We start from the raw sequence: 57255 nt of genomic DNA on the forward strand, positions 1-57255 counted from the left end.
GTGATGCTGATAATCTGTTGACTAGCAGTCTGACTCCACAAGCACCCACACGAATTGCTTGATTCAGTTGTTAAAGAGCGGTTGGTCAAGAGCTTTTCGCCTCAACCGAGGCGCGCATTCTACAGCAGCCTCATTTGCTGTCAAGTGATTATTTTCAGAAGTTTTCAAGGAATCCTTAACAACTTCAACCACTTGCGCCTTCGATCTCTCGTCAGCGGGAGGCGAATTCTACAGCGTTACCCGCTGCTGTCAACACCTCTTTTTCAACTTCCTTTCGGCTTCGATGACCTGAAGCAACCCGCTGCCGAAACCCGCATAACTCATTGTTTATCAAGGAGTTTTCCGCTTCGACTGCGCCGGAAGTGGGGCGAATTATAGGCCTCCAGAATCTGCCGTCAACACCTATTTTCACAAAACTGTCATATAGGTCAAAAAAGCCCCGAAAACAAAAAGGCCGACCCAATGGGTCGGCCTTCTACGCCCTTCTACTTATAAGCTAGGAAAGGCGAACTGCGAAGCTTCATGGCTTGCACGCTGCGGCCAGCGCTGAGTGATGGCTTTGCGGCGGGTATAGAAACGCACACCATCCGGGCCATAGGCGTGCAGGTCGCCGAACAGCGAACGCTTCCAGCCGCCGAAGCTGTGATAGGCGACCGGCACCGGCAACGGTACGTTGACGCCAACCATGCCGACTTCGATCTCGTCGCAGAACAACCGCGCCGCTTCCCCGTCGCGGGTGAAGATGCAGGTGCCGTTGCCATACTCGTGATCGTTGATCAGTTGCATGGCTTCTTCCAGGCTGTTGACCCGAACAACGCAAAGCACCGGCCCGAAGATTTCTTCTTTATAGATACGCATCTCTGGCGTGACGTTGTCGAACAGGCAACCACCCAGGAAGAAACCTTCCTCGTGGCCAGCCACGGTCAGACCACGGCCGTCCACGACCAGCGTCGCGCCGGCGGCTACACCGTCTTCTACATAACCGCTGACTTTGTCGCGGGCCTGGCCGGTAACCAGAGGCCCCATGTCCAGACCGCAAGAAGTACCGGCGCCGATTTTCAGCGCCTGGATTTGCGGTACCAGCTTGGCCACCAGCGCGTCTGCCACCTGATCGCCAACGCACACGGCCACCGAGATCGCCATGCAACGCTCACCACAGGAACCGTAAGCGGCGCCCATCAGTGCGCTGACGGCGTTGTCCAGGTCTGCATCCGGCATCAGCACGGCGTGGTTCTTCGCACCGCCCAGGGCCTGAACGCGTTTGCCGCGCTTGGTGCCTTCGGAGTAGATGTACTCGGCAATCGGGGTCGAACCGACAAAGCTCAGCGCTTTGACTTCCGGCGCCTCGATCAGCGCATCCACCGCGGTCTTGTCACCGTGCACCACGCTCAGTACGCCTTTAGGCAGGCCAGCCTCAAGCAGCAACTGGGCGATCAGCAGCGTCGAACTCGGGTCGCGCTCGGACGGCTTGAGGATGAAGCAGTTGCCGCAGACGATCGCCAGCGGGTACATCCACAGTGGCACCATGGCCGGGAAGTTGAACGGAGTGATACCGGCAACCACGCCCAGCGGCTGGAAGTCAGACCAGGCATCAATGTTCGGGCCGACGTTACGGCTGTATTCACCCTTGAGGATTTCCGGGGCCGCACAAGCGAACTCGACATTCTCGATGCCGCGCTTGAGTTCACCGGCCGCATCTTCGAGCGTCTTGCCGTGCTCTTCGCTGATCAGTTGGGCAATACGCGCTTCGTTCTGCTCCAGCAGTTGCTTGAAGCGGAACATCACCTGGGCACGCTTGGCCGCTGGCGTGTTGCGCCAGGCCGGGAACGCAGCCTTGGCCGCATCGATGGCGCTCTGGATGGTTTCGCGGGTCGCCAGCGGCAACTTGTGAATGGCCTGGCCGGTGGACGGGTTGAACACATCAACCGCGCGACCGTTCTCGGTCACCAGTTCGCCATTGATCAAATGCGGAATAACGCTCATGGAAGCTCCTGAAAAGTTGTCCACAGGCGCCCGTTTCGGGACGCCTGTTGTTTGAATGCATATATAGAGGGAGAAATCAGTCGATCTTGCTCAGCACTTCGCCGACCGCGTCGAACAGACGATCCAGGTCCTGTGGCTTGCTGTTGAAGGTTGGGCCGAACTGCAGGGTGTCGCCGCCGAAGCGCACATAGAACCCGGCTTTCCACAGCGCCATGCCGGCTTCGAACGGGCGCACGATGGCGTCGCCGTCACGTGCAGCGATCTGAATCGCGCCGGCCAGGCCGAAGTTGCGGATGTCGATGATGTTCTTGGTGCCTTTCAGGCCGTGCAGCGCATTTTCGAAATGCGGCGCGACTTCGGCCACGCTCTGCACCAGGTTTTCCTTTTGCAGCAGGTCGAGCGCTGCCAGGCCCGCGGCGCAAGCCACCGGGTGCGCGGAATAGGTGTAGCCATGGGGGAATTCAACCGCGTATTCAGGCGTCGGCTGATTCATGAAGGTCTGGTAGATCTCGGAGCTGGCAATCACCGCGCCCATCGGGATCGCGCCGTTGGTGACTTGCTTGGCGATGCACATCAGGTCCGGGGTCACGCCGAAGGTGGTGGCGCCGAACATGGTGCCGGTACGGCCGAAACCGGTGATCACTTCGTCGAACACCAGCAGGATGTTGTGCTGATCGCAGATTTCACGCAGACGCTTGAGGTAACCCTGTGGCGGAACCAGCACGCCAGCGGAGCCAGCCAATGGCTCAACGAATACCGCAGCGATGTTCGACGCATCGTGCAGTTCGATCAGTTTCAGCAGTTCGTCAGCCAGGGCGATACCACCCTGCTCCGGCATGCCACGGGAGTAAGCGTTGCTTGCCAGCAAAGTGTGCGGCAGGTGGTCGACGTCCATCATCGCCTGGCCGAACAGCTTGCGGTTGCCATTGACGCCACCGAGGCTGGTGCCAGCGATGTTCACGCCATGGTAACCACGGGCACGGCCGATCATCTTGGTCTTGGTCGACTGGCCTTTCAGGCGCCAGTAAGCGCGGACCATCTTCACCGCGGTGTCAGCGCACTCGGAGCCCGAGTCGGTGAAGAACACGTGGTTCAGGTTGCCCGGTGTCAGGTCGGTGATTTTCTCAGCCAGCTGGAAGGACAGCGGATGGCCGTACTGGAAGCCTGGCGAGTAATCGAGCGTGCCCAGTTGCTTGGCCACGGCCTCCTGGATTTCCTTGCGGGTGTGCCCGGCGCCACAGGTCCACAGACCCGACAGCGAGTCGTACACCTTGCGCCCCTTGTCGTCGATCAGCCAGCTGCCTTCAGCGCCAACGATCAGACGCGGGTCGCGCTGGAAGTTACGGTTGGCGGTGTAAGGCATCCAGTGAGCATCGAGCTTGAGCTGGCTGGCCAGGGAAGACGGGGCGTTTTCAGGCAAGTTCATGGGCGAAACCTCGCAAGGCAATAAGCGGCGTAAGGATTGAAAACCGTTGTTGCAGCTAAATTGCCACGGGGATAAAGTCGGTGAAATGCAACTTTTCTAATGTTCAGTCAGCCCACTACTAAACTTTTGAGTAACAAGCATGAGCACTCGCCGTCCCGATCCGCTGGCCCAGGTCAGCGACTTTGACATTCGCCTGCTGAGGATCTTTCGCAGCGTGGTGGAATGCGGCGGCTTCTCCGCGGCGGAAACCGTTCTGGGCATCGGTCGCTCGGCGATCAGCCAGCAGATGAGCGATCTGGAGCAACGCCTCGGTTTGCGTCTGTGCCAACGTGGACGCGCCGGGTTTTCCCTGACCGAAGAAGGCCGCGAGGTCTATCAATCGGCGTTGCAACTGTTAAGTGCACTGGAAAGCTTCCGCACCGAGGTCAATGGCCTGCACCAGCACTTGCGCGGTGAATTGATCATTGGTTTGACGGACAACCTGGTCACCCTGCCCCACATGCGCATCACCCATGCCCTCGCGCAATTGAAAGAACGCGGCCCGGATGTTCAGATCCAGATCCGCATGATCGCGCCCAATGAAGTCGAGCAAGGCGTACTCGACGGTCGCCTGCACGTTGGCGTGGTGCCGCAGGCGAGCGCATTGTCGGGGCTGGAGTATCAACCGCTATATAGCGAACGATCACTGCTGTACTGCGCGGTCGGCCATCCACTGTTTTATGTCGACGATAAACAACTGGACGACGGACGCCTGAACAGCCAGGACGCCATCGCGCCCACCTTCCGTTTGCCAGCGGAGATCCAGGCTCACTACCAGGCGCTCAATTGCACCGCCAGCGCCTCGGACCGCGAAGGCATGGCGTTCCTGATCCTGACCGGACGCTATATCGGTTACCTGCCGGACCACTACGCGAGTCTTTGGGTGCAGCAAGGCCGGTTGCGAGCGCTCAAAGCAAAAACGCGCTTCTATGACCTCAGCCTGGCGTCGGTCACACGCAAGGGACGTCGACCGCATCTGGTGCTGGAGAGTTTTCTGGAGAGCCTGGCCGCGACGCGTTAATGATCATTGCGCCACATAAGGACTTGTCTGAAGCCGGTGGGTACGATATCAACGCACTGGCCGTCCCACCCACCCGTTCGGAAGTGCTTATGACCTTTGAAGTCCCAGCCCACGGTGCAAAACCCGTCAGCCGCATTCGTCAGAAAAACGAAGAGACCATCATCAAAGCCGCCGAAGACGAGTTCGCCCGTCACGGGTACAAAGGCACGAGCATGAACACCATCGCCCAGAACGCCGGGCTGCCCAAGGCCAACCTGCATTACTACTTTACCAACAAGCTCGGTTTGTACGTGGCGGTGCTGAGCAACATCATCGAGCTGTGGGACAGCACCTTCAACACCCTCACCGCCGAGGACGATCCGGCCGAAGCCTTGACCCGCTACATCCGCGCGAAAATGGAGTTCTCCCGACGCCAGCCGCAAGCCTCGCGGATCTTTGCCATGGAAGTCATCAGCGGCGGTGAATGCCTGACCGAGTATTTCAACCAGGATTATCGCGCCTGGTTCCAGGGCCGTGCCGGCGTGTTCCAGGCCTGGATCGACGCCGGTAAAATGGACCCGGTCGATCCGGTGCACCTGATCTTCCTGTTGTGGGGCAGCACCCAGCATTACGCCGACTTCGCCACGCAGATCTGCCGTGTCACCGGGCGCACCCGGTTGACCAGGCAAGACATGGAAGACGCCGGGGACAACCTGATCCGCATCATTCTCAAGGGCTGCGGCCTGCAACCTGCCATTTAAGTACTTATGCCCTTTACCCTCAGCGGTTTTTGCGAATACCGCGAAGAGATTCGCAAGAGCCGCTTCATGACCTTTGCCGCGCCCATCTCCAGCCCGGCCGAAGCCCAGGCATTCATTGAACAGCACAGTGACTTGAATGCTTCGCACAACTGCTGGGCGTGGAAGCTCGGCGATCAATATCGCAGCACCGATGATGGCGAGCCCGGCGGTACGGCCGGCCGACCGATTCTGGCGGCGATCGAGGCACAGGATTGCGATCAGGTCGCGGTGCTGGTGATTCGCTGGTATGGCGGCATCCAACTGGGTACCGGGGGGCTCGCCCGGGCCTATGGCGGTGGTGCGAACAAATGCCTGCAAGCGGCGCCAAAAATCGAGCTGATCAGCCGGGTGCCGCTGCGTTGCGCTTGCGGATTTGCCGAGTTGGCCCTGGTCAAGCTGCGAGTGGCGGAGGCAGGTGGATTGGTTGTGGAAGAAACCTTCACCGCCAGCGGTGTCGAGTTGCAGCTGGCCGTGGGGGAAGCGCAAATCGACACCTTGCAGTCACAGCTGGCCGATTTGAGTCGCGGGCGCATTGTGTTGCAGCGCTAAAAGGCTCCGGCACAGGCTGCGATCTTTTGGGGCACGCCGCTTTTTCACTTATTCCATACTTGCCCACATCTGCTGTGCACCCAGCTGTGGATAACCTGAGCACATACCGCTGTAACCCTTCTGTCACGTGGCTTTGCGGACTTTGCTCAATTTTCGTCCAAACTGCCATCAAACACAGTAAATTCAAATAAAAACAAATAGTTACATCGGTTTATCGCCTTTAGAAGAAAGCCACTCAGTGCTTATGCCCATGCTTTGAGCTTGCGCACAAATACTGTGGAGCAATCTGTGGATAACCCGTTCATGGCCGTCGCCGAGCCGTGTACAACACGGCCCGTAGTAATTTGCTCATTTTTTGATCAAAGCCGTACGAGCAAAATCAGGGCTTGATTCTCGGCACTGCCCCCATGTGGTGCCCGGCTCCATGCGACACATTTGAAAGCGGCATGCTCAATGCCTCGGCTCACGCTGGATGGGTGTGAACCCGGTCAAATGTGGGAGCGAGCTTGCTCGCGAAGGCGTCCGAACAGGCAGCGCCTGAACTATGCCCCACGCCAATTCAAAAACCAGGAAAATCACCAATAACGAACTCGCACCATGGGCAAGGGCATAAGCCTGCCAAGCCGAGAACAGGAATCTGGCCACGGCGTCATACCGCCCGAAAATCCGCTGCGGATCACGAATCCGCAACACCGCCCATACGCAGACAATCGACCCCAGCAGATTCGCCATCAGCATGTGCACCGGTTCGAACGGCGGCAGCTCACCGGGCAAATTCAATGCCTGACTCATGCCGGTCAAAATCCCATGCAATGCCGCAAAACTCCACGGCGTGACAAACGCGACCGTCACGATCAGGTCGTACCAGGCACTGCCTTGCACCAGGCGGCGATATTGCGTTGTAGTCCACATCGACATTGCTCCATCAATTCAGGGAGCAACAAGGCTAAAGCCTGGAGTATGCTCCAAGGTCAAGCCCCTTCGAGACGTCATGATGCGCATCGGTGAATTAGCCCAGGCCAGCGCCGTCAGCCGCGACACGCTGCGTTTCTACGAGCAGCGCGGGTTGATCGCGGCGCAACGCAGCGCCAACGGGTATCGCGACTATCCGCCAGAACTGGTGCAGTACATCAAGACCGCTCAACGGCTGGGCTTTACCCTCGGTGAGATCGGCAACAGCGTCGCTGCAATCTGGCAGTCGCCCGATCCCGACAGTGCCGTCACCCAACGGCTGCAAGACAAACTCAAACTGATCGAAGCCCGCATGACCGAACTCGGCGCACTGCGCGATGAGTTGCAACAACGGCTCGGGCAACAGTGTCCATTGAATCCACGACTCTGAATTTTCAAGGAAGCCTCTCATGTCCAAGGCAAAAACCGCACTCATCATCGGAGCCTCCCGGGGGCTTGGCCTCGGGCTGGTTAAAACCCTGTTGGCCGATGGCTGGCAAGTCACCGCCACCGTGCGCAATCCGCAAAAGGCCGAAGCCTTGCAGGCCCTGGGCAAGGTGCGGATCGAAACGCTCGACATGGACGATCAGCAAGCGGTGTCTGCCCTGAGCCAACAACTCAAGGGCGATGTGTTTGACCTGTTGTTCGTCAATGCCGGGGTCAAAGGGCCGGATGTCCAGACACCGAACGGTGGCGCGACGATGGCCGACGTCGGCCAGCTGTTTTTCACCAATGCCGTGGCACCGATCAACCTGGCCCAGCGTTTTGTCGAGCACATCCGCCTGGATACCGGCGTGTTGGCATTCATGAGTTCAGTGCTGGGCAGCGTGACCATGCCCGATGCGCCGGAACTGGCACTGTACAAGGCCAGCAAGGCGGCGCTGAACTCGATGACCAATAGCTTCGTCACTCAACTGGGCGAAACCAGGCTCACCGTGCTGTCGCTGCACCCGGGCTGGGTGAAAACCGACATGGGCGGCGAAGGTGCGGACATCGACGTCGAAACCAGCACCCGTGGCCTGGTTGATCAGGTGAATGCGTATATCGGTAAGGGCGGGCACCATTTCATCAATTACAGGGGCGAGACCATTCCCTGGTAATACCACCGGATTGGCATCTGCCTGTCGGGCCGGGCTTGCCCGTCAGGCAGATTTGATCGAAACTGCGCACCTCGCCTCCCCGGCGACCCTGGATCAGCAGACAGGGCAACACTGAGCTGGCAACCCTGAACCCAACTTTCAGAGGAGCCGGCCAACATGCCTGCGACCCGTACCTGGTTAAAAAATCCCCTCGCCATTTTCACGGCCAACGGTCTCGATGCCCGTGGCGGTCTGGTGCTGCAAGACGGCTTGATCGTCGAAGTGCTGGGCGTTGACCAGCAGCCGTCCACCTCCTGCAATGAAGTGTTCGATGCCAGCGAGCATGTGATCCTGCCGGGTCTGATCAACACCCATCATCACTTCTATCAAACCCTGACCCGCGCCTGGGCGCCGGTGGTCAATCAGCCGCTGTTCCCGTGGCTGAAAACCCTGTACCCGGTCTGGGCACGCCTGACCCCGGAAAAACTCGCCCTCGCCACCAAAGTTGCGCTGGCTGAATTGCTGCTGTCCGGCTGCACCACCGCGGCCGACCATCACTACCTATTCCCGGAAGGCCTTGAAAATGCCATCGACGTACAGGTCGAGAGCGTTCGCGAACTGGGCATGCGCGCCATGCTCACCCGCGGTTCCATGAGCCTTGGCGAAAAGGACGGTGGCCTGCCGCCGCAACAGACCGTGCAGGAAGGCGAAGTGATCCTCGCCGATAGCCAGCGGCTGATCGCCGAGTACCACGAACGCGGTGATGGTGCGCAAATCCAGATCGCCCTGGCACCGTGCTCGCCGTTTTCGGTGACGCCGCAAATCATGTCGGCCAGCGCCGAGCTGGCGAACAAACTCGATGTGCGCCTGCACACCCACCTGGCGGAAACCCTCGACGAAGAAGACTTCTGTCTGCAACGCTTCGGCCTGCGCACCGTGGACTATCTGGACAGTGTTGGCTGGCTCGGCCCGCGCACCTGGCTGGCCCACGGCATCCATTTCAACCCGGATGAAATCGCCCGCCTCGGCGCCGCCGGCACCGGTATTTGCCATTGCCCGAGCTCGAACATGCGCCTGGCCTCGGGCATCTGCCCGAGCATCGAGCTGACCGATGCCGGTGCCTTGCTTGGCTTGGGGGTGGATGGCTCGGCGTCCAACGATGCTTCGAACATGATGCTCGAAGCGCGTCAGGCCCTGTACATCCAGCGCCTGCGCTACGGCGCCGAGAAGATCACCCCGGAACGCGTACTCGGCTGGGCGACCAAAGGTTCGGCCAGTCTGTTGGGACGTACCGATATCGGTGAACTGGCCGTGGGCAAGCAGGCCGACCTGGCCCTGTTCAAGCTCGATGAACTGCGTTTCTCCGGTAGCCACGATCCGGTCTCGGCACTGCTGCTGTGCGGCGCCGATCGCGCGGATCGGGTAATGGTCGGCGGCAAGTGGCGAGTGATTGACGGGCAGGTCGAGGGCCTCGACTTGAAAGGGTTGATCGCTGATCACAGCCAGGCGGCGCGACAGCTTATCGCAGGCGTCTGACACCACACCGATTAAAACGGCGGGGTGGCGCTAACGTTTCGTTTTGCTTTAGCGCACCAGTGAGTGGCAGCTGTGCAGCGCCATGCACTTTTATCGCACTTCAAGGACCTGTCGCGAGCAGGCTCGCTGCCACAGAGACCGCGGTACTTTTGTGGAAGCGAGCCTGCTCGCGATGGCATCACCGCGACTCCAGATTTTTGTTGTCCTGTTGGTCAGCAGTTTGCATTGCCCTGTGCAAGCCAAAGAGCCCAGCCAACCTCACGACAAAATGGAGTCCGAATTCATGCACAACTGTCCGTTGAAGAAGCTGCTTTGCACCGTTGCGGCGGCCATCGGCCTGAGCGCAATCCTCACTGCCGGTGCCAGCAACCCACTGAAAGTCGGCTTCGTCGCCTCGTTCCCGATCCCGGAAGTGATCCGCGACATCAACGCGTTGATCGATCAGGGCGTGGACGTGGTGTTCCAGCACACCGACAGCCCCGCGCCAATCCAGGCCGCCGAACGTCGCGGCGTGTATGCCGTGGGCTACGCCTCGGACATGGCGTACTTCGGACCGAAAGCGGTGCTGACCTCCATCGTCAACAAGTGGGCCCCGCTCTACATTCAGGCTGCCCAAGGTGTAATCGACCATGACTGGAAATTCCGGGATTACTGGGATGCCTCGAAGGAGGGTACGGCGGAACTGGCGTCGATGAATGACTACGTGGAAGACATGAAGGCCGAAATACCGAAGTAACTCTTCAGCCCCCCCTGTGGGAACTCGCGCCTACAAAGGTTTTTGCGAGCGTCTTAAGTAAACAACTCCGACGCCAGGCTCGCCGCCGACAACTCCTCGGCGTACGCCAGCAATAACGGCGCCAGCTCATGCAGCCGCGCCCCCGGCATCCGCGCGCTCGGCCCGGCGACGCTGAGCACGCCGATCACCCGCCCATCGGCAGGATGGCGCACCACCGCCGCAATGGCTGAAGTCCCCACCGCCGAACTTTCCTCGACGCAGGCGTAGCCCTGCTCCCGCGCCAGGCGCAGGCGTTCGAGCAATTCGATGTTGGAGCGCGGCGCGTTCGGCCCCACATGGTCCGGCACCTGCGCGTCCTGCCGCTCCACCAGCGACAAGGCTTCGGCATCGCTCATGCACGCCAGCCACGCATGTCCCGAGGCGGTGTAAAACAATGGCGCATCGCGGCCCATGTCCGGGTCGTAACGCAGACCGGAGCGAGCGCCCTGGGATTTGGCGATCCAGGTCTGACGCTCGCCGTCGATCACGCCGAGGCGCACCAGTTCGCCGGTTTCCTGAGCCAGTCGGTCAAGCACCGGCTGCACGATATCGGCACCGCTGCTCGACAGGTAACGGAAGCCCATCGCCACCAGTTTGGTGGAGAGGTGATAGCGCAAATTCTCCGGGTTCTGCCGCACGTAACCGAGGCGGATCAGCTCAGCCAACAGGCGATGGGTCGCACTCTTGGGGATATCCAGTTGCTCCGCCAGAGTCTGCATCGGCAGACCACGGGGATCGCTGGTGAGGCTTTCGAGCACACTGAAAACACGTTCGATCTGACTGCCGGCCATGGTCACTTCCACACAAAATTTGCTCGATTCTAGAAGACATCCGGTCGAATGCAAAATCTGGAACTGATCGTTCGATAACCGCCCGTTTTATGCCATCAAGACTTTTCCGGCCTCTTCTGACTCTTATATTTTATGGAACAAGATTCCAAAAAATAAAACACCGGAGTTCAAACAATGCCTGCCCAAGCGCACTTCCTTCCCGACATCGACTGCGATGTGCTGATCGTTGGTTCCGGTGCGGCGGGACTGTCGGCGGCCGTGACCGCCGCGTGGCACGGACTGAAAGTCATCGTGGCAGAAAAGGACCCCGTGTTCGGCGGCGCCACGGCCTGGTCCGGCGGCTGGGCCTGGGTGCCTTGCAACCCGTTGGCCCGACGCGCGGGCATCGTCGAAGACGTTGAACGGCCTCGCACTTATCTGAAACACGAACTGGGCGAACGCTTTGATCCGGCGATGATCGACGCTTTCCTGGAGGCCGGCCCGCGAATGGTGTCGTTCTTCGAGCAGCACACCACACTGCAATTCGCCGACGGTAACGCCATTGCCGACATTCATGGCGACACGCCCGGGGCAGGCACCGGTGGACGCTCAGTGATCGCCGCCCCCTACGACGCACGAAAAGTCGGCAAGTTGCTCAAGCGTCTTCGCAAAACCATGCGGGAAACATCGTTCATGGGCATGCCGATCATGGCGGGGGCGGATCTCACGGCATTCCTCAACCTGACCCGCTCACTGTCGGCGGCCTGGCACGTTACGCGGCGCTTCAGCCGTCACCTGTTCGACCTCGCCGTACATGGCCGGGCGATGCAACTGGTCAACGGTGTGGCACTGGTGGCGCGCCTGGCAAAATCCGCGGACGACCTCGGCGTGCTGCTCTGGGAATCCGCGCCCGTGACCCGATTGCTGCGCGAGAACGATCAGGTACGAGGTGCGGTAGTCAGTACCGCCAAAGGCTCGGTGCGCATCCATGCACGCAAGGGCGTAGTGCTCGCGGCGGGTGGTTTCGCCAATGACATCGAGCGCCGCAAGGCGCTGTTCCCCCGTACACCGACCGGACATGAGCATCTGGCCTTGCCGCCCCTCGGTGTTTGCGGCGACGGCCTGCGCCTGGGCGAAAGTGCCGGTGCCCGGGTGAATACCAACATGGCGTCTGCCGTCGCCTGGGCGCCGGTTTCTCAAGTGCCGCACAGCGACGGCAGCACGGGACACTTCCCGCATATCATCGAGCGTGGCAAACCAGGCATCATCGGTGTGCTGAGCAACGGCCAGCGCTTCGTCAATGAAGCCAACGGCTACTACGACTACGTAACGGCCATGGTCGCCGCCGCCCCACCGCATGAAGAAGTGGCGTCGTGGCTGATCTGCACCCATGGCTTTCAGCGCCGTTATGGCCTGGGCATCTCTCGGCCATTTCCGGTGCCGCTGTCGCCCTTCATCCGCAGCGGCTATCTGAAAACCGGTAACACGCTCGAGGAATTGGCTGCAGCCTGCGGGATCGACCCGAACGGCTTGCGCACCACCGTGTCGGACTACAACCGCCATGCGCGCAACGGCGAGGACCCACAGTTCGGTCGTGGTTCCACGCCCTACAACCGCAAACAGGGTGACGCATTACAACAACCCAACCCATGCGTCGCGCCAATCGAACAAGGTCCGTTCTATGCCGTGAAGGTCCAGCCGGGCTGCTTCGGCACCTTCGCCGGGCTCAAGGTCAACCCACATGCCCAGGTCCTGGACGACGCGGCGCAGCCCATCGCCGGGCTGTATGCGGCGGGCGGCGACATGGCAAGCATCATGGGCGGTCATTACCCCGCTGGCGGCATCAATCTTGGCCCGGCGCTGACCTTCGGTTACATCGCCGCGCGCCATATCGCAGGCGCCACTGCTTATGAAAAGGAGATCGACCATGCAGCACATCGTTAACGCACAGGGTTTGAACATGCCGAAACTTGGTCTCGGCACCTGGCCAATGCTCGGCGAGGAATGCACCCGTGCGGTGGCTCAGGCTCTGGCCCTGGGATATCGGCACATCGACACGGCAGCGGCCTACAACAACGAAGACGCTGTCGGACAGGCACTGGCGAACAGCCCGATACCCCGCGAGCAAATCCATGTCACGACCAAAGTCTGGTGGGACCAACTGCAACCCGACACCATGCGCCACTCCATGGACCGTAGCCTCAAAGCCCTGCGCAGCGAATACGTCGACCTGTTCATGCTCCATTGGCCAACCACCGACTGGGATTTGCCGCGCACCATCGACACCCTGGTGTCATTCAAGGAACAAGGCCTGGCGCGCAACATTGGCGTGGCGAACTTTCCGCTGCCTCTGCTACGCAAAGTCGTCGAAGAACTGGGAGCGCCCCTGTCGGCGATCCAGGTCGAGTACCACGTGCTGCTCGGACAAAACGCCCTGCTCAACTACGCCCGTCAACACGATCTTGCGCTGACGGCCTACACGCCACTGGCACGCAACAAGGTGTCGCAGACTCCGGCCATTCGGCAGATCGCCGCGAAACACGGCGTACTGCCGACCCAGGTCGCGCTTAAATGGCTGCTCGATCAACCCAATGTGGCCGCGATCCCCAAGGCCAGCAGCGAGGCCAATCAACTGGCCAATCTTTCGGCGCTGGATGTGCAACTGGATGACAAAGACCGTGCCTTGATCGCCAGCCTGTCCAAATGCGAGCGGCAGGTCAGCCCGGACTTTGCGCCGGTGTGGGATGCATTCGACGAATAATCCGCAAGACCGGCGATCATCTTCACGATAAAAACCCGTCATCAGACGGAATTCGCTGGGCTATCCGTGTTCAATACAAACCTGAAACGTTCTCGGCAGCCCTTCGCGGGTTGCCGGAAATCAATCCGTGTGCGGGGAAAAGACGGACGACCGGACTGGCGCCGCTCCTACTTGGCAGCAACACTCATCGCACGGAGCTTTACCCGGAACAGAAGAGGATTCCCACATGCTATGGAAAAAAGGCCGACGCAGCGACAACGTGGTCGATGCCCGTGGCGATGACATGGGCGGCGGTGGCGGCGGGATACGCTTCGGCGGTGGCAAGGGCCTGAGCCTGACGGCGATCCTCCTGATCGTCGGCATCGGCTGGATCACCGGCCAGGATCCGCTGCAAATCCTCGGGCAACTGACCGGGCAAATGGACCAGCAATCGGCACCCGCCACCCACCAGAGCCGCAAGGCACCGCCGGCCAATGACGAGGGTGCGGAATTCGTGCGTTCGATCCTCGGCGATACCGAGGACACCTGGGGCGCGATATTCCAGCAGGCTGGCCGCCAATACAAAGACCCGACCCTGGTGCTGTTCAGCAACCGTGTGAATTCGGCCTGCGGTCTGGCCACCTCGGCGACCGGCCCGTTCTATTGCCCGGCGGACCAGAAAGTCTACCTGGACATGGCGTTCTTCCAGGAAATGTCCCAACGCTTTTCCGCCGCGGGCGACTTCGCCCAGGCCTATGTGATCGCTCATGAAGTCGGACACCATGTGCAGACCCTGCTTGGGGTGTCCGCAAAAATTCAGGCAGCACGCCAACAAGGCCGGCAAATGGAAGGCGACGGCGGTTTGCTGGTTCGTCAGGAGCTGCAAGCCGATTGCCTGGCCGGCGTCTGGGCCAACAATGCGCAGAAGCGCCTGAACTGGCTGGAACCGGGCGACATCGAAGAAGCACTGAACGCTGCGAACGCCATCGGTGACGATCGTTTGCAGCAACAGGGTCAGGGCCGCGTGGTCCCGGACTCGTTCACCCACGGTACGTCGGCGCAACGGGTGCGCTGGTTCAAAACCGGTTTCGCCCAAGGCCAGGTAAGCCAGTGCGATACCTTTGCGACGAAAAATCTGTAAATGAAGAAGTGGTTGTTGGTTGTTCTGTTTACTTGCGCAACGTCCCAGGCCGCCGAGCATGGGGTCAAGGAGCTCAGCTCAGGGCGCCTGCTGTTGAAATCAGGTGAAATCGCGGTGGGCATCAGCCCCGCCCCGGCAAAAATCGAACGGGTGCTGATCATCCTCCACGGTCGTTTACGCAACGCGCAAACCTATCTGCAGAGCGGTGAGCACGCGGCCGAACTGGCCGGGCAAAGCGCAACGACCCTGGTGATCGCCCCGCAATTCCTCAATGAAACCGACGTTGCGGTCCATCCGGTGGCCGACACCGTTTTGCGCTGGCAAGGCAATGAATGGATGACCGGCGGCGAATCCACGGCACCGTTTCGGCTGAGTTCCTACGCGGCGCTCGACGAAATCATCACCCGCCTGGGTGACCGCCAGCAGTTTCCGGATGTGAAGCAAATCGTCATCGCCGGGCACTCCGGCGGCGCGCAGGTGGTTCAGCGTTACGCATTGCTCGGTCACGCGCAGTCCGGCCTCGATGCAGCTGGTGTGCAGGTGCGCTACGTGATCGCCAATCCGTCGTCCTACGCTTACTTCGATGAGCGTCGGCCCGTGGCGTTCAGCCACGCCGGTTGCCCGGATTTCAATCGCTGGAAGTACGGGCTGGCGGATTTACCGGCCTACGCCGAAGGACAAACCGCCGCGCAGTTGCAGGAAAATTACCTCAAGCGTGAAGTCGTTTACCTGCTGGGGCAGCAGGACATCGACCCGAACCATCCGGCACTGGACAAGAGCTGTGAGGCCCGGGCACAGGGACCTTATCGATTGGCGCGCGGGCGTTTTTACTTTGACTACTTGAAGCGGCTGGCACCCAAAGGGTTGAACCAGCAACTGATCGAAGTGCCCGGGGTCGGGCATAACGGGGATGGGATGTTTACATCACCGGAGGGGCAGAAGGCGCTGTTTAGTCAGTAGGTTTTGCAGTACCGGATCTGATGCCATCGCGAGCAGGCTCGCTCCCACATTGGATTTAAGTGAACACATCATTTGTGAACACCCGAAAATCATTGTGGGAGCGAGCCTGCTCGCGAAGACGTCAAGTCAGACCACCATGCCTTCAAGCCGAAAGCATCTGCCGCAACTCGACACAATCCGCCGCGTGCCAATCGGTCAATTCCGGCCACGGATTATCCGGCAGATTCACCAGCACCGTCCGCGCTCCGGCGGCTCGCCCGCAATCGAGATCGAAGCGGTAGTCACCGACCATCACCAGCTCGCTCGCCGGCACCTTCCACGCTTCGGCCAGTTTTAGCAGTCCACCCGGATGCGGTTTGGGCGGTGCATCATCGCGGCCCAACACATCCTCCAGCGCAAAGCAGTCGGCCAGGCCAATGGCCTCCAGTGTGACATGCGCCAGCTCCCGGGCATTGCGCGTGAGAATGCCCAGGCGATAACCGCGCCCGGCCAGTTCGCGCACCAACTCCACCGCGCCCGGCGCCGGTTTCGAACCCAGGGCCAGGTCCCGCTCGTGCTCCAGCAGCCACGCATGCTTGGCCGCGGCTTCATCGGCCGGCAGGGCGGCGAGGTGGGTCAGGATGTCGGCTTCGGCAGGAATAGCCAATGCGACTCGAATCGCCGCAAAATCGTGCACGGCCACGGTCAGGGTGCCGTCCATGTCGAACACCCAGTGACGCACATCGGCCAGGCTCACGCCCAATCCTTGCGGTGACGGATCAAGCCTTCCTGGGTGACCGAGGCCACCAGTTGCCCGGCGCGGTTGAACACGCTGCCACGGGAGAACCCGCGCGAATTGCCGGCCCATGGACTGTCCATCGCATAGAGCAACCAGTCATCGGCACGCAGATCCTGGTGGAACCACAAGGCGTGATCGAGGCTGGCGACCTGCATGTCCTTGTGCCAGACCGATTTGCCGTGGGGCTGCATCGAGGTGACCAGCAGACCGAAGTCCGACGCATAGGCCAGCAAGTATTTATGCAGCGCCGGCGAGTCGGCCAAGGCGCCGTCGGCGCGGAACCAGACGTATTTGACCGGGTCGGACGGCAGCGGGTTGTAGGGATCTTTTTCGGTTACCGGGCGGAATTCGATCGGCTTGGGGCACAACAGCTTTTCGCGCATTTTTTCGGGGATCAGGTGCGCACGCTGCTGGGTGATTTCCAGCTCCGATGGCAAGTTTTCCGGACCGACCACTTGCGGCATTTCGCTCTGGTGCCGGAAGCCTTCTTCGTCGTACTGGAACGACGCACTGCACGTGAAAATCGGGTGGCCCTTCTGGATCGCCGTCACCCGGCGCGTGCTGAAACTGCCACCGTCGCGCACCCGGTCAACCTGATACACCACCGGCAACCCGGCATCGCCCGGGCGCAGGAAATAACCGTGCATCGAATGCACATGGCGCGTCTCTTCAACCGTCTGACTGGCCGCCGACAGCGACTGGCCGAGCACCTGACCGCCGAACAGCTGACGAAAACCCAGGTCCTGGCTGCGGCCACGGAACAGGTTTTCTTCGATCGGTTCCAGGGTCAGCAGGTCGACCAGATCTTCCAACACTTGGCTCATTCAGACTCTCCTCACGCAAAACATTGCCGCGCAGTCTTGGCTGCGCCGGTCAATTCAGATTCTGGCCAATGCCAACATGGGGCCATTGTAAACGTCCGTGTCAGGTTATCCATGCAAGGTTTGCAGCCATTGTTCGCGGCTGATGCGATACAGCACATGCCGACGCAACGGATGTTCGGCTTCAAGTCGCGGGTGATCGAAGTCATCCGCCGGATCATGTTGCATGCCAATGGCTTGCATGACTTTCTCTGACGGCAGATTGGTTTGCGTCGTGAAAGCCACGACCTCCTTCAGCGGCAAGCGGTCAAACCCGCAGCGCAGAGCGGTCCATGCCGCTTCACTGGCATAACCGAGGCCCCAGTGCTCGCGGGCCAGGCGCCAACCGATCTCCGTAGCGGGGGTGAAAGGCGCGTCGAATCCGACCACGTTGAGCCCGGTAAACCCGATGAACTGGCCAGTGTCTTTTCGCTGCAAGGCCCAAAGACCATAACCATGCTCGGAGAAATGACCACGGATTCGCCCGATCAATGACGCACTTTCCAACCGGCTCAAGGTTTCCGGGAAATAGCGCATCACCTGAGGATCGGCACACATCGCGGCAAAGTCCGCCAAATCTTCATCGCGCCACTGGCGCAACAGCAGCCGAGCGCTTTCAAGTTCCAGTATTGGCTCCATCATGCCCCGCCCCTCCATTTCAATGTCGCAAGTCTACAACGCTGGTAGGATCCTTCTCTCATTCCCGTACGCTTTCCAGACAAATCAGTCATGCCCCTGCCCCTGATCTACCACGAAGACTACAGCCCCGAGTTTCCGGCGGATCACCGCTTCCCCATGGACAAGTTCCGCCTGTTGCGCGATCACCTGGTGGACAGCGGCCTGACCCGCGACGCCGACCTGCTGCGCCCGGACCTGTGTCCCGCGGACATTCTCGCCCTCGCCCATGACCCTTCGTATATCGAACGCTACATGAATGGCGAACTGTCCCGCGAAGACCAGCGTCGCCTCGGCCTGCCCTGGAGCGAAGCCCTGGCCAGGCGTACGGTGAGGGCGGTCGGGGGCTCGTTGCTCGCGGCCGAACAGGCGCTGGAACATGGCCTGGCCTGTCACCTGGCCGGCGGCACCCACCATGCGCACTACGACTACCCGGCCGGGTTCTGCATCTTCAATGACCTGGCGGTGATCAGCCATTACCTGCTGGAAAGTGGCCGGGTGAATCGGGTGTTGATCTTCGATTGCGACGTGCATCAGGGCGACGGGACTGCACGAATACTGCACAACACTCCAGAGGCGGTGACCGTTTCCCTGCATTGCGAGAAGAACTTTCCCGCACGCAAGGCAGAAAGTGATTGGGACATTCCGCTGCCCAACGGCATGGGCGATGCCGATTACCTGAAGGTGGTGGACGATGCTCTCAACTACTTGCTGCCGCTCTACCAACCGGATCTGGTGCTGTATGACGCCGGAGTCGATGTGCATAAGGACGACGCCCTGGGTTATCTGAAGCTGACAGACGAAGGCGTCGCCGCCCGCGATGAAAGCGTGATGCGCCATTGCCTGGGCCGCGATATTCCGCTGGTCGGGGTGATCGGCGGCGGCTACAGCAAGGACCGCCAGGCCCTGGCCCGCCGTCACGGCATCCTCCATCACAGCGCGCAACGCGTCTGGCAGTCATCAGGCTGTCACTGAGCTGTGGATGCTTTACCCACAATGCCTGTGGAACTGCCTGTGGATAACCTGAGTGAAAGGGACTACAGGCCATGCGGGACTTGGGCTACAGAGCGGTGGTTGTTTTTTAACCAACCCTCGGAATCACCAACGATCCCTGTAGGAGCGAGCCTGCTCGCGAAAAACGCAACGTCGCCGCTGGGCATCTGGTTTCCCGCGTAATCGTTCAAGACCATCGCGAGCAGGCTCGCTCCTACAGAGGTCTGGGCTGGTAGAATGCCCGGCTTCATTCGCCAAAACCGCAGCGCACTCCATGACCCGATCTTCGACCGCCTCCCCTTCCCACGTCGCCATCATCGGCGGCGGCCCCGCCGGTCTGATGGCGGCCGAAGTGTTGAGCCAGGCCGGGATCAAGGTCGACCTGTACGACGGCATGCCTTCGGTCGGAAGAAAATTCCTCCTGGCCGGTGTCGGCGGCATGAACATCACTCACTCCGAAGCCTACCCTGCGTTTCTCTCGCGCTACGCCGAACGTGCCCCGCAAATCGCCCCGCTGCTGCGTGGTTTCGGCGCCGAAGCGCTGTGCCAGTGGATTCACGAGCTAGGCATCGATACCTTCGTCGGCAGTTCCGGCCGGGTATTCCCCACCGACATGAAAGCCGCGCCGCTGCTGCGCGCCTGGCTCAAGCGCCTGCGCGACAGTGGCGTAGTTATCCACACCCGCCACCGCTGGCTCGGCTGGGACGAGCGTGGCGGATTGCGCATCGACAGCCCGGAAGGCGAAAAGACCGTTCAAGCCGATGCCACCCTGCTCGCCCTCGGCGGCGGCAGTTGGGCGCGCCTGGGTTCGGACGGCGCATGGATGCAGCCACTGGAGCAACACGGCGTAGGACTGGCGCCGTTGCAACCAAGCAATTGCGGCTTCGAGGTGCAGGCCTGGAGCGAACTGATGGTCAGCAAATTCGCCGGTGCGCCGCTGAAAAATATCGCCATCGGCCTTAACGACGACGTCCCCCGCCTCGGCGAATGTGTGATTACCGCCACCGGGATCGAAGGCAGTCTGATCTACGCCCTGTCGGCACCGATCCGTGAGGCAATCAATCAGCAGGGTTCGGCAACGATTCACCTGGACCTGCTGCCGGGCCGCCCTGTGGATAAAGTCCAGGCGGCGTTGAGCAAACCCCGGGGATCGCGCTCCATGGCCAAGCACCTGCACAGTCAGTTGGGCATCGATGGGGTGAAAGCGGCGCTATTGCGAGAACTGACCAGCGCCGACTGCTTTGCCGATATGGCCTTGCTGGCCAATGCGATCAAGGCTTTGCCACTGACACTGGTGAAAACCCGTCCACTGGACGAGGCGATCAGCAGCGCGGGGGGCGTGGTGTTCGAGGCGATGGATGAGCGCTTGATGCTCAAGCAAATGCCTGGCGTGTTTTGCGCCGGGGAAATGCTCGATTGGGAGGCGCCGACCGGCGGCTATCTGCTGACCGCGTGTTTCGCCAGTGGACGAGCGGCGGGGTTGGGGATGGTGGAGTGGTTGCGGCGCAAGGGCTGACGACCGAGGCGCGCCCTTCGCGAGCAGGCTCGCTCCCACACTGATCACATTCGTCCTGAATGAACTCGGTCAAATGTGGGAGCGAGCCTGCTCGCGAAGGCGGTCTGTCAGCCGCCGCAATCAATCAAGGCTTACGCTTACGTGGCCCCGTATTGAACACCGGTACCTTGCGCACAGGCTTGATCGAAGGCTCAGCCGGCGCAACTTCCCCGCTATCCACCCATTTGCCCAGATTGCGTTTACCACCGCCACCACCGGAAGCCTTGGGCTTCTTCGGTTTTTTTGGCTTCTTGATCACCTGGCCGCTGGCATCGGTATCCGGCACGCGGTGCTCCGGCTCGAAATCCGGCTCGTTCTGCCGCTTCAGCGTCTGACGGGTCAGCATCTCGATGGCCGACAGCAGATTCACTTCATCGGCGCAGACCAGGGAAATCGCCTCGCCCGTCGAACCCGCGCGGCCGGTACGACCGATGCGGTGGATGTAGTCTTCAGCAACGATCGGCAAGTCGAAGTTGACCACCAACGGCAGGTCTTCGATGTCCAGACCACGGGCCGCTACGTCGGTGGCGACCAGAATCTGTACTTCACTGGCCTTGAAACGGTCGAGTGCGCGCTGACGGGTCGCCTGGGGTTTGTCGCCGTGGATGCCGTCGGCGTTGATGCCCAGGCCCTGGAGTTTTTCCACCAGCGCGTCCACGCCATTGCGGGTCTTGGCGAACACCAACACCTGCTTCCACTTGCCCTTGCGCATCAGGTGCACGAACAGTTCCGGCTTGCGCTTCTTGTCTACCGTCACGATCCATTGCTTGACGGTGTTGGCCGCTACGTTGCGCGGGCTGACTTCGATGCTCAGCGGATCGTTGAGCATCTGCCCGGCCAGCAGGCGGATGTCATCGGAGAAGGTCGCGGAGAACAGCAGGGTCTGGCGCTTTTTCGGCAACGCCTTGTAAATGTTCGCCAGCTCCTCGGAAAAGCCCAGGTCGAGCATGCGGTCGGCTTCGTCCAGCACCAGGGTTTGCAACTGGTTGAACTTCAGCGCGTTCTGGCGAAACAGGTCGAGCAAGCGGCCCGGGGTCGCCACCAGCAGATCGACACCGCTGCGCAGCTTCATCATTTGCGGGTTGATGCTGACACCGCCGTACACCGCGTAAGTACGCAGCGGCAGGTTCTCGGCGTACTGGCGCACGGCTTCGTGAACCTGTTCGGCCAGCTCGCGGGTCGGCACCAGGATCAATGCGCGAACCGAGTTGGCAGTGACTTTCGGCCCTTCCATGGCCAGCAGTTGCAACAGCGGCAGGGCGAAACCGGCAGTCTTGCCGGTACCGGTCTGGGCGGCGGCCATCAGGTCGCGACCGGCCAGCACCGCCGGAATGGCTTGCGCCTGAACCGGCGTCGGAGTCTGGTAGCCGAGCCTCTCGAGAGAGCGCAGCAAGGGTTCGATCAGGCCAAGGGTGGCGAAAGTCATGGGAGTACCGTAGGAAAATTCAGCGCGGGTTTTTCAAAACAAGTGTGCAATGGCGCGCAGTTTACCCTAATTCACACGGGATTCTGTCGGCACTACCGTCGGCACGACCTTTGTCACCGGCTGTTCCGGCGTACGACGCCACTGTGGCAAGCCAATCAGCACCACGGCGCTGATGATCACCAGCATGGCCAGTGCTTCCTCGATGCCGATGGTTTCGCCAACAAACACGATCCCCAGCAACACCGCCACCGCCGGGTTGACGTAGGCATAACTGGTAGCTGCCGCCGGGCGCACGTGTTTCAACAGGTACATGTAGGCGTTGAAGGCGATGATCGAACCGAACACGGTCAGGTATGCGAGCGCGGCCCAGCCTTCAATCGGCGGAACCTGGTCCATATGCTCACCGCTGACCACACTGCCGATCAGCAACACCACGCCACCCACCAGCATCTCCACGGCACTGGCCATCGCCCCCTGTGGCAGCGGCAGGTGTTTGCTCCACACCGAGCCGAAGGCCCAGGTCGCCGCCGCAAAAATCAGCAGGGCTGCACCCAACGGGCTCGATTGCAGGTTGGAGCCGAGGTTGAGCATGACGATGCCGATCATTCCGAGCGCAACGCCAGCCCATTCGAGACGAGTATTACGCGCGCCCCAGAAATAGCCACAGAGCAAGGTGAACAGCGGCACCGTCGCCACCGCCAACGCGGCCACTCCGGAAGCCACGCCGGTGTGCTCGGCCACGCTGACCGCCCCGTTGCCACACGCCAGCAGCAATACGCCGATGATCCCGGCGGCTTTCCACTGCGCCCAGGTCGGCGCTGGCGCCCCGCGCCAGCGCAGGAAGGCGTACATCAAGGTCCCGGCAATGACGAAGCGAACCCCGGCGAGCAACAAGGGCGGCCAATACTCCACGCCGATGCGGATCACCAGGTAAGTCGAGCCCCAAATCACGTACAAGGCGAAAAAGGCAGCGATCAACGGTAAGGGGAAGCGACGTAGGCCGGACATGGGGGCAACTCACAGGCAGAACAGGTGAGCGGCTATTCTAGAAAGGCTGGAGCCGGAAAATAAGTTACAAAACCTTTTTAAACTGCCAGTACACTTTTCAAAACACGGAGTTCATGGCTATAAACCGTGTTTTCGAAAGTCCGTCATTATTCAGGAGTGCCACGATGGATAAGTACGACCGCATGCTGCTCAGCGCCCTGCTGGAAAACGGTCGCGCGTCCTACGCCGACCTGGCGCGCAAGGTCAACCTGTCCGCCCCGGCCGTGGCCGAGCGCGTGGCCAAGCTTGAAGCCAGCGGCGTGATCACCGGCTATCAGGCAAAGGTCGACATGGCCAAGCTCGGCCTGCCGATCCAGTGCGTGATCGAACTGCGCCTGAACCAGCACGGCAACCAGAAAGCCTATGACGACCTGATCAAAATCCCGCAATTGACTGAATGCCATCGGGTAACCGGCGATCCGTGCGTGATCATGCAAGCGGCGGTGGGCTCAATGCCGGAACTGGAAGAATTGATCAACCGGATCGCCACGTTCGGGTTCAGCAAGACGTCGATTGTGTTGTCGAGTGCGATAGAGAAGCGGGTGCCATTGGGGCACATAGAGGGCAATGGAAAAGCCTGATGAAGCACGCCCCTGTAGGAGCGAGCAGGCTCGCGATGGTCGTCAACGATAACGCGGGAAACCTGACACCCCGTGTTGTTCTCGGGTTCATCGCGAGCAGGCTCGCTCCTACAGGGGATTTGCGATGTTCCTAGAACCCGCGATAGCGCTTGAGGTGTTCGCCGACTTTCGCCGCCGGGACCTTCTGCAACTTGCACAGCAAGTCATGGGACAGCTCGCGCAAGCCGTGCTTTTGTCGCAACTCCTCGGCCAGGTGCGCGGTCAGGTTGGCCGCCATCTCGGCATCGGCCATGGCCCGGTGGGCCTTGCCGGTGTCGGGCAGGTTGGCAAAGGTGGTGAGGGTGCCGAGTTTGTGGTTCGGCGCGGCGGGCATAAGGCGCCGGGCCAGTAACAGCGAGCAGGCAAAGTTCTGCAAACGGGTGCGTTTGATTCGCCCGAGCTCAAAGTCCCAGAACTTCTGGTCGAACGCGGCGTTGTGCGCCAGCAATGGCGTGGTGCCGACGAATTCATTGACCTCGTTCATCACCTGCTCCGCCGACGGCGCGGTGCGCAGCATGGCGTTGCTGATGCCGGTGAGCTGCTCGATGAAGGCCGGGACGCGTACGCCGGCGTTCATCAGGCTTTGGTAACGCTCGACGATGCGCCCCTGTTCAAGGATCACCACGGCAATCTCCGTGGCCCGACAGCTGCTGCTCGGGGAGATCCCGGTGGTTTCAAAGTCGATGACTGCGATGCGTTCCAAACCTGGTTCAACTCCGTAAAAATCAATTCTTGAGCAGCAGCGTGCCTTCGATCGGCACGTAGCGGCTAGCGGCGCGGATCAGCGAGTTGGCGGTCAGGCCCGGCACGCCGTAGGCCACCGCTTGCACTCCGTGTTTGCTGATGATGCGTTCCAGTAGCATGTCGAAATCACCATCGCCGGAGGCCAGGACGATTTCATCGACATGGTCGGCGGCATCCATGATGTCGAGGGTGATGCCCACGTCCCAGTCACCCTTGGCCGAACCATCGCTGCGCTGGATGTACGGCTTGAGTTTCACGGTGAAACCGAGGTTACGCAGGATCTGCTGGAACTGCTGCTGTTTGCTGTCGCCACGGTCGATGGCGTAGGCGTAGGCTTCGACGATCTCGCCCTGTTTGCTGACGTCAGCCCACAGCGCGGCATAGTTGAAGTGGCAACCATAAGCCTGACGCACGGTGTAATAGAGGTTCTGGACATCGGCGAACACTGCAATTTTTTTCACCGGTATTCCTCAAAGGCTGAATCAGGCACCAGGCCCGAAAAGTCGTCCAGTATGCCAGCCCGGAGGATTGTTCCGCGAATAATCGGTCCGGAGCGCCGTTGCGCTCCGGACGAATGGCAGGTCAGACGAAGGAATCGTCGTCGCCACCGAAGAGCGAATCATCGCTGTAATCAGCGTCGCTGAACCCGCCCTGATCGTTACTGTAGGAGTCGTTACCGGCCATGCGCTGGTCGTCGCCCCAGCCATTGTTGCCCTGGTCGTTGACCTGGGCCGGCTCTTCCTTGATGACTTCGACGATTTCAGGTTGCTGGTTGTGATGGAACAGGCTGCTGATGCCTTGAGCCAGCATCACGCCACCCGCCACGCCGGCGGCGGTTTTCAGCGCACCACCGAGGAAACTGCTGCCGGCCGCTGCCGGAGCCTGCTGTTGCGGGGCATAGCCCTGTTGTGGAAAGTTTTGCGGCGGGGCACCGAAGTTCTGCTGCGGCGCTTGCGAGCCGAACGACGAACGTCCCGGCTCACGCCAGCCACCGCTCGACGGCGGCGCGCTCTGGGTGGGTGCCGGTTGTGGTTCACGGGAAGCACCACCAAAAATACTAGACAAAAAGCCACCACTGCTCGGTGCAGGAGCCGGGGTTGCCTGAGCCTTGGCCTGTTGCAGCTCGGCCTGCAACTGCTGGACTTGCTGGGTCAGCTGCCTGTTCTGTTCATCGAGGCGCTTGATCGCCGCCTCTTGCACCAGAATCGCCTGGGTCATGAAATAACCTGCCGTGGGCTGACGCGTCAGGTGTTCCTTGATCCGCGCCTCGGCCTGGGCGTCGCGCGGGGCTGAGTCCGTTTCGGCCTGTTGCAGCCGGGAAAACAGTCCATCGATCAGGGTTTGTTCTTCGCTATTCATGGCGACCTCGTAGATTGCCGGGGGAAATCGTTGTCCTTTTCCACTGAGGATAAGGTGCTCGACCTTAATGGAGGCTGAAACAAGATGTTTCAATGACCTTTACCGATCGTTTACGTTTGCGTCCCCGAGCGCTTCATCGGTTAAAGTGAGCCACTGCTTCCAACCTGCGATACCTACTGATGAATCCGTTAGACGTCCTGCGTGACTCGCTGTATTTCTTCAAGCGCAATCTGGGCCAGATCGTGCAGCTGTGCCTGCCGCTGGTGATTCTCGAGGCGCTGCTGCAACAAGTGGTCGACCACTCCACGGAGCCGGACAGTTTCCCCGGTATCAGCGTGATTGTCGGCTTGCTGGTGTACCCGCTGTACACCGCCGCGCTGATTCTGTTTCTCGACGCCCGCAGCCGAGGCGAGTCGCCGCGCAACCGCGACCTGCTGGCGACGGCGGCGAGCCTGTGGCCGCGCTTCGCCCTGCTGACGGCGCTTAATACCGTGCTGATCCTGCTGGGCCTGTCACTGTATTTCCTGCCGGGTATCTACCTGATGGTGACCCTGGCGTTTGGCGAATACCTGCTGGTGTTGCGCGGCCTCGCGCCGCTGGCGGCCATGAAGGAAAGCCTGCGTCAGACCCGCGGTCACTTCATGCGCATCCTGCTGTGCATTCTGTGTGTGATGGGGCCGCTGTGGCTGCTCAAGGGGGTCACCCTGGCGGCGTACCCCGAACCACAGAACCCGGTGATCTCGCTGCTGATCGACAGCGCTCACAGTTTCTTGCAGCTGTTTACCAGCGTGGTGTTGTTCCGTCTGTTCATGCTGATCAGCCCGCTGCCCGAGAGCAATGACAACTCGCTCTGACCTTGGGCGCGACCATCGCTCTCGGGTATGCTCGGGAACAAATTTGTAACGCTATTAAGCCGAGCCATGACCCGTCTACTGCGCTACACCCTGCTGGGCCTGCTGATCGCGATCGGCCTGATCGCCGTGATGATCTACAGCCTGACCTGGCGCCCCGATGCCAAAGAAGTGTTGCCCGTCAGTTGCAGTGCACAGGCACCCACCCTGGTCCCAGGGCAGGTGCTGAAGGTGATGACCTGGAACGTCCAGTACCTGGCCGGCAAGCGTTACGTGTTCTGGAATGACCTGGCCGCCGGTACCGACGAACGCCCCACAGCGCAAGACATGGCCTTCAGCCTCGACGAAGTGGCGCGGGTGATTCGCGACGAACAGCCGGACATCGTGCTGTTGCAGGAGCTGGACGACGGCGCCAAGGCCAGCGATTACCAGCACCAGTTCAAACTGCTGCAAGAACGGCTCGCCGATCTGTACCCATGCAGCGCCAGCGCCTTCGACTGGAAGGCCGACTTCGTACCGAACCCGCACATCTTCGGCAGTGTCGGTCGGCAACTGGCAACCCTGAGCCGCTACCAGGTCGAACATGCCGAGCGCCTGCAACTGCCCGTCGCCTCGGGCAACCCGGTCAGCCGCCAATTCAAACCCAGAAACGCCTTGCTGGTGAGCTATTTGCCTTTGACTGACGGTGGACAGATGGCGGTGCTCAATACTCATCTGGAGCGTGCGACCCAAGCCGACAATACCTTGCAAAACCAGGTGAACGCCGTGGCCAGGGCCCTCGATAAATTCGAAAGCCGTGGCACGCCGTGGCTGATCGGCGGGGATTTCAACCTGTTGCCACTCGGCCAGTATCGACGCCTGCCCGATGCGCAACGCACGCCCTTCTCCGCCGACAGCCCGTTGCACATCCTGTGGGACAAGTACCCGATGATCCCGGCCAACAGCGAAGCCAGTGGTATCGATCGCGAACGCTGGCTGACGCATTACCCGAACGACACCGGGCTGAACGGCCCGGACCGGACCGTTGACTACCTGTTCTACAGCCCGCGAATCAAACGGGTGGAGGCGATGGTGCGGCAGGATGATACGTTGCGCATCTCCGATCACCTGCCGGTGATTGCCCGGTTTCTGTTGCCAGTTGCGCCTTAGTTCCGAATCAACACAAAACCTGTGGGAGCGAGCCTGCTCGCTCCCACAGAGGTCATGCATGGCCGCAATCAGCCTTAGTGCACCTCTTCCAGATCATCATGCAGCAGCCCGAAGATCTCGCGCTTCATCTCGATGAACGAGCGCTCCATGACCATGTCCAGGTTCCGTGGACGTTCAATCGGCACATCCAGGATCTGCTTGATCCGCCCAGGCCTGGCGCCCATCACATACACCCGGTCGCCCAGCAAGATCGCTTCGTCGATGTCGTGGGTCACGAACAACACGGTCTTCTTGCTGTTGCCCCAGACCCGCAGCAACAACTGCTGCATTTGCAAGCGCGTTTGGCTGTCGAGGGCGCCGAAGGGTTCGTCCATCAGCAGGATCTGCGGGTCATTGGCCAACGCACGGGCAATGGCGACACGCTGCATCATCCCGCCCGACAGTTGCTTGGCGTAGTTGTCGGCAAAGCCGCTCAAGCCCACTTCATTGACGTAGTAGTCAACGATGTCCTTGCGTTGCGCCACCGGCATGCCGCGCCGCTTGAGGCCGAACTCGACGTTCTGGCGCACCGTCAGCCACGGGAACAGCGTGTAGCTCTGGAACACCATGCCGCGATCCGCACCGGGGCCTTCCACCTGTTGGCCGCCGACGTAAATCTCGCCCGAGGTTGGTTCGGCCAGGCCGGCGGTGAGGTACAGCAGGCTCGACTTGCCGCAGCCCGAAGGCCCCACCAGCACAGCGAATTGCTGGTCCGGCACCTCGAACGACACCTCCTGTAACGCGGTAAAGGTTCCACCATCGGGTTTCCTGTAACTCAGGCTGACCTTGTCCACTTGCAGCCGTGGTGCGTTCACCGGAGCAGTCTGAGGGGCGACAAAACGATGAGTGGCGGCGGTTACTGAGCCCATGCGGTGATCCTCAGACGTAGGAAACGGAACAATTGATCGGTGACCAGGCCCAGTAGGCCGATGATCGCAATGGCCAGGAAAATCACATCCACCTGAAAGCCACGCATGGCCTTGAGGCTCAGGTAACCCAGGCCACTGGAAGCGGCGACCAGTTCAGCCACCACCAGGTAAGTCCAGGCCCAGCCCATGGTCACGCGCAGGGTGTCGAGCACACCTGGCAAGGAAGCCGGAGCGATCACATGCAGCACCGCATCGCGACGGTTCGAACCGAGGGTATAGGAGGCATTGATCAGGTCCTTGGAGATGCCTTTGGACACGTCCGCGATCATCACCAATTGCTGGAAGAACACGCCGAAAATGATCACCGACACCCGTTGCTCCAGACCAATGCCGATCCACAGGATGAACAGCGGCACGAACGAAGTTACCGGCAGGTAACGAATGAAGTTCACCAAGGGTTCAAGGAAGGCCTGGACGATGCGAAAGCTCCCCATCAGCAAACCCAGCGGCACCGCCACCAGGGACGACACAATGAACCCGACCATCACCACTTCGACGCTGGCCCACACGTGCTGACCGAGGGTGCCGTCGCGGCTCAGGCGCACGGCAGCCTCGACCACCGCGCCGGGCGTGGGCAGAAACATGCCCGGCACCACGCCGCCATAGGCCAACCCGGCCCACAGGCCGACCAACAGCACCCAGGCCAACCCGCTCGCGCTCCAGATCACCGAGACCGGCAAACCTGTCTTGGGCGTGATGCAGCGGCTCAGCCATGAATTGCGCTTGAACATGCAGCCTCCTAGAGCGGGGTAACGAAACGGTTGTCGATCAGGTCGTCATTGCTGACGTTGTAGGGTTTGCCTTGCAACTCACTGGCGGTCTCGTTGGCCAGTTTGATCAACGGTGCGCTGTCGCCCGGTTTGCCCGGTGCACCCAGCAGTTTTTCGCTCATGGCCTGGTCGTAGAAGCGCACGCCCTGGGCGGCCGCTTCGAGCTCCTTCGGATCGGCCAGGTAACCACCAACGCCCTTGGCCATGATCTTGTAGGCTTCCTTCGGATGATCCTTGGTGTACTGCACGGCTTTGTACAAACCGGCCACCAGTGCCTTGACGTCTTCCGGCTGTTTTTCGATGACGGTGCAGTTCAGTGCGACCACATCGACGATCACCCCCGGTGTACTGCTGCTGTCGACCAGCACCTTGCCCTGCTGCTTGTCGCGCACCATCGACAGGTGCGGCTCCCAGGTCACGGCGGCGGGTACGCGACCGGCGATGAACGCAGTAGCGGCATCGTCGGCCGTCATGTTCTGCACGGTGATGTCGCTCATTTTCATGCCGTTCTTTTTCAGCAGATACGACAACCAGAACTGCGAGGTAGAACCTTCGTTCACCGCCACGGCCTGGCCTTTGAGCTCCTGCAGGCTCTTGACGTCCTTGCCCACCAGCACGCCGTCGCCACCATGGCTGTCGTCCAGCGCGGCCACGGCTTTGAAGCAGAATTGCGGACGGTACTTGAGCACCTCGTCGATGGTCGACGCCGAGCCGGACAACTCGCCGGAAGCTTGTGCGGCCATGTACATCGCCGCTTCTTCGACCACCGGCAACTCGACGGTCAAACCGTTTTCCTTGAAGTAGCCCAGGTCCTGGGCCAGGTACAGGGTGCCGTAGCCGACCCAGGTGGTATGACCGATGGACAGGGTGCCGGCCTGGGCGCTGGTGGCGACCGTCGCGGCGATGGCGGTGACCGCCAGTGGATGGGCAACGCGCGTAAGCAAGGACTTGATCATGGAGCACTCCCAAAGCTGTTGATTTAGTTTTGTCATGGGCAGTACGGCCAGCGGCCCGGATGCAACTGCGGCCTGTGATCTCTGTTGGACCCTTCGGCATGCAGCCTCGGGCTGGCTGGCGAGATCGATGTTGGCCCAAGGGCGGGATTAGGAAAATGAGGAAATATGTGGATGCGAACGATGAAAAAACTCGTTAGCGCGCACTGCCAAAGGGCGCTGTGGGCGGGGATGCCCGAGGTGGGTGCAGGACTTGGAAAATGTATTGAATCGGCAAAAGCATTCGCGAGCAGGCTCGCTCCCACAGGGGATTTGTGATCGACACAGATCCAATGTGGGAGCGAGCCTGCTCGCGAAAAGGTCTGGAGGACCTTCAGGTGATGTCAGAGCCGGCCATACTCCTGCGCCGTACGATCTACCGCTTTCAAGGTCTTGCCAACCAACTCATCAATCTCCTCACGGCTGGCAATCAACGCCGGCGCCATGATCATCCGCCCCAGTGTGGAACGAATGATCACGCCCTCTTCAAAACCGATCGTACGGCAGCGCCACGCAATGTCGTTCTCGTTGGCAAAACGCTTGCGGCTGGTTTTGTCTTCGGCCAGTTGCAGCGCCGCGACCATACCCGTGCCCTGGATATCGCCCACCAGCGGGTGCTTGCCAAACACTTCGCGCAGGCACTGTTGCAGGTACGGACCGATGTCGTCCTTGACCCGCGTCACCACGCCTTCATCGCGCAGGGCCTTGAGGTTGGCAATCGCCACCGCCGCCGCCACCGGGTGCCCGGAATAGGTCAGGCCGTGGGCAAACACGCCGCCCTGCTCCACCAGCACCGAGGCCATTTTTTTCGACAGGATCAAGCCACCCATGGGGATGTAGCCCGAGGTCAGGCCCTTGGCGATGGACAGGGTGTCCGGCTCGAAACCGAAGTACTCGTGGGCGAACCATTCGCCGGTACGACCGAAGCCACCGATCACTTCATCGGCGCACAGCAGCACATCGTACTTGCGGCAGATGCGCTGGATTTCCGGCCAGTAGCTTTCTGGCGGGAAGATCATGCCGCCGGCACCCTGGAATGGTTCGGCGATGAAGCCCGCAACCTTGTCTGCGCCCAGTTCGAGAATCTTCGCTTCCAGTTGCTGTGCCGCGCGCAGACCGAATTCAGCTGGCGTCAGGTTGCCCTCGTGAGCGAAGAAGTACGGCTCGTCGATGTGCTCGATGTCCGGAATCATGCCGCCCATTTCATGCATGAATTTCATGCCGCCGAGCGCCGTCGCGGCCAGGGTCGAACCGTGGTAACCATTCCAGCGGCCGATCATGATTTTCTTCTCGGGCTTGCCGAGCACCTGCCAGTAACGTCGCACCGTGCGGATCAACACCTCGTTGGCTTCTGAGCCGGAGTTGGTGTAGATCGCGTGACTGTAGTGACCCGGCAGCAGGCTGAACAACAGTTCGGACAGCTCGATCACCTGCGGGTGGGTGGTGTGGAAAAACATGTTGTAGTACGGCAGTTGTTCCAGCTGCTGGCTCGCCGCGGCCGCCAGGTCCTTGCGCCCGTAACCGAGGTTGGTGCACCACAACCCGGACATGCCGTCGAGATAACGCCGGCCATCGTTGTCCCACAGGTGCAGGCGCTCACCACGGACCATCACCCGTGGCCCCTCGTCATTGAGGGCTTTCTGATCGACAAACGCATGGATGTGGTGCGCAGCGTCGGCGGCCTGATAGTCGCGGGTTTCACGTGGTGTGGTCATCGCCAGTTCTCCGTTTTGTTATCAGCGCAATTGAAACCAGGTGGTCTTCAACTGGGTGTATTTATCGAATGAATGCAGGGACAGGTCGCGGCCGAAACCCGACTGCTTGCCACCGCCAAAAGGCACGGTCACGTCCAGCGCATCGACGCTGTTGACCGACACCGTACCGGCCCGCAATTGCCGCGCCACACGGTGAGCGCGGTTGAGGTCGTCGGTCCACAGCGAGGCCGCCAGACCGTAGACGCTGTCGTTGGCCAGTTGCAAGGCGTGGGCCTCGTCGTCGAACGCCGTGACGGCCAGCACCGGGCCGAACACTTCATCGCGAAACAGCGGCATGTCCGGCGTCACGCCGGTAAAAATCGTCGGCTGAATGAAGTTGTCCGAGCCGTTGAAGATCGACTGCCGACCGCCACAAACCTTGGTCGCGCCTTGCTGCTCAGCCTGTTGGATAAACTTCATGATGCGTGCAGTCTGCCGGCTGTCGACGATGGCCCCGGCGGCGCTCGACGGGTGCAGCGGATCGCCTGGCTGCCAGCGTTCGGCCTGGACCTTGAGGCGCTCGACGAATTCGTCATGAATCGAACGCTGCACCAGCAACCGCGAGTTGGCCGAGCAGACTTCACCCTGATTGAAGAAGATGCCGAATGCGGCTTTCTCGGCCGCCAGGTCCAGATCCTGACAATCGGCGAACACCAGGTTGGCGCTCTTGCCGCCGCACTCCAGCCACACCTGCTTGAGGTTCGACCGGGCCGAGTACTGCATGAAATATTTGCCGACTTCGGTGGAGCCGGTGAACACCAGGCAATCAACGTCCGGGTGCAGGCCCAGGGCCTTGCCGGTCTGCTCGCCGAGGCCCGGCAGCACGTTGAGCACGCCGGGAGGAATACCCGCTTCCAGCGCCAGCTCAGCCAGACGCAAGGCCGAAAACGGCGACTGCTCGGCCGGTTTGAGAATCACCGAATTGCCCGAAGCCAGGGCCGGAGCGAGTTTCCACGCGGCCATGTCCAGAGGGAAATTCCACGGCACCACGGCCGCCACCACGCCGAGGGCTTCGCGGGTGATGGTCGCCAGCACGTTCTGCGCACTCGGCGCGACCTGATCGTAGAGTTTGTCGAGGCTCTCGGCGTACCAGCGAAACACTCCCGCGGCGCCCGGGACATCGATGTTGTAGGCATCCGCAACGGGCTTGCCCATGTTCAGCGAGTCGAGCAGCGCCAGTTCTTCGCGGTGGTCGAGGATCAAATCGGCCAGACGCAACAGCACTTGCTTGCGTTCGCTCGGTGAGCGCGCAGCCCAGGTGCCCGCCTCGAAGACCTTCCGCGCATTGCGCACCGCCGCGTTCACGTCGTCTTCACCGCAGGCGGCAACGTTGGCCAGGCATTGGCCGGTGGCGGGGTTGATCGCGGCGAAAGTCTGTCCCGACTGCGCCGCACGGTGCTTTCCGTCGATCACGGCCTGGTCGGGAAACCGCAGGGAAGCGGCCTTGCGTTGCCAATACTCAAGCTCGAACACGTTCAGATGCTCCAGAGGACGTTCTTGTGTATTGGATAGTCGCTCAGGCCCAAGCGGTGGAAAACCAGTAAAAATGTGTTCGCAGGCCAAGAAAAAACTACGTAGCCAATCTCCCTTCTGGCGCAGCATGTGGTTATTGTTCAACCACAACAAATCGCTGCCCGAGCGGATAGGGGTGGCGCGCAAATTGCCAGGATGCCTGATCCGTTCTCCCCCGAGGTTTGCTGTGGCTGCCTACAATCTGCGTCAACTGAAATACTTCATCACCACCGTCGAGTGCGGCAGCGTCGCCGAGGCCTCGCGCAAGCTGTACATCGCCCAGCCTTCGATCTCCACGGCCATCAAAGGGCTGGAAGACAGTTTCGGTGTGCAACTGCTGATCCGCCATCACGCCCAGGGCGTGTCGTTGACCCCAAGCGGTGCACGCTTTTACCGCAAGGCCCAGGAACTGCTGCGCATGGCCAGGGAGTTCGAGCAGAACGCCTTGGCCGACAACGATGTGGTGTCCGGGCAGATCGATATCGGCTGCTTCGAAACCGTCGCGCCGCTGTACCTGCCGCAATTGATCGCCGGGTTTTCGGCGTTGTACCCGGGGGTGGAAATTCGCATCCGCGACGGCGAGCAACAAGAGCTGGTGCAAGGCCTGACCTCCGGCGCCTTCGATCTGGCGATCCTCTACGAGCACGACCTCGACGGCACCATCGAAACCGAACCGCTGATGCCCGCGCAACGGCCTTACGCATTGCTACCGGCGGATCACCGCTTTGCCCAGCAGGCGCAAGTGTCGCTGCGAGACCTGTGCCTTGAACCGATGATACTTCTGGACGTGCAGCCGAGCCGGACCTACTTCGTCAGTCTGTTCGATGAGCTGGGACTGACCCCACGCATCGCCTTCAGCTCGCCATCGATCGAGATGGTGCGCGGTATGGTCGGACAAGGCTTTGGTTTCTCGATCCTGGTGACCAAGCCGCATTCGGAGTGCACCTACGACGGGCAGAAAGTGGTGTGCGTGGACATCGCCGAAGACGTCACTGGTTCAGGACTGGTGGCGGCGTGGCTCAAACGCGGGCAACTGACCAAACCGGCGCAGTTGTTTGCTGACTATTGCCGCGAGCAGCTGACTGCCAAGGCTGAAAGGCCGGCCCCGTAACTACTTGCGCGGCTTTATCCGCGCGGTGGCTTCGGCCACCAGCGGATCATCCGGCCAGTAATGCTTCGGATACCGCCCCTTCAAATCCTTCTTCACCTCGGCGTAGGTGCTGCGCCAGAAGTTGGCCAGATCCTGGGTCACCTGCACCGGCCGCCGCGCCGGGGACAACAGATGCAGCTTGACCACTTGCCGGCCTCCGGCGATGCGCGGGGTTTCGGCCAGGCCAAACAGCTCCTGCAAGCGCACCGCCAGAATCGGCGGCTGTTCGCTGTAGTCCAGACGAATCGACGAGCCCGACGGCACGCTCAAATGATGCGGTGCCAGCTCGTCCAGCCGCTGCGGCAGCGGCCACGGCAGCAGGTTGTGGACGATGTTCGACAGGTCCAGATTGGCGAAGTGACTGAGCCGGGAAACCTTGCCCAGATACGGCATCAGCCAGTGTTCCAGGCTTTTCAGCAACGCCGCGTCGCTGACATCCGGCCACTCGCTCTCGCCCTTGCCGGCGAGGTCCAGTTGCCGCAACAACGCGACCCGCGCCTGCCACTGACGCAGCTCCGGTGTCCACGGCAACAGCTCCAGCCCCTTGCGCCGCACCAGACTCACCAGCGCCTGGCTGCGTGCGCTTTCGTCGAGGCCGGTGAGCGGTTCACGACTGAGGATCAACTCGCCAACCTTACGCTGACGCTCGGCCCGCAGTACGCCTTCACGCTCATCCCAATCCAGTTGATCGACGCAGCGCACCTGCTCGGCCAGTACCGAATCGAACAACGCCGGATCGAAGTCCGTCGCCAGATAAATCCGCTCCTCACGCTGGCCCTGACGACTGCCCAGATCGGCGATCACCAGCCATGGTTGCTTCATCAGGCTGTCCGCCTCGGCGAACAATGCTGCGCGACCGTTGGCCAAGCGATATTCCGCACCACCGGCACGGCGTTGTTGGGCGACCCGGTCGGGATAGGCCAGCGCCAGCAACGCGCCGAGCCAGCGCGGGTGATCCGGATCGCTGACCGACTCCGAGGCTTTGCCGCGCAGGTAACCACGATACTGCCGCGCCAGTTGCCGTGCGCGCTGCACTCCCCCCTGGGCACCACGCGCGGCGCGCTCTTCGCCAGACAGCAATACCAGTCGGCTGTGCAGGTCCGCCCCGGCACCGCGCAAGATATCGCGCTCGCCGAGCAGCGCCGCGACGTCGCAGGCCATGTCCGCTAGCCCCAGCGCCTGGCCACGCAACAATAAATGCGCGATGCGCGGATGCGCCGGCAGTTCGGCCATTGCCTGACCGTGACGGGTCAGCGCTTCGCCCTCCAGTGCGCCCAAGCGTTCAAGCAAGTCCTGAGCCTGCGCATAAGCCGCTGCGGGTGGAACGTCGAGCCACACCAGTTGACCTGGTGTCACACCCCAACGCCCCAGTTGCAAGGCCAGCCCGGCGAGGTCCGCCGAAAGGATTTCCGCGGTGCCGTAGGCCGCCAGTTGCTCGTGCTGGTCCTGGGACCACAAGCGATAACACACGCCGGGCTCAAGGCGCCCGGCCCGGCCCGCGCGCTGGGTGGCACTGGCCTTGGAAATGCGTTGGGTGTCGAGCCGAGTCATGCCGCTACCGGGATCGAAACGCGGCACCCGCGCCAGCCCGGCATCGATCACCACTCGTACACCGTTGATGGTCAGGCTGGTCTCGGCGATGTTGGTGGCCAGTACCACTTTGCGTTTGCCTGCCGGTGCCGGATCGATTGCCGCCCGTTGCGCCGTCAGGTCCAGTTCACCATGCAATGGACACAACAGAACCTGTGGGTTATCGCCCAGCACATCGGCCAGTTGCTGGTGCACACGCCGGATTTCCGCCTGCCCAGGCAGGAACACCAGCACACTGCCGGGCTCGTCGTTCAAGGCTTCAAGGATGGTCTGCACCAGACGCGGTTCGATGAATTCACCGGCCTGAAACGGCCGCCCCCAGCGCATCGCCACCGGGAACATGCGCCCTTCGCTGCGCAGGATCGGCGCATTGTCCAGCAACCCGGCCAGGCGCTCGCCTTCCAGGGTCGCGGACATCAGCAGGATTTTCAGCGGTTGGTCATCACGAAACAGTTCGCGGCCATTGAGGCTCAGGGCCAAGGCAAGGTCGGCGTCGAGGCTGCGTTCATGGAATTCGTCGAAGATCAGCAGGCCCACGCCTTCCAGCGCCGGGTCGTCCTGCAGGCGCCGGGTGAGGATACCCTCGGTGACCACTTCGATACGGGTGTCGGGGCCGACCTTGCTGTCGAGCCGAATGCGATAGCCCACGGTTTCGCCAACCTTCTCCCCCAGCTCACTGGCCAGCCGCTCCGCCGCCGCCCGCGCGGCCAAACGGCGGGGTTCGAGCATCAGGATGGTCTGCCCGGCCAGCCACGGCTCGTTGAGCAAGGCCAAAGGCACGCGGGTAGTCTTACCGGCGCCGGGCGGTGCTTCGAGCACGGCTTCGTGGCGTGTAGCGAGGGCTTCACGCAGGGCGGGTAAAACTTCATCGATCGGCAAAGAAATCATGCTGGCTCCAAAACAGAGGGCCGAGTATAACGGCGAACTGCAAGGCGTTCGTCAGGGTCTTAATTCATATCGACGACGTTTCGTTTCGAGATTACCCAGGAGATTTCAAATGCGTGCTCCCTTTCGCCTGATTGGCGGTGTTCTGGTCGCAACCTTGCTGACTCAAGTGACGGCCTGCGGTTCGATCTTCTACCCCGATCGCCGTGGCCAGATCGAAGGCAAGATCGACCCGGCCATTGCCGCGCTCGACGCCGTGGGCCTGCTGTTCTACATCATTCCCGGCCTGATCGCATTTGCCGTGGACTTCGCCACCGGCGCGATTTACTTCGAACCGGGCAAGACCGCCCAGGTCGACCCGCAAAAACTCAAGGACGCCATCGGCCCCGACGGCAAGGTCGATAACCGCAAGTTGCAGACTATTCTGGAAAGCGAACTGGGCCGCAGCTTCCCGCTGGACGATCCACGCCTGATCCAGAGCAAAGGCAGCACCCAACAACTGGCGATGTTCGGCCTGCAACCAGCCGCGTAATCCCTGCGCGCGAAAGGACTCTCAAGGAACAATGGCCACTATGACCTCCAGCTCCGAACACGCCCGCCTGCTGCGGCTGGCGACCCGTGCCTCGGTGGCGGTGGCCTGCACATTGGTCGTCGCCAAAGCCATCGCCTGGTGGCTGAGCGGCTCGGTGAGCATGCTCGCCGGGCTCACCGACTCGGCACTCGACGGCGTCACGTCATTGCTCAACCTGCTGGCGGTGCATTACGCCCTGCGCCCCGCCGACGATGATCATCGCTACGGGCATGGCAAGGCCGAGTCATTGGCGGGCATGGCCCAGGCACTGTTCATTGGCGGCAGTGCGATACTGATTGCGCTACAGGCCTACGATCGTCTGAGACATCCCGAACCGGTCGGCGCGCCGTGGATCAGTATCGGTGTGATCGTGTTCTCGCTCGCCCTGACCCTCGCATTGCTGATGCTGCAACATCGGGTGATCAAAGCCACGGGCTCCAATGCCGTGCGTGCCGACTCGCTGCATTACCGTTCGGACCTGCTGCTCAACGGCAGCATTCTGCTGGCGCTGGTACTGACCGGGTTTGGCTGGAACCAGGTCGACGCCTGGTTTGGTCTGGGCATCGCCGCTTATATCTTTTGGAGCGCGGTGCAGATCGCCCGGGAGAGTTTTGCGGTGTTGATGGATGAAGAACTGCCACCGGATGTCAGCCAGCACATGCTGGAATTGGCGTGCAGCGTGCCCGGTGTGTTGGGTGCGCATGACTTGCGTACGCGGATCTCCGGCAACCAGTGGTTTGTGCAGTTGCATCTGGAGTTGCCGGGGGAACTGACGCTGTCAGTCGCCCACGGCATCAGCGATCAGGCGGCCGCGGCCATTCACAGTGCCTACCCGCGCGCCGAAGTGCTGGTGCACGCCGACCCGCGGGAAGTGGTGAAAGCCGCCCGGGCTCAGTAATTCACCTGATAACCGCGACTGCTCAGGCAGTTGCCCTGAGCCTGTCGGTAGGCTTGCACCACCGACGGATCTGGTTGGTAGGTGGCAGTTCGTGGATCGAAACCACTCTGCTGCACCGCGTATTGATAACACTCATAGCCATCCCGGCTGACCTGCTCCGGCGACTGACCGTTGGCCGGATACGCCTCCACGTCATAACCATTGCTGGCGACTGGTGGTTGCGCTTGGCCAACCGGCGGCTCGACCACCTCGTAATCCTGAGTGCTTTCCTGGTAGGCGTAGTACGAACCGGCCGCGAGGAAAAACAGCGCCCCGCCGATCCACACCTGTTGGGCATAATCGGGCAGGTAGCGAACACGAATCCCGCGTGGTGGCTGCACCACCTCATAGCGCGGACCGAGCGGGCGATACCAGTAACCGGCGGAATAGTAATAATCCATGCCACGGTAAGGCACGCGGTAATTACGCTCGGGGAAGCGGTCGATCACCTGGCCAGGCCGATACCTAGGCCCGGGTCCCCAGCCGTTACCGCGCCCGTCAGGGTGACCCTGCCAGTTACTGTAATTGGTTGGCGCACCCATATAGCCGTTCCAGCGCTGGTTGTAATCGTTGCGGTGCGGCTGGTCCTGGTAGTAACCACGCTGCGGCGGCTGGGTCTGGCGCACGGTGTCGGGGCGGGGCTGGATCGGAAAGTCATTGGCCGGCAGCTGCGGTGGTGGCGGCGGCGAGCGAACCGGGCTGTTGAAATCCGGTGCTGGACGGTTCTGCCACTGGCCATTGTTCTGATGTTGATTCTGACCGTTGCGCTCGGACTGGCGATTGTCGTTGTTCTGCGCACGGGGCTGGTTCTGCGGCTGGCCGTTTTGCGGAGGCGGCTGGTTGTTGCCACCATGGCCCTGATTACCACCCTGATGCCCTTCCTGGCCGTGCTGCCCGCCATCACGGCCATGGTTTTGCGGCTCATCGGCCATCGTTTGCGCAGTGACACTGACACACAGCAAACCAACTCCGGCCAAACGCCAGATGCGCGCGTTCATGCTTTTCCTCATTGCGGGTTAGGGCCTGTACATAAGACTGGGAAAGCACGGGCCGGTTCTGCTACAGGTTATCAGTCACGCAACTTATTTATTGAGGGCTGAGTGTCAATTCGCGGCAGTAAATTACGCGCAAGAAAAAGGGGAGACCCGTCGGCCTCCCCTTGGAGAACTTCGTCCTGGCTCGACGCTTTTGACGTCGGCTCACCTCACGCCGTCTTCTGGACAGTGTGTAGCTCGGGGGCCGGCACGTCCCCGGTGGGGGTGGCGACCGCGGCGGGCCTGATTGGGCGAGCCGCACTGGACTGTTTGTCCGAGCAGTGATTCTGGTGATAAGAATAGGCTGGGAGCGCCGGCAGATGATTGCGAAGATTGCTGAATTAAACATCACTTGCGCAATTTTTAACCCTGGATAGATAATCTGTCGCAATAGTTACGACAAAGGATTGATTGATGAGCAAGCTCGACCGTTACGACCTGAGTATTTTGGCGGAATTGCAGCGCGACGCACGCATCTCCAACCAGGAGCTGGCCGAGCGCATCGGCCTGTCGCCTTCGCCGTGCTCGCGGCGGGTCAAGCAACTGGAAGACGACGGCTACATTTCCCGCCAGGTCGCCCTGCTCGACCGCAAAATGCTCGGCCTGAGCCTGACGGCCTACGTGCTGATCGGCATGGACCGTCACACGCCGGAGCGTTTCGAAAACTTCGAAGCAGCCATCCGCACCTTGCCCCAGGTGCTCGAATGCAGCCTGGTGACCGGGATGGATGCCGACTATCAACTCAAGGTCGTGGTGCCGGACATGGATCACTACCAGAAACTGCTGCTGGGGCATCTGACCCGGATTGAAGGGGTGACCAGCGTGCGCTCGAGTTTTGTACTCAATCAGGTGCTCAACAGCACTGAACTGCCGTTGACTCATCTGCGTAGTTAAGGCTTCGCGAGCAGGCTCGCGAAGAGGCCGGCCCAGGCGACGAATGACTGCGACACACCGACGCAGGTCAATACTGCACGAAGCCAGTGCGGCGTATACTCGCCGCGCCCTTTTAGCCTCGCCTGCGCCGGAGATGTTCGATGGATCCTGCAGTATTCGAAGAGTGGATGATGACCGGACTGGTCACGATCCTGATCATTTTCATGGGTTTCATCGTCTGGGATCTGGCGAAGAAGTCCAAGGCCGGGCGCTTTGGATCTTTCATCCTGTTCTTCGTGCTCGGCCTTGGTGTGGCTGCATTCGTGATCAAAAGTGTGGTCATCGGCCTGATCGAAACCGGCACTTTATAAGCGCGCCGGTGCTTCTTTCCACTGGCCCTGATCGAGCCCTTCGATCGTCCAGTCACCGATCCTGACCCGTACCAGGCGCAACGTCGGCAAACCGACCGCAGCCGTCATGCGCCGCACCTGCCGGTTGCGCCCTTCGCGAATCACCAACTCCAGCCAACTGGTCGGTACGCTTTTACGAAAGCGCACCGGCGGATTGCGCGGCCACAGCTCGGGCTCGTCCAGTTGTCGCGCCTCGGCGGGCAAGGTCATGCCGTCATTCAACTCAACCCCGTCACGCAAGCGCTGCAATTGCTCGGCGCTCGGCTCGCCCTCGACCTGTACCCAATAGGTCTTGGCCAGTTTGTGTTTCGGGTCGGCGATCCGTGCCTGAAGCTGACCGTCGTTGGTCAGCAGCAACAAGCCTTCGCTGTCGCGGTCCAGCCGTCCGGCCGGATAGATGCCCGGTACATCGATGTAATCCTTGAGCGTAGCGCGCCCTTCGCCGTCACTGAATTGCGTCAGCACATCGAACGGCTTGTTGAACAGGATCAGTTTGGGCTCGGCCGGTGGCGCCTTGGCGACACGGCGCTGGGCTGTTGGGGACGGCTTCGCGCCAGGGCGACGGGAAGGTGGACGAGATGGACGCGACATGGGCAAAACAACATCTAACGGTCAGGGCTGCTAATGCTAGTGCCCTGACCGCCAAATGACTATGACAACCGTTAGCGGAACGGCGGCTCGTCGAAGCTGCGCAGTTTGCGCGAGTGCAGTGAGTTGAGTTCGGTACGCAACAGATCCACCGCCTCGATACCTATCTTCAAGTGCTGGCTGACTGCGCGCTCATAGAAGGCGTTCGCCGAGCCCGGCAACTTGATTTCGCTGTGCAGCGGCTTGTCCGATACGCACAACAACGTGCCGTACGGCACCCGCAAACGATAACCCTGGGCGGCGATGGTGCCGCTTTCCATGTCCACCGCCACGGCGCGGGACAGGTTGATCAGTGGTCGTTCCTGGGCCCAGCGCAGCTCCCAGTTACGGTCGTCGTAGGTCAGCACGGTGCCGGTGCGCAGGCGCTTCTTCAGTTCGTCGCCCTTCTCGCCGGTGATGTTGGCCGCCGCTTGTTGAAGCGCCAACTGCACTTCGGCCAGGGCCGGAATCGGAATGTTCGGCGGCACCACCCGGTCGAGAATCCCGTCGCGGCGCATGTAAGCGTGGGCCAGCACATAGTCGCCGATGGTTTGCGACTGACGCAGGCCGCCACAGTGACCGATCATCAGCCAGCAATGCGGGCGCAGAACGGCCAGGTGGTCGGTGATGTTCTTGGCGTTGGACGGGCCGACACCGATGTTGATCAGGGTCACACCGTGGCCGTCGCTGGCGATCAGGTGATAGGCCGGCATCTGATAACGGTGCCAGACCACGCCGGCGGCAATCGCCGAGGCTTCGCCGTGATCCATGCTCTTTTCGATGATCACGTTACCCGGCAGCACCATGCGCACGAAGCGCGGGTCGTTGCGCAGCTGTTCCAGGCCATGGACGATGAACTGGTCGACATAGCGGTGATAGTTGGTCAGCAGAATCCACGGCTGCACATGCCGCCAGTCACTGCCGGTGTAATGCACCAATCGGCGCAGGGAGAAATCCACCCGTGCGGCATCGAACAGGGCCAGTGGCAGCGGATCGGTGTTTTCCCAGTCGTACAAACCGTCGGCAATGCCATCGGTCGCGGCCGACAGGTCGGTACTCGGGAACACCCGCGCCAGCACGGCAGCGGTGACGCCGGAACCCGCCAGCTCATCGCCCTGCTCGACCACATACGGATACGGGATGTTCTGCTCGCTGACCCCGACTTCCACGGTCACGGTGAAGTCGTGCATCAGCGGAACCAGCTGTTCCAGCAGGTATTTACGGAAAGCCGATGGATGGGTGACTGTGACGCTGTAGGTGCCTGGCAGCTGGACCTTGGCATAGGCACGGGTAGTCTGCGGGACTTCGCCCTGGCAATGGTAGGTCAGGCGCAGTTCGGGATAACGGAACAGCGCACGCTGCTCGGCGTCCGGCTCGACACGGTCCTTGAGGTAACGCTTGAGCGCCTGACTCAGCGCGGTGGTTGCACGATTGTGCAAGAGTGCAAGCCGATCCACGGCTTGCTCGGCGGTTTGAACGACAATAAAAGCTTCGGTCACGATCAGCATCCTGTGTTCTGACTTGCAGACCTTCATCTTGCCTGCATCGTCGCTTCACGGGAACAGTGGCATGTTAGCAATGCAGTAATGCGGTATACGCAGAACAACTGTGGGAGCGAGCCTGCTCGCTCCCACAGGAGGTCGGTGTCGCTCAGATGCCCTGCGGAGTCGATCGGGCGACAATCGCTTCCACGTCCAGGCCTCGTGGTAACGCGCCGTACACTCGGCCGCCGCCATCCAGACGACTGGCGATGAAAGCATCACTGACCACCTCGTTCCCGGCTTCCAGCAACAGCTTGGCCTGCAACCCCAGCGCAATGTCCTCGGTCAACTGCCGGGCGCGGTACTGAATGTCACTGGTGTCCTTGAAGGCCGCCTGCAATTGATGGATGTGCGCAGCCAGGCGCTTGTCGCCATGACCATCGCCCAACTCGCTGAACAGCGCGTCGAGCACACCAGGCTCTTTCGACAGGGCACGCAGCACATCAAGGCACTGCACGTTGCCGGAGCCTTCCCATGTCGAATTCACCGGCGCCTCGCGGTACAGCCGCGGCAGGATGCTGTCTTCGACATAACCTGCGCCGCCCATGCATTCGGCCGCTTCGTTGATCATGGCCGGCGCTCGCTTGCAGATCCAGTACTTGCCCACGGCCGTCACCAGTCGAGCGAATCTGGCTTCCTGCGAATCGTCCAGATGGTCCAGCGCCCGACCCATGCGCAGGCTCAAGGCCAGGGCGGCTTCACTTTCCAGAGCCAGATCCGCCAGCACGTTCTGCATCAATGGCTGTTCGCTGAGCAGCTTGCCGCCAACCGAACGGTGAGCACAATGGTGACTGGCCTGAGTCAGCGCCTGACGCATCAGCGAACTGGAACCGACCATGCAGTCGAAACGAGTCATGGCGACCATCTCGATGATCGTCGGAACGCCACGCCCCTCTTCACCGACCATCCACGCCAGTGCGCCGCGGAACTCCACTTCGCTGGAAGCGTTGGAGCAATTGCCGAGTTTGTTCTTCAGGCGCTGGATGTAGAACTGATTACGGGTGTCGTCCGGACGATGGCGCGGCAACAGGAAACAGGTCAGGCCCTTGTCAGTCTGCGCCAGTGTCAGGAAGGCGTCGCACATCGGCGCCGAGCAGAACCACTTGTGCCCCACCAACTCATAGGCCTGGCCCGGACCGCTGACGCCGACCGGATACGCCTTGGTGGTATTGGCTCGCACATCGGTGCCGCCCTGCTTCTCGGTCATGGCCATGCCGATGGTGACCCCGGCCTTGTGGGTCATACCGACATTGCGCGGGTCGTATTCGGTGGCGAGGATTTTCGGCAGCCACTTTTCGGCCAGGTCCGGTTGCAGACGCATGGCCGGAACACTGGCGAAGGTCATGGTCAATGGGCAGCCACTGCCGGCTTCAGCCTGGCTGTGCAGATACGACATGCAAGCGCGGGCGACATGGGCGCCGTCCTGCGGGTGCGCCCAGGGCAGCGAGGTCAGGCCGTGCTCGACCGCTGTGCGCATCAATTGGTGATAGGCCGGATGAAACTCCACCAGGTCGATGCGATGACCAAAGCGGTCATGGCTGTTGAATACCGGCTTGTTCTGATTGGCCAGGAACCCGGCTTCCATCAAAGGACCACCGGCCAGCGCGCCGTAGGCATCGATCCGCGCTTCGGCCCAACCGGCCCCGAAACGCCGCGACCACTCCTGCAACGGCAAGTCGATGCGGTACAGGTTGGCGCCGTCCAATGACGGTGGCTGATTGGTGACTTCGTGGGTTTCGGCGAACTGATGCAGGTTCATGACTGGGCTCCTTTGGTCGGCCAAGGGACTTCAGTTAAGCACCGCCCCTGGACCGTTCAAAGTGTCATATCCGCCTAAATGCCGGCGCTTTCGCCCTGTTGTGAGCAAAGCACACGACGGTAGAGCGCGGCCTGCAAGTCTTCGAATTTCACCGGTTTGCTCAAATGATCAATTACCGCGCCAGTTGGGCAGCGCTCACGGTCACCATCCAGGGCGATCATGAACACCGGCAGTTCGGCATAACCCGGTAACGCACGGATCTGGCAGCACACTGACGCACCGTCCTGGAGCGGCAACTGACAATCGACCAGCACCACGTCAAACACTTCGCGCTGCAAAAGATCGAGCGCAACATCGGCACTGTCGGCCGTACGCACGCGAAACCCCAGCTTGAGCAACATGCCGCGCATCACCAACTGGCTGATGCCGTTGTCATCCACCAACAGCACGGCACAATCCTGGGGCAAGCGCAGGCGCGGAAAGTCCCGGGTCATCAACGGCGTCACCGGGCGTTCGACCACCGGCAGCCCGACTTCCACATCAAGCTGAAACCGGCTGCCACGTCCTGGCTCGGAGCGATGAGTCAGGCGTCCACCCAGCAATTCGACCAACTGTCGACAAATCGCAAGGCCAACACCCAGGCCACCGTATTCACGGGTCATCGAGCCATCGAGCTGGAAGAACCGCTGATACATAGTGGCCTCCCCCAAATCGGTGAAGCCAATGCCCGTGTCGATCACCGCAAAGGTCAACGCCACCCGGTCGGGCTCAATAGCCTTGCCGGTCACCCGTAAGGCCAGACCGCCGACCCGGGTGAACTTGATGGCGTTATCCAGCAGACATTCCAGGCACTGGGCGATCTTGACGTGGTCGCCGTACAAGCGATCCGGCACACCTGGCGCGACATCGACCTTGAAGTCCAGCGACTTGCCCGATGCGTTGCCCTCGAACTGCGTGCGCAGTGCCTCGACCGTTCCGCGCAAGCTGAAGGAGTCGGCCGAGGCCTTGAGTTTGCCGGCCTGCAATTCGGTGAGGGTGAGGATGCCGTTGACCATGCGCATCATGTCCCGCGCTGAGCCCGAAGCCGTCTGCTGGTACTGCTCCAGCTCAGGGTCCATTTCGACCGTCTGCATCAGTTCCAGCGAACCGATCACACCATTCATGGGCGTGCGCAGTTCATGGGTCAGGGTGGCAAGGAACTCGTCCTTGAGCCTGTTACTACGAGCCAGTTGCTGGTTGAGAACCTCAAGTTTCTGGCTGGCGTCGAACAGGGTTTGCGCCTGCTGCTCGCGCATGTCGTTGATGCGGTCGGCCAGCGCCAGGGACAGCAACGCCACTTCGATGGCCGAGCCGATCTGGCTGGAATACATGGTCAGGAACACGTTCGGCAGGTATCCCAGCACCATCAGTGTATTGACGATGCCGCCGAGCAAAAACGCCGACCAGGCAATAATGAAATACCGCGCGACTCGCAGGCCCCGCAGCCAGGCAAAGATCCCGGCGGCAAAAATAATCACGGTGAACATCAGCGCCAGCGCCGTGGCCAGGCGCAAGGCCAGGGCGTAACTGGTCATCAACGACAGGCCCACGACCAGCGCACTAAAGGCAACCAGCGCCAGCAACAAGCGGTCAAGCCAGCGACTGTGGGTAGCCATTTGCAGGAAACTGCGGGCGAACTGACTGCCGAACAGCCCCGCACAGCCGATGAAAAACGGCGTCGCGGCGTTGGCCCACCAGGGGTTGTCCGGCCAGAAATACTGCACGGCCGCCCCGTTTACCGACAGCTGATACAAACCGAACGAGGCGATATAGAAGATGTAGTAGAGGTAACTGGTGTCGCGCACGCTGAGGTAGATGAACAGGTTGTAGACCAGCATCCCCAGCAGCACGCCGTAGATCAGCCCCAGTACGTAGAGGCGCACGGGCTGCTCTTCGAGGTAGGCCGTGCTCGACCACAAGGTTACCGGTGCCTGGATCGAGCCTTCGCTTTGCAGTCGCAAGAACAGGGTTTCAGCCTGGTCAGGCTTGAACGTCAGGTCGAACAAATAGTTATTCTGACGAACCTCGCGGCTGGCGAACGGCAAGGCATCGCCGGTCTGCCTGGCCAACTGATAGTTGCCAGCCGCATCAGGCAAATAGAGATCGAGATGATCGAGGGGCGGATAGGCCAGTTCCAGCAGCCAGGTCCGTTGCACCGCCGGATTGGCCGGACGGTAATGCAGATCGATTTTCAGCCAGAACACCGAACGCGAATACCCGGCGTTGAGTGTGTCCTTGTGGTGCGGTTTGAAGTTGCCGGCCGCCGCTTGCGCACGGATCTCCGCGATGGTCGCCTGACCACCTGCATCCTCGTAGACCTGCAGGGCTCGGCCCAAGGGGAGGCTTTGAGTGAACTCATCGAACTCGACGGCGTTTGCCAGGAGGGGCAAACACAACAGCAACATCAGCAAATAGTGCATTGAAGCCCCAGCGTGGCCTGTCCGGTTCTGTCAGGAAGCCCCCCATTCCTTTTGAGCAGACGTAAAACCGGTATCACCTGTTATTGGTTTGGATCCACTCTAGCATAGCCGTTGACGGCCACTAAACACCATTGAAATTTTTCCTACAAAGGCTCTAGAACGGGCGTTTCAGAGCAAATACCAGAAGACATTTTGTGGCCGATGAGTCACCGTGGCGAGGGAACAGCCGGACTGGCTGTCGCTACACCCGAAAAACGTTGTTTGGTGGTAAGCTCGCGCACCATGAATATCTACAGCTCTCGCCCCGTTGTCCTCTGTCTCTCCGGCCACGACCCAAGTGGCGGCGCCGGCTTGCAGGCAGATATCGAAGCCCTGCTCGCTCAGGGTTGCCATGCGGCTCCGGCCGTCACCGCCCTGACCGTGCAAGACACCGTCAATGTCACTGACTTCCGCGTCCTCGACCGTGAGTGGGTATTGGCCCAGGCCAATGCCGTGCTCAACGACTCCGAAGTCGCGGCCGTCAAACTGGGCATGCTCGGTTCCCTGGAAATGGTCGACACCGTGGTCGAACTGCTTTCGGCGCACCCGCACTTGCCAGTGGTCTGCGACCCGGTGCTGCGCGCTGGCGGCGGCGGACGCCTGGGCAAGGACGAAGTCGGCTATGCCATGCGCGAACGCCTGCTGCCCTTGTCGATCATTGCGACCCCTAACCTTCCCGAAGCCCGAATCCTCGCCGAACTGCCCGAAGGCACCGCGGACGAGTGCGCCGAAAAACTCCTGCCGTTCGTCAAACACCTGCTGATCACCGGCGGTCATGGCGACGAAACCGAAATCCACAATCGCCTGTACAGCCGCGATGGCCTGCGCGAAACCTACACCTGCCAGCGCTTGCCCGGCAGTTATCACGGTTCCGGTTGCACCCTGGCCAGTGCCCTCGCCGGTCGTCTGGCCCAGGGCGAAAACCTCGCCAGCGCCGTGCAGACCGCGCTTAACTACACGTGGCGCACCCTGCGCGATGCCGAGCAGTTGGGCAAAGGCCAGTTCGTGCCGCGCCGTTTGCCACTGGATTTCTGTTCGTAACTTCCATTTGTAATGCGGTGAGGCTTGTCCGATGAAACTACGTGGCCTGTACGCCATTACCGACAGCCAGTTGCTGGCGGGCAAATTCCTGTCGTACGTGGAGGCAGCGCTGGAAGGCGGTGTCACCTTGCTGCAATACCGCGACAAGAGCAGTGACGAAGCCCGCCGCCTGCGCGAGGCCGAAGCCTTGCGCGAGTTGTGCGAACGCTACAAGACGCAGTTGATCATCAACGACGATGCCGAGTTGGCGGCACGCCTGAACGTGGGCGTGCACCTGGGTCAGACCGATGGCCCTTTGACTCCGGCCCGCGCGCTGCTCGGGCGTCAGGCGATCATCGGTTCAACCTGCCATGCGCAACTCGAACTCGCCGAACAAGCGGCCAAGGAAGGCGCCAGCTACGTCGCGTTCGGCCGCTTCTTCAATTCCAACACCAAACCCGGCGCGCCCACCTGCAGCCTCGACCTGCTCGACCAGGCCCGCCGACAGCTGCACCTGCCGATCTGCGCGATTGGCGGCATCACCCTGGACAATGCCGCCCCACTGGTGGCTCATGGGGTCGATCTGCTGGCCGTGGTGCATGGCCTGTTTGGCGCCGAGAGCACGGCTGAAGTAACCCGCCGCGCCCGAGCATTCAATGAATTACTGAAAGTCTGAGAGCCCGATCATGTCTCGTTCCGAAACGCTGTTTGCCAATGCCCAGAAACACATTCCCGGTGGCGTGAACTCGCCGGTTCGCGCGTTCAAGAGCGTCGGCGGCACGCCGTTGTTCTTCAAGCACGCCGAAGGTGCCTACGTCACTGACGAAGACGACAAGCGCTATGTCGATTACGTCGGTTCCTGGGGCCCGATGATCCTCGGCCACAGCCACCCGGATGTGCTGGACGCCGTGCGCAAACAGCTTGAGCACGGACTGTCCTACGGCGCCCCGACCGAGATGGAAACGCAGATGGCCGACCTGGTCTGCTCGCTCGTGCCGTCGATGGAAATGGTGCGCATGGTCAGCTCCGGCACCGAAGCGACCATGAGCGCCATCCGCCTGGCCCGTGGCTTCACTGGCCGCGACAGCATCATCAAGTTCGAAGGCTGCTACCACGGTCACTCCGACAGCCTGCTGGTCAAGGCCGGCTCCGGCGCACTGACCCAGGGCGTACCGAGTTCGGCCGGTGTACCGGCAGCGTTCGCCAAACACACCCTGACCCTGCCGTTCAATGACATCGATGCCGTTGAGAGCATGCTGGCCGAAGTTGGTGAGGACGTGGCCTGCATCATCGTCGAGCCAGTGGCCGGCAACATGAACTGCGTGCCGCCGGCACCGGGTTTCCTCGAAGGTCTGCGGACCCTGTGCGACAAGCACGGCGTAGTGCTGATTTTCGACGAAGTGATGACCGGTTTCCGTGTCGCCCTCGGCGGTGCCCAGGCGTACTACGGCGTGACCCCGGACTTGACCACCTTCGGCAAGATCATTGGCGGCGGCATGCCGGTCGGCTGCTTCGGCGGCAAACGCGAAATCATGTCTCGCATCGCCCCGCTGGGCCCGGTGTACCAGGCCGGTACGCTGTCCGGTAACCCGCTGGCGATGGCCGCTGGCCTGACCACCCTGCGCCTGATCAGCCGCCCGGGCTTCCACGCCGAGCTGACCGACTACACCACTCGCCTGCTCGACGGTCTGCAACAGCGCGCCGATGCGGCCGGCATTCCGTTCGTGACCACTCAGGCCGGTGGCATGTTCGGCCTGTACTTCAGCGGTGCCGACGACATCGTCACCTTCGATGATGTGATGGCCAGCGACGCTGCCCTGTTCGGCCGCTTCTTCCACCTGATGCTGGAAGGTGGCGTGTACCTGGCACCGAGCGCCTTCGAAGCCGGTTTCACCTCGATCGCTCACGGCGAAGCCGAGCTGAAACTGACCCTGGACGCCGCCGAGCGTGCCTTCGCTGCCTTGAAATAAAGCTGTAGCGCTGACGCTGGCCATCGCCAGCGTCAGCTTTCACCTGCACACCCGCGTTTTTCCTACTCACCTGCCGATAATCCCCCGCAAAGTGGGCGATATATTTCCCGTGCAGCAGAAAAACGAGTAAAGACTTTGTAAGGTTGGCCCTGCTTATTTCATAATGCGCGCTTATTGGATCCCCTCGATGGGTCCGCGCGCCCTTCAGAGGTAAGTCGATTCCCATGAACCGCACCGGCCGCACCCTTGCACTGGGCTGCCTGTTGCTTCTTCAGCCCCTGCTCGCGCAAGCACAAGCAGGCGGCAACTCGTTGTTGATCCCAGCGATGGGTCGCTGCACCCTCAATACCCAGCCGCAAGACCTGGAACAGGCGCTCGCCGCCTGCCAGAAAGCGTCGGATGAAGGGGATGCGCAAGCGCAATACGAGTTGGGTGAGTTCTACTACGAAGGCAGAAGCGCGCCGCGCGACCTCAATAAAGCCCTGAGCTATTTCGAAAAGGCCTCGCTGCAAGGCCACGCCCAGGCGCAATTCAAGCTCGGCACCATGTTCTTCCATGGCGAAGGCGTGCCGGCCAATAACATTCAGGCGTACATCCTGCTGAAGATGGCGGCGGTCAACGGCGCCGAAGATGCACTGGACACCGCCGACGAAGTCACCGAAAAGATGCCCCGCGAAGAGCTGGAAGTCGCCACTCAGGTACTTGGGCAGATTTTCCGCAAATACCTGATGGAATTGCAGAGCGCCGATGGGCGTACACCTTTCTCGCCACTGCCCTGATTTCTGCGTCGACCTTGCTCGCGAATGGGGTGACTCGGTCTTGAGCCTTACTTCTCAGGCATCGGCATCGGGAACGGCATGACATTGCCGACCGCGCCACGGGCTTCGCTGATTTTCGGTGTGCCCAAACGCTCGACTTCATCGATGCGCACGATCGAATGCATCGGCACAAAACTGCGCACCACGCCCTCGAACTGAGCCTTGAGCTTTTCTTCACTCGGATCGACGACCACTTGCGTGCGCTCGCCAAAGACGAACTCTTCCACTTCCAGAAAGCCCCACAGATCACTTTGATAGATCTGCTTGGCGTACATTTCGAACACCTGGCCCTGGTTGAGGAAAATCACCTTGTAGATTGGAGCTTCACGTTTGGTCATGGTGGGCGGATAACACATCGGGGTAAAAATGAGGGCGCGAACTATAGCACAGCCGTCGGACGCACAACGGTAGGAAGCACGGGACATGTTCCCTATAATGCGCGGTTCTTTGAATCAGGTGATGACTCTTTCCATGGCCAAGAAGCTTTACATCGAAACCCACGGTTGCCAGATGAACGAGTACGACAGCTCGCGCATGGTCGATCTGCTGGGCGAACATCAGGCCCTGGAAGTCACCGCCCGCGCTGAAGACGCCGACGTGATCCTGCTCAACACCTGCTCGATCCGCGAACGTGCACAGGACCGGGTCTATTCCCAGCTCGGTCGCTGGCGTGAACTGAAGCTGGCCAACCCGGACATGGTAATCGCCGTCGGCGGCTGCGTGGCCAGCCAGGAAGGCGCGGCCATCCGCGATCGCGCGCCGTACGTCGACGTGGTGTTTGGCCCGCAGACCCTGCACCGTCTGCCGGAAATGATCGACGCCGCGCGCATCAGCAAACTGCCGCAAGTCGACGTCTCGTTCCCGGAAATCGAAAAATTCGACCATTTGCCCGAGCCGCGCATCGACGGCCCGAGCGCTTACGTGTCGGTGATGGAGGGTTGCAGCAAGTACTGCACGTTCTGCGTGGTGCCCTACACCCGCGGCGAAGAGGTCAGCCGGCCGTTCGACGACGTGATTGCCGAGATCATTCACCTGGCCGAAAACGGCGTGCGGGAAGTGACGCTGCTGGGGCAGAACGTCAACGGCTATCGCGGCCTCACCCATGACGGGCGCCTGGCGGATCTGGCCGAGCTGATCCGCGTGGTCGCCGCGGTCGATGGCATCGACCGCATCCGTTACACCACGTCGCATCCACTGGAGTTCTCCGACAGCCTGATCCAGGCCCACGCCGACGTGCCGGAGCTGGTCAAGCACCTGCACCTGCCGGTGCAGTCGGGCTCGGACCGTATCCTTGCCGCGATGAAGCGCAACCACACCGCGCTGGAATACAAATCCAAACTGCGCAAGCTGCGCGCCGCCGTGCCGGGAATCTGCATCAGCTCGGACTTCATCGTCGGCTTCCCGGGCGAGACCGAGAAAGACTTCGAACAGACCATGAAGCTGATTGCCGACGTCGGTTTCGACTTTTCCTATTCGTTCGTCTACAGCCAGCGCCCGGGCACGCCGGCTGCCGACCTGGCCGATGACACACCGGAAGAGTTGAAAAAAGAGCGCCTGAATGCCCTGCAGCATCGCTTGAACCAGCAAGGTTTCGAGATCAGCCGACAAATGGTCGGCTCGATCCAGCGGATCCTGGTGACCGATTACTCGAAAAAAGACCCGGGCGAGCTGCAAGGCCGAACCGAGAATAACCGTATCGTCAACTTCCGCTGCGACAATCCGACCCTGATCGGCCAGTTCGCAGATGTGCACATCGATGCTGCGCAGCCGCACTCGCTGCGGGGTTCGCTGATCCAATAACACTGCATTCCCTCTGTGGGAGCGAGCCTGCTCGCGAATACGGTCTGACACTCACCAATGATTCGACTGTCAGGCCGCTTTCGCGAGCAGGCTCGCTCCCACAAGGGATGGTGTTTGACGCTGGATTATTTAAGAGCTTTCGCACCCACGCCACTGGCGTTATCCTTGATTTCATCTCAATTGCCCCAGGGCGGCTAAATACGACCTTGAACGCACCCATAGAACCACATCGTTTCATTCTCGAGCCTTTTGAAGCTCGCCGCTTCGCCAATCTGTGCGGGCAATTCGACGAGCATTTGCGCTTGATCGAGCAGCGCCTGACCATCGAGATCCGCAATCGCGGAAACCAGTTCGAACTGATCGGCGAACCCAAACACACCACCTCCGCGGAAAACCTCCTGCGCCGCCTGTATCGGGAAACCAAGGGTACGGAGCTGTCGCCGGACATGGTGCACCTGTTCCTGCAGGAATCGGCCGTCGAACAACTGGACAATCACTCCCCCGCCGAACCGTCCGTAGCCCTGCGTACCAAAAAAGGCATGATTCGCCCCCGTGGCCTGAATCAGCTGCGCTACGTGAAGGAAATCCTCGGCAATGACATTAACTTCGGCATCGGCCCGGCCGGTACCGGCAAGACCTATCTGGCCGTTGCCTGCGCGGTGGATGCACTGGAGCGCGAGCAGATCCGCCGCATCCTGCTGGTTCGCCCGGCGGTCGAAGCGGGTGAAAAACTCGGCTTCCTGCCCGGCGACCTGGCGCAAAAAATCGACCCGTATCTGCGCCCGCTCTACGACGCGCTCTACGAAATGCTCGGCTTCGAATACGTCGCCAAGCTGATCGAGCGCCAGGTGATCGAAGTCGCGCCACTGGCCTACATGCGCGGCCGTACGCTGAACAACAGCTTCATCATTCTCGACGAAAGCCAGAACACCACGGTCGAGCAAATGAAGATGTTCCTGACCCGGATCGGCTTCGGCTCCACGGCCGTCATCACCGGGGACATCACCCAGGTCGACCTGCCACGCGGCACCAAGTCCGGCCTGCACCATGTGATTGAGGTGCTCAAGGAAGTTCCGGGGATCAGCTTCACCCATTTCCAGCCCAAGGACGTCGTGCGCCATCCGCTGGTGCAGCGGATTGTCGAAGCCTATGAGCGCTTCGAAACTAAAGCGGCCGATGATGCAGCCGCCAAGGATAGCCGCCGCGATGCTTGAGCTTGACCTGCAAATCGCCACTGAAGTCACCGCTCCCAGCGAAGCCGAGTTCCGCCAGTGGTGCGAACTGGCTTTGCGCCAACGCACCGCCGACTCGGAGATGACCATTCGTCTGGTCGACGAAGCCGAAGGACGCGAGCTGAACCACACCTGGCGGCAAAAGGATTACGCAACTAACGTCTTGTCATTCCCGGCCGAAGTGCCGGACGAGTTCCTCGACATCCCGCTGCTGGGCGATCTGGTGATCTGCGTGGCCGTGGTCGAGCGCGAGGCCGCTGAACAGGGCAAGGAGCTCAAGGCCCATTGGGCGCATCTGGTGATTCACGGCTGCCTGCATCTGCTCGGTTACGACCATATTGATGACGACGAAGCCGAAGAGATGGAAGCACTGGAACGAACGTTGCTTGCAGAACTGGGCTTTCCCGATCCGTACGCGGACGACGAAACCGATTTATCCCCTACCGAAACAACAAAGGATTCAGAGTAATCGCTATGAGCGAAGATCGATCGAGCAACGGGCAGAAGTCATGGCTGGGTAAGCTCACCCAGGCTTTTGCCCACGAGCCGAAAAACCGCCAGGAGCTGCTGGAGCTGCTGCGCGATGCACACCAGAACAAACTGTTGGACAGCGAAGCGCTGGCCATTGTCGAAGGCGCCATCCAGGTGGCTGACTTGCAGGTCCGGGACATCATGGTCCCGCGCTCGCAGATGGTCAGCATCAAGGCGAACCAGACACCCCGCGAGTTCCTGCCTGCCGTGGTCGACTCGGCCCACTCCCGCTACCCGGTCATCGGCGAAAGCCACGATGACGTGATGGGCGTGTTGCTGGCCAAGGATTTGCTGCCGTTGATCCTCAAGGAAAACGGCGACAGCTTCAACATCAAGGATCTGTTGCGTCCAGCCACCTTCGTGCCCGAATCCAAGCGCCTTAACGTGCTGCTGCGCGAGTTTCGCGCCAACCACAACCACATGGCCATCGTCATCGACGAGTACGGCGGCGTGGCAGGTCTGGTCACCATCGAAGACGTGCTGGAACAAATCGTCGGCGACATCGAAGACGAACACGATGTCGAAGAAGACAGCTACATCAAGCCGCTGCCCAGCGGTGATTTCCTGATCAAGGCTCTGACACCAATCGAAAACTTCAATGAGTTTTTCGACAGCGAGTTCTCCGACGATGAATTCGACACCGTTGGCGGTCTGGTGATGAGTGCGTTCGGGCATTTGCCAAAACGTAACGAAATCACTGAAATCGGCCCGTACCGCTTCCGCATCCTGAACGCCGACAGCCGTCGGATTCACTTGCTTCGCCTGACACCCATTGCTCGCTAAGGATTGAAATGCGCTGGACAACCCGCCCCGGCTGGCCCGGTAACCTGCTGGCCGTGGCGGCCGGTGCAATCACCACACTGGCCCTGGCGCCGTTCGATATCTGGCCACTGGCACTGCTCGCCGTCGGGTTGTTCTATGCCGGCCTGCGCGAACTGAGCCCACGTCAGGCATTGGGTCGCGGCTGGTGTTTCGGTTTCGGCCTGTTCGGTGCCGGCACCAGCTGGATCTACTACAGCATCCACCACTTCGGTGGCGCCTCGGTATTGCTGGCCGGTTTCCTGATGCTGCTCTTCACCGCGGCGATTGCCTGGTTCTTTGCCCTGCCCGCCTGGATTTGGGCGCGCTGGCTGCGCCGCAATGAAGCACCGCTGGCCGACGCCTTGGCCTTCGCGGCGCTGTGGGTCGGCCAGGAAGCCTTCCGTGGCTGGTTCCTGACGGGCTTCCCGTGGCTGTACTCCGGTTACAGCCAGCTTGATGGCCCGCTGGCCGGGCTCGCCCCCATCGGCGGGATGTGGCTGATTTCCTTTACCCTGGCCCTGACAGCTGCGTTGATCTACAACGGCATGCGCCTGGTTCGCACAGGGCGCAAAGGCTTCATCGCTGCCGGTGTATTGCTGCTGATCGGTCCGTGGCTGGCCGGTATGGCGCTCAAGCACCACGCCTGGACCAGCCCGTCGGGCCCGCCACTGAGCGTCGCCGCCATTCAGGGCAACATCGAACAAAGCATGAAGTGGGATCCGGCGCAGCTCAACGCGCAACTGGCGCTGTACCGCGACATGAGTTTCAGCTCCAGACGCGTCGATCTTCTCATCTGGCCGGAAACGGCGGTCCCGGTGCTCAAGGAGTCCGCCGAGGGCTACCTGAACATGATGGGCAGCTTCGCCGCCGAACGTAAATCGGCGTTGATTACTGGTGTCCCGGTCCGCATGGAGGTACGCCACGAAAAGCGTTTCTTCAATGCCATCACCGTTACCGGTGAAGGCGACGGCACTTACCTGAAGCAAAAACTGGTGCCGTTTGGTGAATATGTCCCCTTGCAGGACATGCTGCGCGGACTGATCGCCTTCTTCGACCTGCCAATGTCGGACTTCGCCCGCGGCCCGGCTGACCAACCCTTGCTGCAAGCCAAGGGTTATCAGATCGCACCGTACATCTGCTATGAAGTGGTTTATCCGGAGTTCGCCGCCAGCCTTGCCACCCGCAGCGACCTGCTGCTGACCATCAGCAACGACACCTGGTTCGGCACCTCCATCGGCCCGCTGCAACACCTGCAGATGGCACAGATGCGTGCCTTGGAAGCCGGGCGCTGGATGATCCGCGCCACCAACAACGGCGTGTCCGGCCTGATCAACCCGTTCGGTCAGATTACCGATCAGATCCCGCAGTTCGAACGCGGCATCCTGTATGGCGAAGTGGTGCCGATG

At 61.0% G+C, this 57255-nt stretch carries 53 protein-coding genes and 1 pseudogene (1 of these 54 only partly in view); 30 read left to right on the top strand and 24 right to left on the bottom strand.

Annotated features, from left to right (window positions below; genetic code table 11):
• Nucleotides 1-489: 489 nt before the first annotated feature.
• Nucleotides 490-1983: a CoA-acylating methylmalonate-semialdehyde dehydrogenase gene (locus CAF65_RS21520; RefSeq protein ID WP_085718111.1), complete on the bottom strand. Its 1494-nt coding sequence runs from the start codon at nt 1981-1983 to the stop codon at nt 490-492.
• A 76-nt stretch (nt 1984-2059) separates the two neighbouring features.
• Nucleotides 2060-3409 (bottom strand): aspartate aminotransferase family protein, encoded by a 1350-nt coding sequence (locus tag CAF65_RS21525; RefSeq protein ID WP_085718112.1) that lies wholly within the window; start codon nt 3407-3409, stop codon nt 2060-2062.
• Nucleotides 3410-3548: 139 nt separating this feature from the next.
• Here CAF65_RS21525 and CAF65_RS21530 point away from each other — a divergent pair, with 139 nt between their 5' ends.
• The 3 genes from CAF65_RS21530 to CAF65_RS21540 all read left to right on the top strand — a co-directional run bounded on the left by CAF65_RS21530 (nt 3549) and on the right by CAF65_RS21540 (nt 5797).
• Nucleotides 3549-4469 carry a LysR family transcriptional regulator gene (locus tag CAF65_RS21530; protein WP_008021909.1) on the top strand — a complete coding sequence of 307 codons (921 nt, stop codon included), beginning with the start codon at nt 3549-3551 and terminating at the stop codon, nt 4467-4469.
• 89 nt (nt 4470-4558) lie between these two features.
• Nucleotides 4559-5209, top strand: coding sequence for a TetR/AcrR family transcriptional regulator (locus CAF65_RS21535; protein WP_085718236.1), 651 nt, complete (start codon nt 4559-4561; stop codon nt 5207-5209).
• Between the two features lie 6 nt (nt 5210-5215).
• Entirely contained in the window at nt 5216-5797 is a 582-nt protein-coding gene (locus CAF65_RS21540; RefSeq protein WP_085718113.1) for a YigZ family protein, read from the top strand.
• A gap of 450 nt (nt 5798-6247) precedes the next feature.
• Here CAF65_RS21540 and CAF65_RS21545 read toward each other — a convergent pair whose 3' ends face one another.
• A complete protein-coding gene (locus tag CAF65_RS21545; RefSeq protein WP_085718114.1) occupies nt 6248-6709 on the bottom strand; it encodes a hypothetical protein in 462 nt (153 codons plus the stop codon).
• Nucleotides 6710-6791: 82 nt separating this feature from the next.
• On the opposite strand from CAF65_RS21545, the gene CAF65_RS21550 reads away from it, so the two are divergent.
• The 4 genes and pseudogenes from CAF65_RS21550 to CAF65_RS28890 all read left to right on the top strand — a co-directional run.
• A complete protein-coding gene (locus CAF65_RS21550) occupies nt 6792-7139 on the top strand; it encodes a MerR family DNA-binding transcriptional regulator (protein WP_085718237.1) in 348 nt (115 codons plus the stop codon).
• A 19-nt stretch (nt 7140-7158) separates the two neighbouring features.
• On the top strand, nt 7159-7848 hold the full coding sequence (locus CAF65_RS21555; protein WP_085718115.1) for an SDR family oxidoreductase: 690 nt from the start codon (nt 7159-7161) through the stop codon (nt 7846-7848).
• 156 nt (nt 7849-8004) lie between these two features.
• A complete protein-coding gene (locus CAF65_RS21560; RefSeq protein ID WP_085718116.1) occupies nt 8005-9363 on the top strand; it encodes an 8-oxoguanine deaminase in 1359 nt (452 codons plus the stop codon).
• Between the two features lie 337 nt (nt 9364-9700).
• Nucleotides 9701-10099, top strand: a pseudogene (locus tag CAF65_RS28890) (BMP family ABC transporter substrate-binding protein); the annotation flags it as partial.
• A 53-nt stretch (nt 10100-10152) separates the two neighbouring features.
• Here CAF65_RS28890 and CAF65_RS21570 read toward each other — a convergent pair.
• The gene (locus tag CAF65_RS21570) at nt 10153-10929 is read right to left on the bottom strand and encodes an IclR family transcriptional regulator (RefSeq protein ID WP_085718118.1); all 777 of its coding nucleotides are present in this window, start codon (nt 10927-10929) and stop codon (nt 10153-10155) included.
• Nucleotides 10930-11103: 174 nt separating this feature from the next.
• On the opposite strand from CAF65_RS21570, the gene CAF65_RS21575 reads away from it, so the two are divergent.
• From CAF65_RS21575 to CAF65_RS21590, 4 genes are all read left to right on the top strand, one after another.
• Nucleotides 11104-12852, top strand: coding sequence for an FAD-dependent oxidoreductase (locus CAF65_RS21575; RefSeq protein ID WP_085718119.1), 1749 nt, complete (start codon nt 11104-11106; stop codon nt 12850-12852).
• A complete protein-coding gene (locus CAF65_RS21580) occupies nt 12836-13669 on the top strand; it encodes an aldo/keto reductase (protein ID WP_085718120.1) in 834 nt (277 codons plus the stop codon). Before CAF65_RS21575 ends, CAF65_RS21580 begins: the two co-directional genes overlap by 17 nt.
• Nucleotides 13670-13895: 226 nt before the next feature.
• The gene (locus tag CAF65_RS21585) at nt 13896-14789 is read left to right on the top strand and encodes a neutral zinc metallopeptidase (protein ID WP_085718121.1); all 894 of its coding nucleotides are present in this window, start codon (nt 13896-13898) and stop codon (nt 14787-14789) included.
• On the top strand, nt 14790-15749 hold the full coding sequence (locus CAF65_RS21590; RefSeq protein ID WP_085718122.1) for an alpha/beta hydrolase: 960 nt from the start codon (nt 14790-14792) through the stop codon (nt 15747-15749).
• A gap of 142 nt (nt 15750-15891) precedes the next feature.
• On the opposite strand, the gene CAF65_RS21595 is transcribed toward CAF65_RS21590, so the two are convergent.
• From CAF65_RS21595 to CAF65_RS21605, 3 genes are all read right to left on the bottom strand, one after another.
• On the bottom strand, nt 15892-16485 hold the full coding sequence (locus CAF65_RS21595) for an HAD family hydrolase (protein ID WP_008022597.1): 594 nt from the start codon (nt 16483-16485) through the stop codon (nt 15892-15894).
• On the bottom strand, nt 16482-17351 hold the full coding sequence (tesB, locus tag CAF65_RS21600; RefSeq protein ID WP_085718123.1) for an acyl-CoA thioesterase II: 870 nt from the start codon (nt 17349-17351) through the stop codon (nt 16482-16484). The genes CAF65_RS21595 and tesB overlap by 4 nt, the downstream gene beginning before the upstream one ends.
• A gap of 105 nt (nt 17352-17456) precedes the next feature.
• Nucleotides 17457-18026, bottom strand: a complete 570-nt coding sequence (locus CAF65_RS21605; RefSeq protein ID WP_085718238.1) for a GNAT family N-acetyltransferase — start codon at nt 18024-18026, stop codon at nt 17457-17459.
• Nucleotides 18027-18116: 90 nt separating this feature from the next.
• Between CAF65_RS21605 and CAF65_RS21610 the strand changes: the two genes are divergently transcribed.
• Both CAF65_RS21610 and CAF65_RS21620 read left to right on the top strand, forming a co-directional pair.
• The gene (locus CAF65_RS21610; RefSeq protein WP_085718124.1) at nt 18117-19037 is read left to right on the top strand and encodes a histone deacetylase; all 921 of its coding nucleotides are present in this window, start codon (nt 18117-18119) and stop codon (nt 19035-19037) included.
• 292 nt (nt 19038-19329) lie between these two features.
• On the top strand, nt 19330-20571 hold the full coding sequence (locus tag CAF65_RS21620) for a TIGR03862 family flavoprotein (RefSeq protein WP_085718126.1): 1242 nt from the start codon (nt 19330-19332) through the stop codon (nt 20569-20571).
• Nucleotides 20572-20695: 124 nt separating this feature from the next.
• On the opposite strand, the gene CAF65_RS21625 is transcribed toward CAF65_RS21620, so the two are convergent.
• Nucleotides 20696-22036, bottom strand: coding sequence for a DEAD/DEAH box helicase (locus CAF65_RS21625; RefSeq protein WP_085718127.1), 1341 nt, complete (start codon nt 22034-22036; stop codon nt 20696-20698).
• Nucleotides 22037-22102: 66 nt separating this feature from the next.
• Nucleotides 22103-23044 carry a drug/metabolite exporter YedA gene (gene yedA, locus CAF65_RS21630; protein WP_085718128.1) on the bottom strand — a complete coding sequence of 314 codons (942 nt, stop codon included), beginning with the start codon at nt 23042-23044 and terminating at the stop codon, nt 22103-22105.
• Nucleotides 23045-23208: 164 nt separating this feature from the next.
• Here yedA and CAF65_RS21635 point away from each other — a divergent pair, with 164 nt between their 5' ends.
• A complete protein-coding gene (locus CAF65_RS21635) occupies nt 23209-23664 on the top strand; it encodes an Lrp/AsnC family transcriptional regulator (protein ID WP_085718129.1) in 456 nt (151 codons plus the stop codon).
• 130 nt (nt 23665-23794) lie between these two features.
• Here the strand turns inward: CAF65_RS21635 and CAF65_RS21640 are convergent, their stop codons facing one another.
• The 3 genes from CAF65_RS21640 to CAF65_RS21650 form a co-directional block, all read right to left on the bottom strand.
• The gene (locus CAF65_RS21640; RefSeq protein ID WP_008022612.1) at nt 23795-24406 is read right to left on the bottom strand and encodes a PolC-type DNA polymerase III; all 612 of its coding nucleotides are present in this window, start codon (nt 24404-24406) and stop codon (nt 23795-23797) included.
• Nucleotides 24407-24428: 22 nt separating this feature from the next.
• Entirely contained in the window at nt 24429-24908 is a 480-nt protein-coding gene (locus CAF65_RS21645; RefSeq protein WP_085718130.1) for an NYN domain-containing protein, read from the bottom strand.
• A gap of 121 nt (nt 24909-25029) precedes the next feature.
• The gene (locus tag CAF65_RS21650; protein ID WP_085718131.1) at nt 25030-25806 is read right to left on the bottom strand and encodes a DUF2076 domain-containing protein; all 777 of its coding nucleotides are present in this window, start codon (nt 25804-25806) and stop codon (nt 25030-25032) included.
• A 179-nt stretch (nt 25807-25985) separates the two neighbouring features.
• Between CAF65_RS21650 and CAF65_RS21655 the strand changes: the two genes are divergently transcribed.
• Nucleotides 25986-26660, top strand: a complete 675-nt coding sequence (locus tag CAF65_RS21655; RefSeq protein WP_085718132.1) for a YciC family protein — start codon at nt 25986-25988, stop codon at nt 26658-26660.
• Nucleotides 26661-26726: 66 nt separating this feature from the next.
• Complete coding sequence (locus tag CAF65_RS21660) at nt 26727-27806, top strand: endonuclease/exonuclease/phosphatase family protein (RefSeq protein WP_085718133.1); 1080 nt, start codon at nt 26727-26729, stop codon at nt 27804-27806.
• 74 nt (nt 27807-27880) lie between these two features.
• Here CAF65_RS21660 and CAF65_RS21665 read toward each other — a convergent pair whose 3' ends face one another.
• The 5 genes from CAF65_RS21665 to CAF65_RS21685 all read right to left on the bottom strand — a co-directional run bounded on the left by CAF65_RS21665 (nt 27881) and on the right by CAF65_RS21685 (nt 33763).
• Nucleotides 27881-28714, bottom strand: a complete 834-nt coding sequence (locus tag CAF65_RS21665; RefSeq protein WP_085718134.1) for an ABC transporter ATP-binding protein — start codon at nt 28712-28714, stop codon at nt 27881-27883.
• Nucleotides 28702-29505 carry an ABC transporter permease gene (locus CAF65_RS21670; RefSeq protein WP_085718135.1) on the bottom strand — a complete coding sequence of 268 codons (804 nt, stop codon included), beginning with the start codon at nt 29503-29505 and terminating at the stop codon, nt 28702-28704. The genes CAF65_RS21665 and CAF65_RS21670 overlap by 13 nt, the downstream gene beginning before the upstream one ends.
• An 8-nt stretch (nt 29506-29513) precedes the next feature.
• Nucleotides 29514-30500: an ABC transporter substrate-binding protein gene (locus tag CAF65_RS21675; protein ID WP_085718136.1), complete on the bottom strand. Its 987-nt coding sequence runs from the start codon at nt 30498-30500 to the stop codon at nt 29514-29516.
• Between the two features lie 380 nt (nt 30501-30880).
• Complete coding sequence (locus tag CAF65_RS21680; protein WP_085718137.1) at nt 30881-32251, bottom strand: aspartate aminotransferase family protein; 1371 nt, start codon at nt 32249-32251, stop codon at nt 30881-30883.
• A 21-nt stretch (nt 32252-32272) separates the two neighbouring features.
• Nucleotides 32273-33763 (bottom strand): aldehyde dehydrogenase, encoded by a 1491-nt coding sequence (locus tag CAF65_RS21685; RefSeq protein ID WP_085718138.1) that lies wholly within the window; start codon nt 33761-33763, stop codon nt 32273-32275.
• Nucleotides 33764-33989: 226 nt separating this feature from the next.
• On the opposite strand from CAF65_RS21685, the gene CAF65_RS21690 reads away from it, so the two are divergent.
• A complete protein-coding gene (locus CAF65_RS21690) occupies nt 33990-34913 on the top strand; it encodes a LysR family transcriptional regulator (RefSeq protein WP_085718139.1) in 924 nt (307 codons plus the stop codon).
• On the opposite strand, the gene hrpB is transcribed toward CAF65_RS21690, so the two are convergent.
• On the bottom strand, nt 34914-37430 hold the full coding sequence (gene hrpB, locus CAF65_RS21695; RefSeq protein ID WP_085718140.1) for an ATP-dependent helicase HrpB: 2517 nt from the start codon (nt 37428-37430) through the stop codon (nt 34914-34916).
• 109 nt (nt 37431-37539) lie between these two features.
• Here hrpB and CAF65_RS21700 point away from each other — a divergent pair, with 109 nt between their 5' ends.
• Together CAF65_RS21700 and CAF65_RS21705 are read left to right on the top strand one after the other, a co-directional pair.
• Nucleotides 37540-37959 carry a hypothetical protein gene (locus CAF65_RS21700; RefSeq protein ID WP_007990667.1) on the top strand — a complete coding sequence of 140 codons (420 nt, stop codon included), beginning with the start codon at nt 37540-37542 and terminating at the stop codon, nt 37957-37959.
• A gap of 40 nt (nt 37960-37999) precedes the next feature.
• Entirely contained in the window at nt 38000-38896 is an 897-nt protein-coding gene (locus tag CAF65_RS21705; RefSeq protein ID WP_085718141.1) for a cation diffusion facilitator family transporter, read from the top strand.
• Here the strand turns inward: CAF65_RS21705 and CAF65_RS21710 are convergent.
• Nucleotides 38890-39933: a DUF6515 family protein gene (locus CAF65_RS21710; protein ID WP_085718142.1), complete on the bottom strand. Its 1044-nt coding sequence runs from the start codon at nt 39931-39933 to the stop codon at nt 38890-38892. The two genes, CAF65_RS21705 and CAF65_RS21710, sit on opposite strands and share 7 nt — an antisense overlap.
• 450 nt (nt 39934-40383) lie before the next feature.
• Here CAF65_RS21710 and CAF65_RS21715 point away from each other — a divergent pair, with 450 nt between their 5' ends.
• The gene (locus CAF65_RS21715; protein ID WP_007937367.1) at nt 40384-40863 is read left to right on the top strand and encodes an Lrp/AsnC family transcriptional regulator; all 480 of its coding nucleotides are present in this window, start codon (nt 40384-40386) and stop codon (nt 40861-40863) included.
• A gap of 140 nt (nt 40864-41003) precedes the next feature.
• Complete coding sequence (locus CAF65_RS21720; RefSeq protein WP_085718143.1) at nt 41004-41213, top strand: DUF2788 domain-containing protein; 210 nt, start codon at nt 41004-41006, stop codon at nt 41211-41213.
• On the opposite strand, the gene CAF65_RS21725 is transcribed toward CAF65_RS21720, so the two are convergent.
• From CAF65_RS21725 to CAF65_RS21740, 4 genes are all read right to left on the bottom strand, one after another.
• Nucleotides 41208-41843, bottom strand: a complete 636-nt coding sequence (locus tag CAF65_RS21725) for a pseudouridine synthase (protein ID WP_085718144.1) — start codon at nt 41841-41843, stop codon at nt 41208-41210. The genes CAF65_RS21720 and CAF65_RS21725 overlap by 6 nt on opposite strands.
• Nucleotides 41844-41914: 71 nt before the next feature.
• The gene (amn, locus tag CAF65_RS21730) at nt 41915-43414 is read right to left on the bottom strand and encodes an AMP nucleosidase (RefSeq protein ID WP_178076732.1); all 1500 of its coding nucleotides are present in this window, start codon (nt 43412-43414) and stop codon (nt 41915-41917) included.
• Nucleotides 43415-43529: 115 nt separating this feature from the next.
• Nucleotides 43530-45179, bottom strand: a complete 1650-nt coding sequence (locus tag CAF65_RS21735) for an acyl-CoA dehydrogenase family protein (protein ID WP_085718145.1) — start codon at nt 45177-45179, stop codon at nt 43530-43532.
• A 74-nt stretch (nt 45180-45253) separates the two neighbouring features.
• Entirely contained in the window at nt 45254-47638 is a 2385-nt protein-coding gene (locus CAF65_RS21740; RefSeq protein ID WP_085718146.1) for a hybrid sensor histidine kinase/response regulator, read from the bottom strand.
• Between the two features lie 282 nt (nt 47639-47920).
• On the opposite strand from CAF65_RS21740, the gene CAF65_RS21745 reads away from it, so the two are divergent.
• From CAF65_RS21745 to CAF65_RS21760, 4 genes are all read left to right on the top strand, one after another.
• Nucleotides 47921-48718, top strand: coding sequence for a hydroxymethylpyrimidine/phosphomethylpyrimidine kinase (locus tag CAF65_RS21745; RefSeq protein ID WP_008052407.1), 798 nt, complete (start codon nt 47921-47923; stop codon nt 48716-48718).
• 31 nt (nt 48719-48749) lie between these two features.
• Nucleotides 48750-49373 carry a thiamine phosphate synthase gene (gene thiE, locus CAF65_RS21750; protein ID WP_085718147.1) on the top strand — a complete coding sequence of 208 codons (624 nt, stop codon included), beginning with the start codon at nt 48750-48752 and terminating at the stop codon, nt 49371-49373.
• A 10-nt stretch (nt 49374-49383) separates the two neighbouring features.
• Complete coding sequence (gene hemL, locus CAF65_RS21755) at nt 49384-50667, top strand: glutamate-1-semialdehyde 2,1-aminomutase (protein WP_085718148.1); 1284 nt, start codon at nt 49384-49386, stop codon at nt 50665-50667.
• A 224-nt stretch (nt 50668-50891) separates the two neighbouring features.
• On the top strand, nt 50892-51446 hold the full coding sequence (locus tag CAF65_RS21760; RefSeq protein WP_085718149.1) for a tetratricopeptide repeat protein: 555 nt from the start codon (nt 50892-50894) through the stop codon (nt 51444-51446).
• A gap of 47 nt (nt 51447-51493) precedes the next feature.
• Here CAF65_RS21760 and CAF65_RS21765 read toward each other — a convergent pair whose 3' ends face one another.
• Nucleotides 51494-51823 carry a DUF1820 family protein gene (locus CAF65_RS21765; RefSeq protein WP_003185742.1) on the bottom strand — a complete coding sequence of 110 codons (330 nt, stop codon included), beginning with the start codon at nt 51821-51823 and terminating at the stop codon, nt 51494-51496.
• Between the two features lie 133 nt (nt 51824-51956).
• Here CAF65_RS21765 and miaB point away from each other — a divergent pair, with 133 nt between their 5' ends.
• The 5 genes from miaB to lnt all read left to right on the top strand — a co-directional run.
• Nucleotides 51957-53285, top strand: a complete 1329-nt coding sequence (miaB, locus tag CAF65_RS21770) for a tRNA (N6-isopentenyl adenosine(37)-C2)-methylthiotransferase MiaB (RefSeq protein WP_015096961.1) — start codon at nt 51957-51959, stop codon at nt 53283-53285.
• A gap of 206 nt (nt 53286-53491) precedes the next feature.
• Nucleotides 53492-54499, top strand: a complete 1008-nt coding sequence (locus CAF65_RS21775) for a PhoH family protein (RefSeq protein WP_085718151.1) — start codon at nt 53492-53494, stop codon at nt 54497-54499.
• Entirely contained in the window at nt 54492-54986 is a 495-nt protein-coding gene (gene ybeY, locus CAF65_RS21780; RefSeq protein WP_085718152.1) for an rRNA maturation RNase YbeY, read from the top strand. Before CAF65_RS21775 ends, ybeY begins: the two co-directional genes overlap by 8 nt.
• 5 nt (nt 54987-54991) lie before the next feature.
• Nucleotides 54992-55831 carry an HlyC/CorC family transporter gene (locus CAF65_RS21785; protein ID WP_007975860.1) on the top strand — a complete coding sequence of 280 codons (840 nt, stop codon included), beginning with the start codon at nt 54992-54994 and terminating at the stop codon, nt 55829-55831.
• Between the two features lie 8 nt (nt 55832-55839).
• Nucleotides 55840-57255, top strand: partial view of an apolipoprotein N-acyltransferase gene (gene lnt / locus CAF65_RS21790; RefSeq protein ID WP_085718153.1) — the 5' portion only. Its footprint extends 108 nt past the window's final position; only the first 1416 of its 1524 coding nucleotides appear in the window; the start codon lies at nt 55840-55842; its stop codon lies beyond the right edge, outside the window.

It is taken from the genome of Pseudomonas sp. B28(2017) (assembly GCF_002113025.1).
Lineage (GTDB): Bacteria > Pseudomonadota > Gammaproteobacteria > Pseudomonadales > Pseudomonadaceae > Aquipseudomonas.

Bases quoted from the DNA above. Each gene is read 5' to 3' on its own strand.
- CAF65_RS21520 (WP_085718111.1), bottom strand. From the start codon at position 1,983: ATGAGCGTTATTCCGCATTTGATCAATGGCGAACTGGTGACCGAGAAC.
- CAF65_RS21525 (WP_085718112.1), bottom strand. From the start codon at position 3,409: ATGAACTTGCCTGAAAACGCCCCGTCTTCCCTGGCCAGCCAGCTCAAG.
- CAF65_RS21530 (WP_008021909.1), top strand. From the start codon at position 3,549: ATGAGCACTCGCCGTCCCGATCCGCTGGCCCAGGTCAGCGACTTTGAC.
- CAF65_RS21535 (WP_085718236.1), top strand. From the start codon at position 4,559: ATGACCTTTGAAGTCCCAGCCCACGGTGCAAAACCCGTCAGCCGCATT.
- CAF65_RS21540 (WP_085718113.1), top strand. From the start codon at position 5,216: ATGCCCTTTACCCTCAGCGGTTTTTGCGAATACCGCGAAGAGATTCGC.
- CAF65_RS21545 (WP_085718114.1), bottom strand. From the start codon at position 6,709: ATGTGGACTACAACGCAATATCGCCGCCTGGTGCAAGGCAGTGCCTGG.
- CAF65_RS21550 (WP_085718237.1), top strand. From the start codon at position 6,792: ATGCGCATCGGTGAATTAGCCCAGGCCAGCGCCGTCAGCCGCGACACG.
- CAF65_RS21555 (WP_085718115.1), top strand. From the start codon at position 7,159: ATGTCCAAGGCAAAAACCGCACTCATCATCGGAGCCTCCCGGGGGCTT.
- CAF65_RS21560 (WP_085718116.1), top strand. From the start codon at position 8,005: ATGCCTGCGACCCGTACCTGGTTAAAAAATCCCCTCGCCATTTTCACG.
- CAF65_RS21570 (WP_085718118.1), bottom strand. From the start codon at position 10,929: ATGGCCGGCAGTCAGATCGAACGTGTTTTCAGTGTGCTCGAAAGCCTC.
- CAF65_RS21575 (WP_085718119.1), top strand. From the start codon at position 11,104: ATGCCTGCCCAAGCGCACTTCCTTCCCGACATCGACTGCGATGTGCTG.
- CAF65_RS21580 (WP_085718120.1), top strand. From the start codon at position 12,836: ATGCAGCACATCGTTAACGCACAGGGTTTGAACATGCCGAAACTTGGT.
- CAF65_RS21585 (WP_085718121.1), top strand. From the start codon at position 13,896: ATGCTATGGAAAAAAGGCCGACGCAGCGACAACGTGGTCGATGCCCGT.
- CAF65_RS21590 (WP_085718122.1), top strand. From the start codon at position 14,790: ATGAAGAAGTGGTTGTTGGTTGTTCTGTTTACTTGCGCAACGTCCCAG.
- tesB (WP_085718123.1), bottom strand. From the start codon at position 17,351: ATGAGCCAAGTGTTGGAAGATCTGGTCGACCTGCTGACCCTGGAACCG.
- CAF65_RS21605 (WP_085718238.1), bottom strand. From the start codon at position 18,026: ATGGAGCCAATACTGGAACTTGAAAGCGCTCGGCTGCTGTTGCGCCAG.
- CAF65_RS21610 (WP_085718124.1), top strand. From the start codon at position 18,117: ATGCCCCTGCCCCTGATCTACCACGAAGACTACAGCCCCGAGTTTCCG.
- CAF65_RS21620 (WP_085718126.1), top strand. From the start codon at position 19,330: ATGACCCGATCTTCGACCGCCTCCCCTTCCCACGTCGCCATCATCGGC.
- CAF65_RS21625 (WP_085718127.1), bottom strand. From the start codon at position 22,036: ATGACTTTCGCCACCCTTGGCCTGATCGAACCCTTGCTGCGCTCTCTC.
- yedA (WP_085718128.1), bottom strand. From the start codon at position 23,044: ATGTCCGGCCTACGTCGCTTCCCCTTACCGTTGATCGCTGCCTTTTTC.
- CAF65_RS21635 (WP_085718129.1), top strand. From the start codon at position 23,209: ATGGATAAGTACGACCGCATGCTGCTCAGCGCCCTGCTGGAAAACGGT.
- CAF65_RS21650 (WP_085718131.1), bottom strand. From the start codon at position 25,806: ATGAATAGCGAAGAACAAACCCTGATCGATGGACTGTTTTCCCGGCTG.
- CAF65_RS21655 (WP_085718132.1), top strand. From the start codon at position 25,986: ATGAATCCGTTAGACGTCCTGCGTGACTCGCTGTATTTCTTCAAGCGC.
- CAF65_RS21660 (WP_085718133.1), top strand. From the start codon at position 26,727: ATGACCCGTCTACTGCGCTACACCCTGCTGGGCCTGCTGATCGCGATC.
- CAF65_RS21665 (WP_085718134.1), bottom strand. From the start codon at position 28,714: ATGGGCTCAGTAACCGCCGCCACTCATCGTTTTGTCGCCCCTCAGACT.
- CAF65_RS21670 (WP_085718135.1), bottom strand. From the start codon at position 29,505: ATGTTCAAGCGCAATTCATGGCTGAGCCGCTGCATCACGCCCAAGACA.
- CAF65_RS21675 (WP_085718136.1), bottom strand. From the start codon at position 30,500: ATGATCAAGTCCTTGCTTACGCGCGTTGCCCATCCACTGGCGGTCACC.
- CAF65_RS21680 (WP_085718137.1), bottom strand. From the start codon at position 32,251: ATGACCACACCACGTGAAACCCGCGACTATCAGGCCGCCGACGCTGCG.
- hrpB (WP_085718140.1), bottom strand. From the start codon at position 37,430: ATGATTTCTTTGCCGATCGATGAAGTTTTACCCGCCCTGCGTGAAGCC.
- CAF65_RS21700 (WP_007990667.1), top strand. From the start codon at position 37,540: ATGCGTGCTCCCTTTCGCCTGATTGGCGGTGTTCTGGTCGCAACCTTG.
- CAF65_RS21705 (WP_085718141.1), top strand. From the start codon at position 38,000: ATGACCTCCAGCTCCGAACACGCCCGCCTGCTGCGGCTGGCGACCCGT.
- CAF65_RS21710 (WP_085718142.1), bottom strand. From the start codon at position 39,933: ATGAACGCGCGCATCTGGCGTTTGGCCGGAGTTGGTTTGCTGTGTGTC.
- CAF65_RS21715 (WP_007937367.1), top strand. From the start codon at position 40,384: ATGAGCAAGCTCGACCGTTACGACCTGAGTATTTTGGCGGAATTGCAG.
- CAF65_RS21720 (WP_085718143.1), top strand. From the start codon at position 41,004: ATGGATCCTGCAGTATTCGAAGAGTGGATGATGACCGGACTGGTCACG.
- CAF65_RS21725 (WP_085718144.1), bottom strand. From the start codon at position 41,843: ATGTCGCGTCCATCTCGTCCACCTTCCCGTCGCCCTGGCGCGAAGCCG.
- amn (WP_178076732.1), bottom strand. From the start codon at position 43,414: ATGAAGGTCTGCAAGTCAGAACACAGGATGCTGATCGTGACCGAAGCT.
- CAF65_RS21735 (WP_085718145.1), bottom strand. From the start codon at position 45,179: ATGAACCTGCATCAGTTCGCCGAAACCCACGAAGTCACCAATCAGCCA.
- CAF65_RS21740 (WP_085718146.1), bottom strand. From the start codon at position 47,638: ATGCACTATTTGCTGATGTTGCTGTTGTGTTTGCCCCTCCTGGCAAAC.
- CAF65_RS21745 (WP_008052407.1), top strand. From the start codon at position 47,921: ATGAATATCTACAGCTCTCGCCCCGTTGTCCTCTGTCTCTCCGGCCAC.
- thiE (WP_085718147.1), top strand. From the start codon at position 48,750: ATGAAACTACGTGGCCTGTACGCCATTACCGACAGCCAGTTGCTGGCG.
- hemL (WP_085718148.1), top strand. From the start codon at position 49,384: ATGTCTCGTTCCGAAACGCTGTTTGCCAATGCCCAGAAACACATTCCC.
- CAF65_RS21760 (WP_085718149.1), top strand. From the start codon at position 50,892: ATGAACCGCACCGGCCGCACCCTTGCACTGGGCTGCCTGTTGCTTCTT.
- CAF65_RS21765 (WP_003185742.1), bottom strand. From the start codon at position 51,823: ATGACCAAACGTGAAGCTCCAATCTACAAGGTGATTTTCCTCAACCAG.
- miaB (WP_015096961.1), top strand. From the start codon at position 51,957: ATGGCCAAGAAGCTTTACATCGAAACCCACGGTTGCCAGATGAACGAG.
- ybeY (WP_085718152.1), top strand. From the start codon at position 54,492: ATGCTTGAGCTTGACCTGCAAATCGCCACTGAAGTCACCGCTCCCAGC.
- CAF65_RS21785 (WP_007975860.1), top strand. From the start codon at position 54,992: ATGAGCGAAGATCGATCGAGCAACGGGCAGAAGTCATGGCTGGGTAAG.